53 protein-coding genes and 12 pseudogenes (1 of these 65 running past the window's edge) are annotated in these 55562 nt (G+C 62.2%); 31 read left to right on the top strand and 34 right to left on the bottom strand.

Features of this window, described 5'->3' with window-relative positions:
- A protein-coding gene (locus G5575_RS19650; protein WP_207633261.1) for an insulinase family protein crosses the window boundary here: on the top strand, positions 1–807 show its 3' portion. The gene continues 531 nt to the left of window position 1, outside the view; 807 of the gene's 1338 nt are visible here — the last part of the coding sequence; its start codon lies off the left edge, out of view; the stop codon is at positions 805–807.
- Positions 725–1477 (top strand): insulinase family protein, encoded by a 753-nt coding sequence (locus tag G5575_RS19645; protein ID WP_207633260.1) that lies wholly within the window; start codon positions 725–727, stop codon positions 1475–1477. Before G5575_RS19650 ends, G5575_RS19645 begins: the two co-directional genes overlap by 83 nt.
- A gap of 174 nt (positions 1478–1651) precedes the next feature.
- On the opposite strand, the gene G5575_RS18555 is transcribed toward G5575_RS19645, so the two are convergent.
- Positions 1652–2656, bottom strand: coding sequence for an alpha/beta hydrolase (locus G5575_RS18555; protein ID WP_164535625.1), 1005 nt, complete (start codon positions 2654–2656; stop codon positions 1652–1654).
- Between the two features lie 213 nt (positions 2657–2869).
- Here G5575_RS18555 and G5575_RS18550 point away from each other — a divergent pair, with 213 nt between their 5' ends.
- Genes G5575_RS18550 through G5575_RS18540 form a run of 3 tightly spaced genes read left to right on the top strand, consistent with a single transcriptional unit; the run spans position 2870 to position 5709 of the window.
- A complete protein-coding gene (locus G5575_RS18550) occupies positions 2870–3874 on the top strand; it encodes a ligase-associated DNA damage response exonuclease (RefSeq protein ID WP_164535624.1) in 1005 nt (334 codons plus the stop codon).
- Positions 3871–5436 (top strand): cisplatin damage response ATP-dependent DNA ligase, encoded by a 1566-nt coding sequence (locus G5575_RS18545; protein ID WP_164535623.1) that lies wholly within the window; start codon positions 3871–3873, stop codon positions 5434–5436. Before G5575_RS18550 ends, G5575_RS18545 begins: the two co-directional genes overlap by 4 nt.
- Before the next feature lie 3 nt (positions 5437–5439).
- On the top strand, positions 5440–5709 hold the full coding sequence (locus tag G5575_RS18540; protein WP_164535622.1) for a UvrB/UvrC motif-containing protein: 270 nt from the start codon (positions 5440–5442) through the stop codon (positions 5707–5709).
- On the opposite strand, the gene G5575_RS18535 is transcribed toward G5575_RS18540, so the two are convergent.
- The 5 genes and pseudogenes from G5575_RS18535 to G5575_RS18520 form a co-directional block, all read right to left on the bottom strand.
- Positions 5706–5969 (bottom strand): Txe/YoeB family addiction module toxin, encoded by a 264-nt coding sequence (locus tag G5575_RS18535; protein WP_164535621.1) that lies wholly within the window; start codon positions 5967–5969, stop codon positions 5706–5708. The genes G5575_RS18540 and G5575_RS18535 overlap by 4 nt on opposite strands.
- On the bottom strand, positions 5966–6220 hold the full coding sequence (locus G5575_RS18530; protein WP_164535620.1) for a type II toxin-antitoxin system Phd/YefM family antitoxin: 255 nt from the start codon (positions 6218–6220) through the stop codon (positions 5966–5968). The genes G5575_RS18535 and G5575_RS18530 overlap by 4 nt, the downstream gene beginning before the upstream one ends.
- A gap of 47 nt (positions 6221–6267) precedes the next feature.
- Complete coding sequence (locus G5575_RS21335; RefSeq protein ID WP_328766604.1) at positions 6268–6657, bottom strand: MerR family DNA-binding protein; 390 nt, start codon at positions 6655–6657, stop codon at positions 6268–6270.
- Positions 6654–6920, bottom strand: coding sequence for an AMP-binding enzyme (locus G5575_RS22450; protein ID WP_407924882.1), 267 nt, complete (start codon positions 6918–6920; stop codon positions 6654–6656). The genes G5575_RS21335 and G5575_RS22450 overlap by 4 nt, the downstream gene beginning before the upstream one ends.
- Positions 6921–7143: 223 nt before the next feature.
- Positions 7144–8361: pseudogene (locus G5575_RS18520) on the bottom strand (AMP-binding protein); the annotation flags it as partial.
- Positions 8362–8717: 356 nt separating this feature from the next.
- Here G5575_RS18520 and G5575_RS18515 point away from each other — a divergent pair.
- The 13 genes and pseudogenes from G5575_RS18515 to G5575_RS18465 all read left to right on the top strand — a co-directional run bounded on the left by G5575_RS18515 (position 8718) and on the right by G5575_RS18465 (position 20712).
- Complete coding sequence (locus G5575_RS18515) at positions 8718–11180, top strand: acyl-CoA dehydrogenase (protein ID WP_164535618.1); 2463 nt, start codon at positions 8718–8720, stop codon at positions 11178–11180.
- A gap of 144 nt (positions 11181–11324) precedes the next feature.
- On the top strand, positions 11325–13286 hold the full coding sequence (locus G5575_RS18510) for a 3-hydroxyacyl-CoA dehydrogenase NAD-binding domain-containing protein (RefSeq protein ID WP_164535617.1): 1962 nt from the start codon (positions 11325–11327) through the stop codon (positions 13284–13286).
- 11 nt (positions 13287–13297) lie between these two features.
- Positions 13298–13804 (top strand): annotated as a pseudogene (locus tag G5575_RS20850) (thiolase family protein); the annotation flags it as partial.
- A gap of 53 nt (positions 13805–13857) precedes the next feature.
- Positions 13858–14583 (top strand): thiolase family protein, encoded by a 726-nt coding sequence (locus G5575_RS21975; protein ID WP_407924881.1) that lies wholly within the window; start codon positions 13858–13860, stop codon positions 14581–14583.
- Positions 14580–14738 carry a hypothetical protein gene (locus tag G5575_RS18500; protein WP_164535616.1) on the top strand — a complete coding sequence of 53 codons (159 nt, stop codon included), beginning with the start codon at positions 14580–14582 and terminating at the stop codon, positions 14736–14738. The genes G5575_RS21975 and G5575_RS18500 overlap by 4 nt, the downstream gene beginning before the upstream one ends.
- Positions 14739–14747: 9 nt before the next feature.
- The gene (gene relB, locus G5575_RS18495; protein WP_164535615.1) at positions 14748–14933 is read left to right on the top strand and encodes a type II toxin-antitoxin system RelB family antitoxin; all 186 of its coding nucleotides are present in this window, start codon (positions 14748–14750) and stop codon (positions 14931–14933) included.
- Entirely contained in the window at positions 14933–15205 is a 273-nt protein-coding gene (locus G5575_RS18490; protein WP_164535697.1) for a type II toxin-antitoxin system RelE/ParE family toxin, read from the top strand. Before relB ends, G5575_RS18490 begins: the two co-directional genes overlap by 1 nt.
- A gap of 201 nt (positions 15206–15406) precedes the next feature.
- Positions 15407–17030: pseudogene (locus G5575_RS18485) on the top strand (peptide ABC transporter substrate-binding protein).
- Positions 17031–17144: 114 nt separating this feature from the next.
- Positions 17145–18068, top strand: coding sequence for an ABC transporter permease subunit (locus G5575_RS18480; protein ID WP_164535614.1), 924 nt, complete (start codon positions 17145–17147; stop codon positions 18066–18068).
- Positions 18068–18988: an ABC transporter permease gene (locus G5575_RS18475; RefSeq protein ID WP_164535613.1), complete on the top strand. Its 921-nt coding sequence runs from the start codon at positions 18068–18070 to the stop codon at positions 18986–18988. The genes G5575_RS18480 and G5575_RS18475 overlap by 1 nt, the downstream gene beginning before the upstream one ends.
- Before the next feature lie 10 nt (positions 18989–18998).
- Positions 18999–19691 carry an ATP-binding cassette domain-containing protein gene (locus G5575_RS18470; RefSeq protein WP_328766599.1) on the top strand — a complete coding sequence of 231 codons (693 nt, stop codon included), beginning with the start codon at positions 18999–19001 and terminating at the stop codon, positions 19689–19691.
- Positions 19673–19840: an ABC transporter ATP-binding protein gene (locus G5575_RS21970; protein WP_328766597.1), complete on the top strand. Its 168-nt coding sequence runs from the start codon at positions 19673–19675 to the stop codon at positions 19838–19840. The genes G5575_RS18470 and G5575_RS21970 overlap by 19 nt, the downstream gene beginning before the upstream one ends.
- The gene (locus tag G5575_RS18465) at positions 19837–20712 is read left to right on the top strand and encodes an ABC transporter ATP-binding protein (RefSeq protein ID WP_164535612.1); all 876 of its coding nucleotides are present in this window, start codon (positions 19837–19839) and stop codon (positions 20710–20712) included. The genes G5575_RS21970 and G5575_RS18465 overlap by 4 nt, the downstream gene beginning before the upstream one ends.
- Here G5575_RS18465 and G5575_RS18460 read toward each other — a convergent pair.
- Positions 20709–21188, bottom strand: a complete 480-nt coding sequence (locus G5575_RS18460) for a response regulator (RefSeq protein ID WP_164535611.1) — start codon at positions 21186–21188, stop codon at positions 20709–20711. The two genes, G5575_RS18465 and G5575_RS18460, sit on opposite strands and share 4 nt — an antisense overlap.
- 228 nt (positions 21189–21416) lie before the next feature.
- Between G5575_RS18460 and ykgO the strand changes: the two genes are divergently transcribed.
- The 4 genes from ykgO to G5575_RS18440 all read left to right on the top strand — a co-directional run bounded on the left by ykgO (position 21417) and on the right by G5575_RS18440 (position 23807).
- A complete protein-coding gene (gene ykgO, locus G5575_RS18455; RefSeq protein WP_046139985.1) occupies positions 21417–21542 on the top strand; it encodes a type B 50S ribosomal protein L36 in 126 nt (41 codons plus the stop codon).
- Positions 21543–21638: 96 nt separating this feature from the next.
- On the top strand, positions 21639–22049 hold the full coding sequence (locus G5575_RS18450; RefSeq protein ID WP_164535610.1) for an SRPBCC family protein: 411 nt from the start codon (positions 21639–21641) through the stop codon (positions 22047–22049).
- A gap of 140 nt (positions 22050–22189) precedes the next feature.
- Positions 22190–22990 carry a PDZ domain-containing protein gene (locus G5575_RS18445; protein ID WP_164535609.1) on the top strand — a complete coding sequence of 267 codons (801 nt, stop codon included), beginning with the start codon at positions 22190–22192 and terminating at the stop codon, positions 22988–22990.
- Between the two features lie 133 nt (positions 22991–23123).
- Entirely contained in the window at positions 23124–23807 is a 684-nt protein-coding gene (locus tag G5575_RS18440; RefSeq protein WP_164535608.1) for an outer membrane protein, read from the top strand.
- On the opposite strand, the gene G5575_RS18435 is transcribed toward G5575_RS18440, so the two are convergent.
- The 4 genes from G5575_RS18435 to G5575_RS18420 form a co-directional block, all read right to left on the bottom strand.
- Positions 23804–24283, bottom strand: coding sequence for a MarR family winged helix-turn-helix transcriptional regulator (locus G5575_RS18435; protein WP_164535607.1), 480 nt, complete (start codon positions 24281–24283; stop codon positions 23804–23806). The genes G5575_RS18440 and G5575_RS18435 overlap by 4 nt on opposite strands.
- A 67-nt stretch (positions 24284–24350) precedes the next feature.
- Positions 24351–25013, bottom strand: a complete 663-nt coding sequence (locus G5575_RS18430; RefSeq protein ID WP_164535606.1) for an FMN-dependent NADH-azoreductase — start codon at positions 25011–25013, stop codon at positions 24351–24353.
- 147 nt (positions 25014–25160) lie between these two features.
- On the bottom strand, positions 25161–26600 hold the full coding sequence (gene pyk / locus G5575_RS18425; RefSeq protein ID WP_164535605.1) for a pyruvate kinase: 1440 nt from the start codon (positions 26598–26600) through the stop codon (positions 25161–25163).
- Positions 26597–27085 carry a DUF1036 domain-containing protein gene (locus G5575_RS18420; protein ID WP_164535604.1) on the bottom strand — a complete coding sequence of 163 codons (489 nt, stop codon included), beginning with the start codon at positions 27083–27085 and terminating at the stop codon, positions 26597–26599. Before G5575_RS18420 ends, pyk begins: the two co-directional genes overlap by 4 nt.
- A 325-nt stretch (positions 27086–27410) precedes the next feature.
- On the opposite strand from G5575_RS18420, the gene G5575_RS18415 reads away from it, so the two are divergent.
- Positions 27411–27674: a DUF2312 domain-containing protein gene (locus tag G5575_RS18415; RefSeq protein WP_164535603.1), complete on the top strand. Its 264-nt coding sequence runs from the start codon at positions 27411–27413 to the stop codon at positions 27672–27674.
- A gap of 145 nt (positions 27675–27819) precedes the next feature.
- Here G5575_RS18415 and G5575_RS18410 read toward each other — a convergent pair whose 3' ends face one another.
- Together G5575_RS18410 and G5575_RS18405 are read right to left on the bottom strand one after the other, a co-directional pair.
- Positions 27820–28290, bottom strand: a complete 471-nt coding sequence (locus G5575_RS18410; protein ID WP_164535602.1) for a hypothetical protein — start codon at positions 28288–28290, stop codon at positions 27820–27822.
- Positions 28283–29437, bottom strand: a complete 1155-nt coding sequence (locus tag G5575_RS18405; RefSeq protein ID WP_164535601.1) for a hypothetical protein — start codon at positions 29435–29437, stop codon at positions 28283–28285. Before G5575_RS18405 ends, G5575_RS18410 begins: the two co-directional genes overlap by 8 nt.
- 150 nt (positions 29438–29587) lie before the next feature.
- Here G5575_RS18405 and G5575_RS18400 point away from each other — a divergent pair, with 150 nt between their 5' ends.
- Positions 29588–30727: a glycosyltransferase family 2 protein gene (locus G5575_RS18400; RefSeq protein ID WP_164535600.1), complete on the top strand. Its 1140-nt coding sequence runs from the start codon at positions 29588–29590 to the stop codon at positions 30725–30727.
- A 15-nt stretch (positions 30728–30742) separates the two neighbouring features.
- Here G5575_RS18400 and dxs read toward each other — a convergent pair.
- From dxs to G5575_RS18370, 6 genes and pseudogenes are all read right to left on the bottom strand, one after another.
- Positions 30743–32670, bottom strand: a pseudogene (gene dxs, locus G5575_RS18395) (1-deoxy-D-xylulose-5-phosphate synthase).
- Positions 32671–32810: 140 nt separating this feature from the next.
- Positions 32811–34432: pseudogene (locus G5575_RS22445) on the bottom strand (DUF882 domain-containing protein).
- Between the two features lie 335 nt (positions 34433–34767).
- Positions 34768–36468, bottom strand: a complete 1701-nt coding sequence (locus tag G5575_RS18385) for a L,D-transpeptidase family protein (RefSeq protein WP_164535599.1) — start codon at positions 36466–36468, stop codon at positions 34768–34770.
- Positions 36469–36641: 173 nt separating this feature from the next.
- Positions 36642–37325 (bottom strand): outer membrane protein, encoded by a 684-nt coding sequence (locus G5575_RS18380; RefSeq protein WP_164535598.1) that lies wholly within the window; start codon positions 37323–37325, stop codon positions 36642–36644.
- A gap of 117 nt (positions 37326–37442) precedes the next feature.
- Positions 37443–38926, bottom strand: a pseudogene (locus G5575_RS18375) (sigma-54-dependent transcriptional regulator).
- A gap of 172 nt (positions 38927–39098) precedes the next feature.
- Positions 39099–39272, bottom strand: coding sequence for a YdcH family protein (locus G5575_RS18370; protein ID WP_164535597.1), 174 nt, complete (start codon positions 39270–39272; stop codon positions 39099–39101).
- Positions 39273–39425: 153 nt separating this feature from the next.
- Here G5575_RS18370 and G5575_RS18365 point away from each other — a divergent pair, with 153 nt between their 5' ends.
- The 3 genes and pseudogenes from G5575_RS18365 to G5575_RS18355 all read left to right on the top strand — a co-directional run bounded on the left by G5575_RS18365 (position 39426) and on the right by G5575_RS18355 (position 41273).
- A complete protein-coding gene (locus tag G5575_RS18365; protein ID WP_164535596.1) occupies positions 39426–39641 on the top strand; it encodes a YdcH family protein in 216 nt (71 codons plus the stop codon).
- Positions 39642–39695: 54 nt separating this feature from the next.
- Positions 39696–40187, top strand: coding sequence for a 5-(carboxyamino)imidazole ribonucleotide mutase (gene purE, locus G5575_RS18360; RefSeq protein ID WP_164535595.1), 492 nt, complete (start codon positions 39696–39698; stop codon positions 40185–40187).
- Between the two features lie 73 nt (positions 40188–40260).
- Positions 40261–41273 (top strand): annotated as a pseudogene (locus tag G5575_RS18355) (5-(carboxyamino)imidazole ribonucleotide synthase).
- 105 nt (positions 41274–41378) lie between these two features.
- Here the strand turns inward: G5575_RS18355 and G5575_RS18350 are convergent.
- Positions 41379–42068 (bottom strand): alpha/beta fold hydrolase, encoded by a 690-nt coding sequence (locus G5575_RS18350; RefSeq protein WP_164535594.1) that lies wholly within the window; start codon positions 42066–42068, stop codon positions 41379–41381.
- A gap of 195 nt (positions 42069–42263) precedes the next feature.
- Here G5575_RS18350 and rpsU point away from each other — a divergent pair, with 195 nt between their 5' ends.
- Positions 42264–42515, top strand: a complete 252-nt coding sequence (gene rpsU / locus G5575_RS18345) for a 30S ribosomal protein S21 (RefSeq protein WP_164535593.1) — start codon at positions 42264–42266, stop codon at positions 42513–42515.
- 169 nt (positions 42516–42684) lie between these two features.
- On the opposite strand, the gene G5575_RS21330 is transcribed toward rpsU, so the two are convergent.
- The 6 genes and pseudogenes from G5575_RS21330 to G5575_RS18320 all read right to left on the bottom strand — a co-directional run bounded on the left by G5575_RS21330 (position 42685) and on the right by G5575_RS18320 (position 46016).
- A complete protein-coding gene (locus G5575_RS21330) occupies positions 42685–43206 on the bottom strand; it encodes an MFS transporter (RefSeq protein ID WP_328766649.1) in 522 nt (173 codons plus the stop codon).
- Positions 43203–43821: pseudogene (locus G5575_RS21325) on the bottom strand (MFS transporter). Before G5575_RS21325 ends, G5575_RS21330 begins: the two are co-directional and overlap by 4 nt.
- A 56-nt stretch (positions 43822–43877) precedes the next feature.
- Positions 43878–44168: an alpha/beta hydrolase family protein gene (locus G5575_RS18335; RefSeq protein WP_164535591.1), complete on the bottom strand. Its 291-nt coding sequence runs from the start codon at positions 44166–44168 to the stop codon at positions 43878–43880.
- An 86-nt stretch (positions 44169–44254) separates the two neighbouring features.
- The gene (locus G5575_RS18330) at positions 44255–44686 is read right to left on the bottom strand and encodes an alpha/beta hydrolase family protein (protein WP_164535590.1); all 432 of its coding nucleotides are present in this window, start codon (positions 44684–44686) and stop codon (positions 44255–44257) included.
- Positions 44687–44730: 44 nt separating this feature from the next.
- The gene (locus G5575_RS18325; RefSeq protein WP_164535589.1) at positions 44731–45369 is read right to left on the bottom strand and encodes a DsbA family oxidoreductase; all 639 of its coding nucleotides are present in this window, start codon (positions 45367–45369) and stop codon (positions 44731–44733) included.
- Between the two features lie 86 nt (positions 45370–45455).
- The gene (locus G5575_RS18320) at positions 45456–46016 is read right to left on the bottom strand and encodes a hypothetical protein (RefSeq protein WP_164535588.1); all 561 of its coding nucleotides are present in this window, start codon (positions 46014–46016) and stop codon (positions 45456–45458) included.
- A 153-nt stretch (positions 46017–46169) separates the two neighbouring features.
- Here G5575_RS18320 and G5575_RS18315 point away from each other — a divergent pair, with 153 nt between their 5' ends.
- Complete coding sequence (locus G5575_RS18315) at positions 46170–46379, top strand: SlyX family protein (protein ID WP_164535587.1); 210 nt, start codon at positions 46170–46172, stop codon at positions 46377–46379.
- 243 nt (positions 46380–46622) lie between these two features.
- Here G5575_RS18315 and G5575_RS18310 read toward each other — a convergent pair.
- The 8 genes and pseudogenes from G5575_RS18310 to G5575_RS18270 form a co-directional block, all read right to left on the bottom strand.
- Positions 46623–48024 (bottom strand): annotated as a pseudogene (locus G5575_RS18310) (NAD(P)(+) transhydrogenase (Re/Si-specific) subunit beta).
- A gap of 8 nt (positions 48025–48032) precedes the next feature.
- A complete protein-coding gene (locus G5575_RS18305) occupies positions 48033–48395 on the bottom strand; it encodes a proton-translocating transhydrogenase family protein (protein ID WP_164535586.1) in 363 nt (120 codons plus the stop codon).
- A gap of 226 nt (positions 48396–48621) precedes the next feature.
- A pseudogene (locus G5575_RS18300) lies at positions 48622–49859 on the bottom strand (Re/Si-specific NAD(P)(+) transhydrogenase subunit alpha); the annotation flags it as partial.
- A 66-nt stretch (positions 49860–49925) separates the two neighbouring features.
- Complete coding sequence (locus G5575_RS18295) at positions 49926–50093, bottom strand: aa3-type cytochrome c oxidase subunit IV (RefSeq protein ID WP_164535585.1); 168 nt, start codon at positions 50091–50093, stop codon at positions 49926–49928.
- Between the two features lie 55 nt (positions 50094–50148).
- Entirely contained in the window at positions 50149–51975 is a 1827-nt protein-coding gene (locus G5575_RS18290; RefSeq protein ID WP_164535584.1) for a M3 family oligoendopeptidase, read from the bottom strand.
- A 43-nt stretch (positions 51976–52018) separates the two neighbouring features.
- Positions 52019–52776: pseudogene (locus G5575_RS18285) on the bottom strand (sulfite exporter TauE/SafE family protein).
- 160 nt (positions 52777–52936) lie between these two features.
- Positions 52937–53670 (bottom strand): annotated as a pseudogene (locus G5575_RS18275) (DUF1013 domain-containing protein).
- 117 nt (positions 53671–53787) lie between these two features.
- Positions 53788–54810 (bottom strand): NAD(P)H-quinone oxidoreductase, encoded by a 1023-nt coding sequence (locus G5575_RS18270; protein ID WP_164535582.1) that lies wholly within the window; start codon positions 54808–54810, stop codon positions 53788–53790.
- Between the two features lie 73 nt (positions 54811–54883).
- Here G5575_RS18270 and G5575_RS18265 point away from each other — a divergent pair, with 73 nt between their 5' ends.
- Positions 54884–55072: a DUF1192 domain-containing protein gene (locus tag G5575_RS18265; RefSeq protein ID WP_164535581.1), complete on the top strand. Its 189-nt coding sequence runs from the start codon at positions 54884–54886 to the stop codon at positions 55070–55072.
- Positions 55073–55335: 263 nt separating this feature from the next.
- Positions 55336–55562 (top strand): DUF1465 family protein (locus tag G5575_RS18260; protein ID WP_164535580.1); only part of this gene is annotated, 227 nt, incomplete at its 3' end.

The following is a 55562-nucleotide window of genomic DNA, read 5'->3' as shown; positions in this document are numbered from 1 at the left end:
GTGCGGAATGGTCTCGATGATGCGGCGATCGCGCAGGTTGTGGCGCGCACAGAGCGGCTCAAGGCGCTGCAGGAAGCTGTCGACAAGCCGGAAGATCTGGCCAAGATTCCGGCGCTGACGCTTAACGACCTCGATCGCGAAATCCGCACGGTGCCCACCGAGGAAAGCGACCTTTCCGGCGCGCGGCTGCTTTATCATGATCTGCCGACGCTGGGAATCTTGTACCTCGATCTCGGCTTCGACCTCCATGCGCTCGACAAGGAGCACCTGCCTTATCTGCCGCTGTTCGGGCGGGCGCTGTTGCAGACCGGGACGAGCAAGGAAGATTTCGTCTCGTTGACCCAGCGGATCGGCCGGACGACCGGCGGTGTGCAGCAGCACCGGGCGCTCGCCACAAGGCAGGACGGCTCGGGCACGGCGGCGTGGTTCTTTCTTTCGGGCAAGGCCGTGCCGGACAAGTTCGGCGCGATGCTCGAAATCATGGGCGAAGTGCTGCTCGACGCAAACCTCGATAATCGCCAGCGTTTCCGCCAGATGGCGCTCGAGGAAAAGGCCGGGTTCGGCGCGCCTTGTGCCGGGCGGCAATGGGATCGTGGACACGCGCATCAAGGCGGGGCTGACCGAAGCAGGCTGGATTGCCGAGCAGATGGGTGGCGTCAGCTATCTCGAATTTTTGCGCGGGTTGGTGAAGCGCATCGACACGGATTGGGATGGTGTCGAGACCGTGCTGCGGACGATCCGCGCCCGGCTGTTCAACCGGGACGGCATGGTGGTCAATCTCACCGCCGACGCGTCGCTGGTTGGTGAAGCGCGGCGAGAGCTTGAATTGTTTGTCGGTGGTCTGCCAAGTGCCAAGCCGGAACTGGCGGCATGGAGCCTTGACCTTGCGCCCAAGAACGAAGGGCTCGTGATCTCGGCGCAGGTCAACTACGTGGGCAAGGGTGCCAACCTCAAGGCGCTGGGGCTGGAGCTCAGCGCGGCAGCGACCGTGGTGCTGCGGCATCTCAACACGACGTATTTGTGGGACAAGGTTCGTGTGCAGGGCGGGGCCTATGGCGGGTCGAGCCGCTTCGACCTGAGCTCGGGCAATTTTGCTTTCCTTAGCTATCGCGATCCCAATCTGCTCAAGACCGTGGACGCCTATGACGGGGCGGCCAAGGCGTTGCGCGCCGGGATCGGCGAAGCGGACCTGGTGCGCTCGGTGATCGGCGTCGTCGGCGATCTCGATCGGCCGGAATTTCCCGATGCCAAGGGATATTCGGCAATGTGGCGCATCTTGAGCGGCACGACCGACGCGATGCGCCAGCAGCGGCGCGATGAAATCCTTGCGGCGTCGCCGAAGGATTTTGAGGCGGTGGCGGATGCGCTCGAGGCGGTGGCACGCGAGGGCCATGTGGTGGTACTGGGCGGCGAGGCGGCGATCACGGCGGCGAATGAGAAGCGGCCGGGGATGCTTGAGGTGACTAAGGTTCAGTAGGGCGCTGACGGTTGGCTTCCCTCCCCCTTGAGGGAGGGACTGAGGGTGGGGGTGTCGGGCCATTCTCATGCTTCCAAGCTTGTGAAAACCACGACACCCCCACCCAGCTTTGCTACGGCCCGCTGGGCCTAGCGCCGCTACCCTCCCCTCAAGGGGAGGGGTGCGCAGGAGCCGTTAGCTCAGCACTTTCGCCAGATAGGGCAGGCTAAGGTCCATGCGGTAGTCGACGCCGGAATGGTTGTCGGGGAATTCTTCGTAGCGGTGGGCGATGCCTTGCGCTTCGAGATGTTTGTGGATGCGGCGGGTGCCGTAGAGGATCTCGTATTGATCCTCGGTGCCGCATTCGAGGTAAAAACCCTTTAGACTGGCAATGCTGTCGGCATGGGTCTTGACCATCTGCGCCGGGTCCCATTTGAGCCAGTTCTGCCAGCGTTCTTCGATGAGTTCGCAGGTGTCGAGCGTGACGGGCAGGCGGAGGCCGAGATAGGTTTGCGGGTCGGGATCGAAGCTTGCGGCCTGGCAGAGGAACATCAGGATGTGGGTGTCCTTGCCGTCGAGCTTGGGCTTGGCTTCGAAGGCGTTCATCCAGGCTTCGATAGAATTGTCGTGTTTGGCGAGCGCGCGCAAAACATCGGGAAAGCCGCCGAGATAAAGCTGGTCGAAGCCGGCATCGCCGGAATGGCTGGCCGCGGCGGACCAGGTGTCGGGGTGGCGCATGGCGTGGATCAGGGCGCCAAAGCCGCCGGAGGATTTGCCGAAAACACCGCGCTTGCCTGGGCCGCCGCAGCCGAACTTGCCTTCGACTGCAGGGAGCATTTCATCGATCAGAAAGTCCTCGTAGTCTCCGAGAACGGGTGAGTTCACATATTGATTGCCGCCCAAGCGCGAGAAGCAATCGGGAAAGGCGACGGCGACCGGAGCCATCTTTCCGTCGCCGATCAGCCGATCGAGGCGCTCGGGGACGTTTTCGGTGAAGCTCTTCCACGCGGTGTGCGCGGGCCCGCCTGCGGTATAGCCGACGAGATCGACGAGGAGGGGCAGGTTTTCGCCGGTGTGGCCGGCGGGAATGTAGACGTCGACGATGCGGGCGATGGGATCGCCAAGCAGGTTGTTGGTCAAAGCTTTGCTGTCGACGGTCAGGCGATGAATGGTGCCGGCGGGGTGATTGGTTTTGCGCATTGGGTATCCCTGTTTCAGGTGCTTTAACACGGGACGTGGTCATGCGCCTCCCTCCCCTTGAGGGGAGGGATCGAGGGTGGGGGTGTCGGGACTTCCACGCACACCAAGTTCCCGGCGAGCACGACACCCCCACCCCAACCCCTCCCCTCAAGGGGAGGGGGGCTTTCGGCTCAGCGCATGAACCGGGGCATCGTTTGAGTCGTTGTGGACTCCATGAACAAGCCGATCCTCAATCGCGATCTTTATGTGCCTTCGATCGATGCGTGGATCGATCCCAATACGCCAAAGCCGCGGGCGATCATTACGCATGGGCATGCCGATCATGCCCGGTCGGGGCACGGGGCGGTGCTGGCGACGCCGGAGACGGTGGCGATCATGAAGGTGCGTTATGGCGAGGATTGCGCCGGGACATTCCAGCCATTGCCGCTGGGTGAGCGGCTGGTGATGGACAATGCGGTGGTGAGCCTTCATCCGGCTGGGCATATTTTGGGATCGGCGCAGGTGCTGATCGAGGCCGAAGGGCAGCGGGCCGTGGTGACGGGGGACTATAAGCGCCTGCCGGACCGGACGTCTGAAGCCTTCGAGCCGGTGGATTGCGATATTCTGGTGACCGAAGCGACGTTCGGACTGCCGGTGTTTCAGCACCCAAAGCCGCAGTTGGAAATCGCGCGGCTGCTGAAATCGGTGGCGGACCAGCCGGAGCGGGCGCATCTGGTCGGGTCTTATGCGCTGGGCAAGGCGCAGCGCGTCATTGCGCTGTTGCGCGACGCCGGGTGGGACAAGCCGATCTATCTTCATGGCGCGATGATCCGGCTTTGCGAGCTTTACCAGGAGCTGGGTGTGGACCTGGGTGAGCTGATCCCGGCCACAGGCATGCCGAAGGCGGCGATGGCGGGGCAGATCGTGATTGCGCCGGCTTCGGCTATTCGCGACCGCTGGAGCCGGCGGTTTCCGGACCCGGTCGTTTGCCAGGCCTCGGGCTGGATGAGCATCAAGCAGCGGGCGCGGCAGGCGCTGGTTGAGCTGCCGCTGGTGATCTCGGACCATTGCGACTGGGGCGAGCTCAACACATCCATCATCGACAGCGGAGCCTCTACCGTGTGGGTGACGCATGGGCGCGAGGATGCACTGGTGTATTGGTGCCGGCAGCAGGGGCTCGACGCCGAACCGCTGGCGCTGCCGGGGCTCGATGACGATGGCGGGGAGGGCGGCGAATGAAGCGTTTCGCGGACCTCCTCGAACTGCTGGCCCTGACGCCATCGCGGACGCGCAAGATCGATGCCTTGGCGCAGTATTTTACCGAGGTGCCGGACCCCGATCGCGGGCTGGCATTGGCGGTGCTGACGGGCGAGATGGACATCCGCAACGTCAAGCCGGCGCTGTTGCGCGAGACGGTGTTGCGCGAGGTGGACGAGACGCTGTTCGCCATGAGCTACGACTATGTCGGGGACCTCGGCGAAACCATCGCGCTGATCTGGCCGCATCACGGCGAGGGTGAATTGCCCAAGCTCAGTGAGGTGGTGGCGATCCTCAACCGAACCAGCAAGGCGGAATTGCCACGGGTGATCGGCGATATGCTGACGCAGGCGGCGATCCACGAGCGCTGGGCGCTGATCAAGCTGGCGACCGGGGCGCTGCGCGTCGGCGTGTCGGCACGGCTGGCGAAGACGGCGCTGGCGGAAATGAGCGGGGTCGAACTGCAGGCGATCGAAGAAGTGTGGCACGGGATCAAGCCGCCTTATCTTGAACTGTTCGAGTGGCTGGAGGGCAAGGCGGGGCGGCCGGATATCGATCATACGGCGCGGTTTCATCCGCTGATGCTGTCGACGCCGATCGAGGATGCCGATTTCGGCAAGCTCGACCCCAAGGACTTTTCGGCCGAGTGGAAATGGGACGGCATCCGCGTCCAGCTTGTACTGGGCCGGGACGGTGCGTCGATGTTTTCGCGTACGGGCGACGATATCGCGGCGAGCTTTCCCGACGTGGTCGAGGCGGCAATGGGGCACGCGGTGCTCGATGGCGAACTGCTGGTCGGCGCCGATTTCGATGCGCGCTCGTTCAACGACTTGCAGCAGCGGCTCAATCGCAAGGTCGCACAGGGCAAGCAGATGGCGGAGCTGCCGGCATTCGTCAGGGTCTATGACATGCTGTTCGATGGCGACGCGGATATAAGGACGCTCAGCTGGCAGCAGCGGCGGGCGCGGCTCGAAGCTTGGTTTGCCAGGAACCCGCAAACGCGGATGGATGTGTCTGAAATCCTGCCCTTCGCGGACTGGGAAGATCTGGCGCGGCTGCGGCGCATGGGGGCGGACGAGCACGGGCATGAGGGCGTGATGCTGAAGCTGCGCACCAGCCCTTATGTGCCGGGGCGGCCCAAGGGCTATTGGTTCAAATGGAAGCGGGATCCGAACGTCGTCGATGCGGTGCTAATGTATGCGCAGCGCGGGCACGGCAAGCGATCGTCGTTTTACTCCGACTATACGTTTGGCGTGTGGAAGGGGAACGAGATCGTGCCCATCGGCAAGGCCTATTTCGGCTTTACCGATGAGGAGCTCAAGCAGCTCGATCGCTGGATCCGGGCGCATACGGTTTCAGCCTTCGGGCCGGTGCGCGAGGTGAAGAAGGAGCTGGTGTTCGAGGTGGCGTTCGACTCGGCGCAAAAGAGCGCGCGGCACAAGTCGGGGGTGGCCTTGCGGTTTCCGCGCATCAACCGCATTCGCTGGGACAAGCCGGCGCAGGAAGCGGCGCGGATCGAAGATATGGATGCGTTTGTGGGGTAGATGATGTCGTCACGAAGCAATCATGCGCGGCTGGTCGCGCTGGAAAAGGAAATGGAAGAGGCGGCGGCGAATTTCGATTTCGAGCGCGCCGCGGCCTTGCGCGACGAGATTGCGCGCTGGAAAGGGGAAGACGAGGGCATCGTCGGCCAGCCCCCGCCGGGGCAGATGGGATTGGGCTCGAACGTGCCGGTGCGCGAGCCGCCGAAAAATTGGGTGAAGCCGAAGAAGCCGGATTTTATGACGAAGAATGTGAAGCCAAGGGGTGGGCGCTAGCTTTTATCGTAGTGGAAACGGCACTGATTAACCCATAGGATTTCGCCTTCAACTCGATAGACCAAGCGATGCTCCTTGGTAATGCGGCGCGACCACCAGCCTTTGCGATCGCCCTTGAGTGCTTCTGGTTTCCCAATGCCGCTGAAAGGAGAGCGTCTGCAGTCCTTGAGCAGCGTGTTGACCTTATCGAGAATATCGCGGTCGTTTGTCTGCCAATGTTGATAGTCGTCCCAGCCAGTCTCCGTGAATAGGAGTTTCACTCAGGCCACTCGGCTTCAATACCTTTGCCTGCCTCAAAATCAGCTTCACCTTGAGTCAGGCGCCGAGAGTTCGCTTTGGTGCTGTTGAGGTGGAGGGTTTCTTTCCAACCCTCGAACTCCTCTAAAGACATGACAACGACAGGCTGCTTTCCAGCTGGACGCGTGATGATGAGGGGTTCAAAATCGGTCACCACGGCATCTATGTCGGCAGCGATGTTTTTGCGGAAGTCGGAAATGGATTTGGCGCGCATGGGAAACTCCTCAGCGCAATATGTACCTGATGTTGTACAAACTCAAGTCACGCCTTGGCGAAGCGTTGGTCGGCGAGTTTTCGGATCTCGCGCAGTTCGGTGATCGTGGTTTCGAGGTCGTCGCGCTGGCGTTCGAGGAGGGCGATGCGTTCGTCGACTTTTTCCGAAAGGAGGTTGATCTGCTGTGTGCGATCGGCGTCGTAGAGGCTGAGATAGTCGGAGATATCGCGCAACGAAAAGCCCAGGCGCTTGCCGCGGAGGATCAGGATAAGGCGGGCGCGGTCGCGGCGGCGGAAGATGCGGGTGGCGCCGACGCGTTCGGGGGAAAGGAGGCCCTTGGCTTCATAGAAGCGGATGGCGCGGGTCGAGATGCCGAACTCCTTGGCGAGATCGGCGATGGCGAAGAGGTCGCGGTTTTCCGGGTCGACGTGCTTCACTTGGCCCTCGCATGGGTTTTGGCATATTCTTCACGCAGCTCTTTCTTGGAGAGCTTGCCGATCAGCGTTTTGGGCAAAGCGTCCTTGAAGATGAAGTGCTTGGGCATTTCGATCTTGTTGAGCTTGTCGGAAAGGAAGCTCTTGAGGCCGGCTTCGGTCGCGGTCTGGCCTTCCTTGAGCTTGATATAGGCCACCGGGGCCTCGCCGCGATATTCGTCGGGCACGCCGATGACGTTGACCTCTTCGACTGCCTCGTGGGTCATCAGCGCTTCTTCGATGGTGCGCGGATAAACGTTGAAGCCGGAGCAGATGATGAGGTCCTTGATACGGTCGACGAGGAAGACGTAGCCGTCCTCGTCCATGTGGCCGACGTCGCCGGTCCGGAGCCAGCCGTCCATGAAGGTCGCGCGAGGCGTCTTCGTTGTCGTAGTAGCCGGGCATGACCTGCGGGCCCTTGACCTGCAGCTCGCCGTTTTCGCCGACACCGACGACGCTCTGGTTGTCGACATCGACGAAGCGGATGTCGGTGCCGGGGAGGGGCAGACCGATGGACATGGGCTTTGAGGTTTTGCGCAGGGCAGCGCAGCAGACGACGGGGCTGGCTTCGGTGAGGCCATAGCCTTCGGCCAGCAGGGCTTTCGATTTCTTGGCGAAGGCGGCGCGGACTTCGTCGGGCAAAGCGGCGCCGCCGGAAATGGCGACTTCAAGGCTTGCGAGCTGTTCGGGCTTGGCGCTGTCGGCGCGGGCCACGGCGTTGAGGAGGGTGGGGACGGCGGGCAAGACATTGGCCCTGGTGCGCTCGAGCAGAGCCAACAGCGCCTTGAGCTCGAAGCGCGGCAGCATGATCACCGGCGTGCCATTGCTGAGCGGCACGTTCATGCAAACGGTCATGGCAAAGATGTGGAAGAAGGGGAGGACCGCGACGACCTTGGAGGGCGGCAGGAAAAGGCCGTCACCCCATTTGTCGATCTGGCTCATATTGGCCGAGATGTTGGCGTGGGTGAGGAGCGCGCCCTTGGGAATGCCGGTGGTGCCACCGGTATATTGCTGGACAGCGATGTCCTTGCGCGCGTCGATGGCAACAGCGGTGGGCGTGTCGTTGCGGCTCAGCAGATCATCAAAATAGCTGATGCTGGCGGCGTGCGGAGACTGGCGGGGCCTGGCAAGGTCCTTGCGCTTGGCCACTGAGAAGAGGATTTTCTTGACCAGCGGCAGTGCGTTGGGGAAATGCGCGACCACAAGCTTTTTGACATGCCCGGCCTTGAGCAGCGCCTCGCCCTTTTCGAAGATCTGCTGGAGATCGAGCGTCACCAGAATATCGGCGCCGGCATTCTTGGTAATGTGGCTGAGTTCGGGGACGGTGTAGAGCGGGTTGCAATTGACGACGGTGCCACCGGCACGCAGCACGCCATAATAGGCGATCGGGTAGAAGGGCGTGTTGGGCAGCATCAGCGCGACGCGCGTGCCCTTGGTGACGCCGAACTGGGTCTGGAGCGCGCCGGCAAAGGCAATGATCTTTTTGCCCAGCTCACCGAACGAAGTCGTGCCGCCGAGAAAGTCGAGGGCAAGGGCGTGGGGAGTCTTGGCGCAGGCAGCGAGCACTTGCTCATGCACCGGGGTTTCGTCGATGCGATCATCCCAGCGGATGTTTTCCGGATAGCTCGAGACCCAGGGGCGCAGGCTGGTGGTCGCAGTCGTGTCCATGGGGTTCCTCCACATACCGCAGGGAGCGGCTTCTATTCCGTGCCGTGGGCGTCTCGCGCCTCTGCTCAAGGGCAGGTTTATTCGGCAGTGGGTGGAAACTATTCCACTTGTTTACGTTAGCGTCAACGGAGGGCAGGGGCATTCCAACATCGAACAAGATTATGCCGCGTCAGCCGAGCAAGGTCGCGTGAACCCAAAGGTCTCACCGTTGACGTATAGGTAAACTCGAGTAAGGTATCGTTGCCCTGCCGAAAGCGCGCTAAGCTGCGCTTCAAGGCAGAGCCGGCAAGCAGCCGGGAGTGAATTGACGGGCAAGGCCCAGGGCGCGGGTCGGCCTGTCCGAGGAGGAGTGGGCGATGACCTTTTTGCTGATCGTAGCCGGGCTTGCGGCCTTTGCGACCTTGGCCGTGCGGGAAAGCCCGCTGTGGCAATGGGGCGCCGCATTCGTGCTGCTTGGACTTGCCTCGGGGCTCGACTTCGAGAGTGCTGCTGTCGCTTATGAACTAGGCTGGTTCTCATGGCTGTTGATCGTCTTCGGCGCTGCCCTCCTGGTACTGGCGATTAAGCCGATCCGCATGCTGGTGTTGACGACGCCGGTCTATGGCGCGGTCAAATCCATTCTTCCGAAGGTCAGCCGCACCGAGCAGGAAGCGCTGGATGCTGGCACCGTCGGTTGGGATGCGGAGCTGTTTTCCGGCCGTCCGGACTGGGACAAGCTGACCAAGATCCGGCCGCTGACCCTGACCGCGGACGAGCAAGCTTTTCTGGACAACGAGACCGAAACCGCCTGCCGGATGATCGACGATTGGGACATCCGCCATAACCGTGCCGACCTGTCGCCGGAGCTTTGGGACTATCTCAAGCGCAACGGCTTTTTGGGCATGCTGATTGCCAAGGAGCATGGCGGCCTGGGCTTTTCGGCACAGGCGCAGTCGATGATCGTTTCCAAGATCGCCAGCCGCTCGGTGGCGGCGGGGATTACGGTCATGGTTCCCAATTCGCTCGGACCGGGCGAACTGCTGGAAAAGTATGGCACGCCGGAGCAGAAGGAAAAGTACCTCCATCGCCTAGCCGTGGGCGATGAAGTGCCGTGCTTTGCTTTGACCGGCGTGCATTCGGGTTCCGATGCCGGGGGCATGCGCGATGTCGGCGTCGTCACGAAGGCGATGTGGAATGGACAGGAAACGTTGGGCGTCCGGCTCGACTTCGACAAGCGCTATATTACCTTGGCGCCGATCGCGACGCTGGTGGGCCTCGCCTTCATCCTCAAGGATCCCGACAACCATTTGGGCCGCGGCGACAATATCGGCATTACGCTGGCACTGATCCCGCATGACCATCTGGGTCTCGATATCGGCCGCCGGCACTTCCCGGCGCGGCAGGCCTTCATGAATGGTCCGGTGCGCGGCAAGGACGTCTTTATTCCGATGGATTATCTGATCGGCGGCACCGCCTATGCCGGGCAGGGCTGGCGCATGTTGATGGAGTGTCTCTCCACCGGCCGCGCCATTTCGCTGCCGGCGATCGGCACGACCTCAATGAAATCGACGCTGCGGGTGACGTCTGCCTATGCTCGCGTGCGCCGGCAGTTCGGTATTCCCGTTGGCCTGATGGAAGGCGTTGCCGAGCCGCTCGGCGAGATGGTGAAGCGCGCCTACATGTATGAGGCGGCGCGGCGTCTCACCGCCTCAATGGTCGATGAAGGCCAGCGCCCGGCGGTGATCGCGGGCCTGCTTAAATATACGACGACCGAAGCCATGCGCGACAGCATGGACGATGCCTTCGACATTCAGGGTGGCCGCGCTATCCAGGACGGACCGGGCAATTACCTGTTCGGCGGCTATATGGCCATTCCGGTGGCGATCACCGTGGAAGGCGCCAATATCCTGACGCGGACGCTGATGACCTTTGCGCAGGGTGTGCTGCGCGCGCATCCATATCTGCTCAAGGAAGTGCAGGCGGCGCAGAACAAGGACAAGCGCGCTGGTATCGAGGCCTTCGATGCCGCTTTTGGCGGACATACGCGGTTTATGCTGCGCAATATCGTGGCAAGCTTCCTCCATGGCGTCAGCAATGGCGCCTTTGCATCCTCGCCGAACCAGGGGCCGATGGCACGCTATTACCGCCACCTCCATCGCTACGCGCAGGACTTTGCGCTGGTGGCGGACTGGACCACGGTGGTGCTGGGCGGGGCGCTCAAGCGCAAGCAAAAGCTTTCGGGTCGAATGGCTGATCTGCTTGGCGAGCTTTACCTGATGTCGGCGACGCTCAAGCGTTTCGACGAAGAAGGCCGTATCGCCGAAGATCGCGAACTGGTCGAAGCGATCATGGATGACCGGATCGCCAATCTCGAGCGCATTTTCGGGGAGGTTTTCGCCAACTTCCCAAATCCGGTTTTTGCCGGGGCGATGAAGTTCCTGTGCTTCCCTCTGGGGCGTCACGCCAAGCGCGCTTCGGACCGGGCAAACTATCGCTTCGCCAAGGCGGTGCTGCAGCCCGGCGCCTTCCGCGATCGGCTGACCACGGGCACCTATGTGTCCCACGATCCGGACGATGTCACGGGTGTGCTCGAAGATGCGTTCATCAAGGTGACGGAGGCCGAAGAGATCGAAGGCCGGTTCATCAAGGCGGCGCGCAAGGGCGTGATCGAGCGGCGGCATGATCGCGATGCGATCGCCGATGCCATCGCCGCGGGCGTGCTCAACGACAACGAGGCCGGCATCATGCGGGCGGCGGACGAGGCCACCAATCGGGCCGTCAATGTCGACGATTTCGATGATGTGCTGAAGCCGAGCGGGCAGAGGTTGGCGGCGGAATAGGAACCCGCCCTCGTGGTTCGAGGCTTTGCTTAGGGCAAAGCGCCTCACCATGAGGGCTCAACAACAACGGTGCTCCGGAGCCCTCATGGTGAGGTGGGAGCAAAGCGACCCTCGAACCACGAGGGCGGGCATGAGGACCAAACAATGATCGCCCACAACGCGACCGAGACCCCCAACTGGAGCTTTCATACCGATCTCGAAAAGATCGGCTGGCTGACGATCCATTCGCCGGAGGGCTCGGTCAATACATTGAGCCGCGAGGCGATCACCGAGCTCGAGACGCTGGTCGGCCAGTTCGAGGCGCTGGCGAGTTCTGGTCAGCTGGTCGGCGTCGTACTCTTGTCGGGCAAGGATTCGGGGTTCATCGCCGGGGCGGATGTGTCCGAGTTCGACACGATGAGCGATCCATCCGTGTTGACCGAGGCGCTGACGCGCACGCATGCGCTGTTTGCGCGGATCGAGAAGTTGCCCGTGCCGATCGTGGCCGGCATCCATGGCTTTTGCCTTGGCGGCGGGCTGGAGCTGGCGCTGGCCTGCCACTACCGCATTGCGGTCAACGACGAGAAGACGCGCATCGGCTTTCCCGAAGTCAATCTGGGAATCTTTCCGGGATTTGGGGGCACCGGGCGCTCGATCCGCCAGGCCGGTCCGGTCGATGCCATGCAGATCATGCTGACCGGCAAGATGCTGCGGGCTGGGGCGGCGCGCGGGTTGAACCTCGTCGACAAGCTCGTGCGCCATCGCGACATGCTGCGCTGGGAAGGCCGAAAGGCGGTGCTGCAGAAGCGCAAGTCGAGCGAGGCGGGTTTGGTAAAGCGCGCCGTGGCGCTGCCGCTGGTGCGCGAAGCCGTGGCCAACAAGATGCGCGAACAGGCGGGCAAGAAGGCGCGCAAGGAGCATTTCCCCGCGCCCTATGCGCTGATCGACCTCTTTCAGAAACATGGCGACGACTGGAAGGCCATGGTGCGCGGCGAGATCGACGCCTTCGTGCCGCTGATGGGCTCGCCGACCGCGACCAATCTGCGGCGGGTATTCTTTCTGTCCGAAAGCCTCAAGAAGCAGGGGCTCAAGGGCGCCAAGTTTTCGCGCGTGCATGTGATCGGTGCCGGTGTCATGGGCGGCGATATCGCGGCTTGGTGCGCCTATCGCGGCATGAGCGTGACGCTGCAGGATCTCGACATGGAGCGCATCAAGCCGGCGCTTGATCGCGCCAAGAAGCTTTTCAGCAAGCGCTATAAGAAGCGGCGCGAGGTGGATGCGGCAATGCTGCGGCTGAGCGCCGACCCGCAAGGGACCGGGGTGGCGCGGGCAGATGTCATCATCGAGGCGGTGGTGGAAAAGCTCGAGGTCAAGCAGGCGATCTTTTCCGGGCTCGAGGACAAGATGAAGCCCGGCGCGATCATGGCGACCAACACGTCCTCGATCGAGCTCGAGCGCATTGCGGAGGCACTGAAGGATCCGGCACGGCTAATTGGGCTCCATTTCTTCAACCCGGTGGCGCAGCTGCCCTTGGTGGAAGTGATCCGCTCGCGCTTCAACTCGGACGAGGCGATTGGCAAGGGCGCCAGCTTTGCGCAAGCGATCGGCAAGTCGCCGGTGGTGGTCAAGTCCGCGCCGGGTTTCCTCGTCAACCGCGTGCTGATGCCCTATATGCTAGGCGCAGTGGAACGGGTGGAGCGCGGCGAGAGCAAGGAAGTGCTCGATGCCGCAGCCGTGGCCTTCGGCATGCCGATGGGGCCGATCGAGCTCATGGACACGGTGGGCCTCGATGTCGGCAAGTCGGTGGCGACCGAGCTGGGTCACGCCGTGCCGGAAGGCAGCCAATTTGCCCGTCTGATTGCCGAGGGCAAGCTTGGCCGCAAGAGCGGCGAAGGTTTTTACAAGTGGGAAAACGGCAAGGCGGTCAAAGGCGAAACGCCGGAACGCGACGACCTTGCCAAGCTCGGCCGTGAGCTGGTGAAGCCCCTGGTCGACATGACCGAAGTGGTTGTGTCCGAAGGCGTCGTCGCCTCGCCGGACCTTGCCGATATCGGCGTCATCATGGGCACAGGCTTTGCACCCTTCCTCGGCGGGCCGATGAAGGCTCGCGCCGATGGCCGCGCGTAAGGAGAGATGAGATGAGTGAAACCAAGCGCGTTGCCATTGTCGGTTCGGCCCGCATTCCCTTTGCCCGCGGCGGCACGGCCTATGCGGACGAGACCAATCTTTCCATGCTCAGCGCCACGATGACAGGGCTGGTCGACAAGTTCGGGCTCAAGGGCGAGAAGATCGACGAGGTCATTGCCGGCGCGGTGATCAACCACTCGCGCGACTTCAACATTGCGCGCGAGGCGGCGCTCGACGCGGGCCTTTCGCCGCGCACGCCGGGAACGACGATGCAGATCGCTTGCGGCACGAGCCTCCAGGCGGCACTGGTGCTCGCCGGCAAGATCGCTTCGGGGCAGATCGATAGCGGCATTGCGGCGGGGTCGGATTCCGTTTCGGACAGCCCGATCGTGTTCGGGCCGAAATTCCAGAAGCGGTTGCTGGGTGCCAACGCTGCCAAGACGACCGGCGACAAGGTCAAGGCGTTCGCCAAGGGCTTTTCTTTCGGCGAGCTGACGCCCGTGGCGCCCTCGGTCAACGAGCCGCGCACGGGGCTGTCCATGGGCCAGCATGCCGAGCTCATGGCGAAGGAATGGGGATCACGCGCGCAGAGCAGGATGCCCTGGCTGTGGCAAGCCATCGCAATGCTGCAAAGGCTTATGACGAGGCATTTCACGACGACCTCCTCGTGCAATGCGCTGGGCTTGTGCGCGACAACAATGTGCGTGCCGATGCGAATATGGAGAAGATGTCGACGCTTAAGCCCGCCTTCGACAAGACCAGCGGGCAGGGGACGCTGACGGCGGGCAATTCGACGCCGCTGACGGACGGCGCGGCCGGGGTGTTGCTGGCGTCCGAAGAATGGGCGCGGGCGCGTGGGCTGCCGATCCTCGCCTATCTCACCACCGGGCGTGTAGCCGGCAATGATTTTGCCCATGGCGAGGGACTGCTCATGGCGCCGACAATTGCGGTCAGCGAAATGCTCGACAAAGCGGGCCTGAGCTTTGCGGACATCGATTATTTCGAGCTGCACGAGGCGTTTGCAGCGCAGGTGTTGTGCACACTAAAGGCCTGGAAAGACCCGGACTACAATCGCGATGTGCTGGGTCGGTCCGACGTTTTGGGCGAGATCGATCCGGCCAAGATCAACGTCAAGGGGTCGAGCCTTGCCTATGGGCATCCCTTTGCCGCAACGGGCGCCCGAATCTTGGGCGTAACGGCAAAGCTATTGAGCCAGGATCCCGGGAAACGGGCGCTGTTGTCGGTCTGCACCGCCGGCGGGATGGGTGTCGCAGCATTGGTTGAAAGCGCAGCATGAACGACAATGTCGTCAAGTTCCGGCGGCCGGAGAAAAAGCCTGAGCCGCCAGTGAAAAAGCCTCGCGGCCCAACGCCGGGATGGCTGCCGTTCGCGGTGTTGCTGGCGGTGGCCCTGGTGATCTATGCTGTGGGGCAGGCGGGGCTTTTCAGCTAGGAGCGCTCCATGAGCGAAAAACTCGATCCCATCGTTTCTGAGTTCGAGACGCAGGAACAGGCGGACTCTTACGATCGGTGGTTCCGGAAGAAGGTGCAAGAGTCGAAGGATGATCCGCGGCCTGCCATCCCGCACGACGAGGCCATGGCACGGCTTCGTGAGACGATCCGGCGCACATCGCGGAAAAGCGCTTGATGCAAGTGCAATGGTCGGCTTTCGGATTGGACCAAGCTGACCTGGCCGCTGCATACGTTGCGCAATTCAATGTAACGGCAGCTCTTGATCTTTACGAGCGCTTCACCGAGGGCGCGCTGCTGTTGTCGGATCGTCCGTATATTGGGCGGACGGGACGCGTTCCGGGTACTCGGGAATATGTCGCCCACCCCAACTACATCATGATCTACACGGTTCACACGGATCGGATCATCATCGACAACATTGTCCACTCCCGGCCCGAATATCCCTGACCTCGCCGCGTTCCAACGCACACCTTTGCGTCAGAAATTGTCAGCATTGACGCATAGGTCAATGTTTTGCTTGTCAGTGGACGCTTTCTGGCGATACCGTCCAACGATCTTGACTGCCGGGTTTAACGGCGGCGAGGGCATAAGCCGCACATAGGGGCGGTGCCAATATTTTCAGGAATTCCACAAGGAGATGGGACGAGAATGAAGTTCACCTCAGCTTTCAAAGCGGTCGCGACCGCCGGCGTCATGGCGCTGATGATGAGCACCGCTGCCTCGGCGGTGACGCTGCAGCTGCACAATGGTGGTGACCCGGGCACGCTCGATCCGCACAAGGCTTCGGGCGATTGGGAAAACCGCGTCATCGGCGACTATATCGAAGGTCTCCTAACCGAGAACGCCAAGGCGGAAGCCATTCCGGGCCAGGCCGAGAGCTGGGAAATTTCGGAAGACGGTACCGTCTATACGTTCAAGTTGCGCGATGGCATCCAGTGGTCGGATGGCGAACCGGTGACGGCAGGCGATTTCGTCTATGCCTTCCAGCGCCTGTTCAACCCGGCGACCGCCGCGGACTATGCTTACCTGCAGTTCCCGATCAAGAACGCGGAAGCCATCAACTCGGGCGAAATCACCGATTTTAACGAGCTTGGCGTCAAGGCGATCGACGACAAGACGCTCGAAATCACGCTGGAAGCGGCGACGCCGTTCTTCCTCGATGCGCTGACCCACTACACCGCCTACCCGGTGCCGCAGCACCTGGTGGAAGAAGTCGGCGACGAGTGGACGCGTGTCGAAAACATCATCGGCAACGGCCCCTATCTGATCAAGGAATGGCTCCCGGGCTCCTATGTCCGTTCGGAAAAGAACCCGGACTATTATGATGCCGAAAACGTCCAGATCGACGAGGTCTACTACCACGTTCTCGAAGACCAGGCTGCTGCGCTCAACCGCTACCGCGCTGGCGAATTCGACATCCTGACCGACTTCCCTGCCGACCAGTATCAGTGGCTGCAGGATAACCTGCCGGGCGAAGCCCATGTGGTGCCGTTCCTGGGCGTCTACTACTACGTGATGAACCAGGAAGAAGGCCAGCCGCTGGCCGATATCCGCATCCGCGAAGCGCTTTCGACCACCGTCGTGCGCGACGTGATCGGCCCCGATATTCTGGGCACTGGCGAATTGCCGGCTTATGGCTGGGTTCCGCCGGGCACCAATAACTACGTTGCCGAAGGCAGCGCCTACATGCCGACCTGGGCCGAAACGCCCTATGAGGAACGCGTTGCTCGTGCGACCGAACTCATGACCGAAGCCGGTTATGGTCCGGACAATCCGCTGACCCTGCAGCTGCGCTACAACACCAATGACAACCACCAGCGTATCGCCGTGGCGATTGCCGCCATGTGGGAGCCGATCGGGGTCAAGGTCGAGCTGTTCAACGCTGAAACGGCCGTGCACTATGACGCTGCTGCGCGCCGGTGACTTCCAGGTCGGCCGTGCCGGCTGGCTGCTCGACTACTCGGATCCGTCCAACACGCTCGATCTTTTGAAGACCGGGACGAACCAGGGCGGCACCATGAACTGGGGCAACAACTACGGTCGGTATTCGAACGAAGAGTTCGACAACCTCCTGACCCAGGCCTCGACCGAGCTCGATCTTGAAGCCCGTGCCGACCTTCTGGCCCAGGCGGAAAAGCTGGCCATGGACGAGTTCGCCGCGATCCCGATCTACTGGTACGTTTCCAAGGACGTCGTGTCGCCGCGCATCTCGGGCTTTGAAGAAAACGCCAAGAATATCTTCCGCACCCGCTGGCTCTCGAAGTCGGAATAAACGGAAGATCGAATGACGATCGTGGGGGCCCAGCGCCCCCACGGTTCTTTTGTCCGGCCTTACGCCCTGCGGCCCTTCCGCATCTCGGCGACCCGGCCAAGGAGTTCACGACACATGCTGTCCTATGCCTTCCGGCGCGTGCTTTCGGCCATTCCGATTGCATTGATCGCCGTAACGATCTGCTTTTTCATTCTGCGCCTGGCGCCGGGTGGTCCATTCGATGGCGAACGCGCCTTGCCGCCGACCGTGCTGGCGAACCTGCGCGCCCATTACAATCTCGATCAGCCGCTGATCAGCCAGTACTTCATCTATGTGGGACGGCTGCTGCAGGGAGACCTCGGCCCGTCCATGGTGATCGACGGGTTCAACGTTTCGGACCTGATCCGCATCGGCTTCCCCTTCACCCTCACCATGGCGATGTTCGCTTTCGTCATCGCCACCGCCATCGGCATCCTGGCCGGCATGGTTGCTGCGGTGAACCAGAACAAGTGGCCGGACTATGTGCTGGTGCTTGCGGTGATGCTGGGCGTCGTGGTGCCCAACTTCCTGATGGCTGCGCTGTTGCAGCTTTGGTTCGGCGTCTACCTGCGCTGGGTGCCTGCCGGCGGCTGGGTCACTGGTTCGCTTTGGCATCTGATCCTGCCCGTTACCGTGCTCGCCTGGCCACATGCAGCGCGTATCAGCCGGCTCATGCGCGGCTCGATGATCGAAGTCCTGGGCAGCAATTATGTCCGCACCGCCAAGGCCAAGGGGCTTGGGCAGCGGCTGATCATGGCGCGGCACGCGATCAAGCCGGCGCTTCTGCCAGTGGTCTCCTATCTCGGGCCAGGTCTCTCATACCTGCTCACCGGTTCACTCGCGGTCGAGCAGATTTTCGGGCTTCCCGGGATCGGCAAGTATTTCGTCCAGGCCGCGCTAAACCGCGACTACGGCATCGTCTTGGGCACGACCATTCTCTACATGTTCATTATTCTCGCACTCAATCTGATCGTTGACCTCATCTATGCCTGGCTCGATCCCAAGGTGAGGTACCGCTGATGCCCGGCTTGACTGGCAAGGACCAGGTTCTCACGGCTTATGCCGAGAAGCTGGAAAAGCTCGATCCGCCAAAGGGTCGTTCCCTTACGCAGGACGCGATGCGTCGCCTCGTGCGCAACAAGGCTGCGGTAGTTTCGATCGCCGTGATCGTCCTTATTGTGCTGCTTGCGTTTATCGGACCCTATTTCGTGCCCTGGGGTTATTCCCAGGTCGATTGGTCCAACATCCGCAAGCCGCCAAACTTCGAGGCGGGGCACTATTTCGGCACCGACCAAAATGGTCGCGACATGCTGGCCCGCGTGCTGCAGGGCACGCAGATGAGCTTGATCGTGGCATTCGTCGCCACGGTCGTTTCGGTCAGCATCGGCGTCGTCTATGGCGCGGTGGCCGGCTATTTCGGCGGCCGGGTCGATGCGATCATGATGCGCATCGTCGACGTCATGTACGCGCTGCCCTATATCCTCTTCGTCATCATCCTGATGGTAATGTTCGGGCGTAATCCGGTGCTGCTGTTTGTCGGCATCGGGGCCATCGAATGGCTGACCATGGCGCGTATCGTGCGCGGGCAGACCCTTTCCATCAAGGAAAAGGAATTCGTCGAGGCGGCGCGCGCCAGTGGCGCGAGCTCGTGGAAGATCATCTTCCGTCACATCGTGCCCAATCTGACCGGGCCCGTCGTGATCTATGCGACGCTGACCATTCCCGAAATCATCATCGCGGAGAGCTTCCTCTCCTATCTCGGCCTTGGCGTTCAGGAGCCGCAGACGTCCTTGGGTACGCTGATTTCCGCCGGTGCGCCGGTGGCTGAAGTGTTGCCCTGGATGCTGCTTGCCCCTGCCGTGGTGCTGATCACGCTCCTCTTGTGCCTCACCTATATCGGCGATGGCCTGCGTGACGCGCTCGACCCCAAGGATCGCTAGAAAGACCAAAATGGCTTTGCTTGAAGTAAAAAACCTCAAGGTCGACTTCGACACCAATGACGGCGTCGTCCATGCGGTCAAGGACCTGAGCTATACGCTCGAAAAGGGCCGGACGCTCGCCATCGTGGGCGAAAGCGGCTCCGGCAAGACGCAGGGTGCTTTCGCCATCCTGGGGCTTTTGCCCAAGAACGGGCGGGCCTCCGGCTCGATCATGTTCGACGGCAAGGAGATCATCAACCTGCCGACGCGGGAGATGAACCAGTATCGTGCGCGGCGGATCGGGATAATCTTCCAGGATCCCATGACCTCGCTTAACCCGTACCTGCGCATTTCGCGGCAGATGACCGAAGTGCTCGAACTGCACAAGGGCATGAGCCATGGCGCCGCGGTGGCGGAAAGCGTGCGCTTTCTCGATGCGGTGCGCATTCCGGACGCCAAGAACCGCGTCCACATGTACCCGCACGAGTTTTCGGGCGGCATGCGGCAGCGCGTGATGATCGCCATGTCGCTGCTGTGCGGACCTGAACTTTTGATCGCGGACGAACCGACCACGGCCCTCGACGTGACGGTGCAGGCCGAGATCATCGACCTTTGGTCGACCTGCAGGAGGATTTCGGCACCTCGATCATCCTTATTACCCATGACTTGGGGATCGTCGCCGGCACCTGTGAAGAAACGCTGGTCATGTATGACGGGCGGGTGATGGAATATCGCAAGACCGACGACCTCTTCGCCAATCCGGAGCATCCTTATACGCAAGGACTGCTGGCGGCGGTGCCGCGACTGGACCGCAAGGTCGAGCGGCTCTCGACCGTCTCCTATGACTTCATGAAGGCAAAGGGCGTAGCATGAGCGAGCGCGAAACCATTCTCGACGTCCGCAATGTTTCGGTGGATTTCAGCATCCCCGCCGGCGGGCTCTTCGGCGGCACCAAGCTGCTTCATGCGGTCAAGAACGTGTCCTTCGATCTCAAGCAGGGCGAGACGTTGGGCATCGTCGGTGAAAGCGGGTGTGGCAAGTCCACGCTGTCGCGCGCGGTGATCCGGCTGTTGCAGGCGACGTCCGGCGAGTCGCGCTGGATGGGCAAGGACATCTTCAAGATGAGCCCCAAGGAGCTCGTCGGGTTGCGCAAAGATATCCAGATGATCTTCCAGGATCCGCTGGCCTCGCTCAATCCGCGCATGACCGCTGGCGCCATCATCGCGGAGCCGCTCCTCATCCATTATCCCGAGGTCAACAAGACCGAGCGCAATGCGCGCGTCATCGAGATGATGGAAAAGGTCGGGCTGTCGGCCGGCATGATCAACAAGTATCCACACGAGTTCTCCGGCGGCCAGTGCCAGCGCATCGGCATTGCGCGGGCGCTGATCACGCGGCCAAAGCTCATCGTCTGCGACGAGGCCGTGTCGGCGCTCGACGTTTCGGTGCAGGCGCAGGTGATCAACCTCCTCATGGACCTGCAAAAGGATCTCGGGATTTCGCTGCTGTTCATCGCCCACGACATTGCCGTGGTGCGCCATATCGCGCAGCGCATCATGGTGCTTTATTTCGGGGAAGTGGTGGAGATCGGCGAGGCCGAGCAGGTGGTCTCGCAACCGCGGCACGACTATACGAAAAAGCTTATCGCCTCGGTGCCGGTGCCGGACCCGAAGATGGAAATGGAACGGCGCGAATTGCGCCGGCGCATGCGGCGTGAAGCTGCGGCGGCAGCAGCGGCCGCTTAATCGCAGCGGCGATCGTCGCCGACGTCTTCGCGGCGGCGGCGCCGGTCTGGCCCGGCATAGCTCTCAAGATCGATAAAGGCGCGGGGACGCGCCTTTATGCTGTCGAGCCGGGCCTTGAGCTGGTTGGCGGCGAAAGGCTTGCGCAGGAACTCACTGACGCCGGCATCGCGCGCCGCTTCGATGCGCGCGGCATCGGGCGCCGCGGCCATCATGATCACCGATGCGGAGCGATTGCTGTTGGCGGTGGCCCTGAGGCGCTTTACCAGGTCGACAGCGTCCATGTCGGAGAGTGCGTCATCGACAATCACGAGATCGAACGGGCGGCGGCGCAGTTCAGCCAAAGCCTGGGTCGCGTCATTGGCTTCGCGGATGTCGCGGCGGCCGAAGCCACGCAGCATGGTGGCGACCAGCGCTGCCATATTGGTCTGCGGATCGACGATGAGCACGCCGCTCTTGGTGATCTGTTCGCTGGGCATTTTTCGACCCTGGTGAGGGGCTCAGAATAGCGGGGACGCTCTCACCCTGGCGTTAACGCGAAAAGCGGGGGATTGCGTAGAGGGCCGGGAACTGGGTTTTACTTTTGCCGATGCACTTTTGTGGATTGGCGGGTCGAGGCGCGTTGACAGCTTCGGTCAACTTGCCTATGAAGACCCCAGTTTTCGGGCGCCTTGGCGCCCCTTTTATTTAAGCCGAGGATTACATCGATGAAAGTCCGCAACTCGCTGAAGGCGTTGATGACTCGCCACCGCGCGAACAAGCTCGTCCGCCGTCGCGGCCGCGTCTACATCATCAACAAGGTCGACAAGCGCTTCAAGGCGCGCCAGGGTTAATTTCCCGGCAAGCTTGATCTTTGATTTTCGACAAGGCCCGCATGAAAATGCGGGCCTTGTTGTATGGTGGGTGTGGCAGCAAGGGGGCAGGGTGGCATGGCGCTTTCACATACCATCGTGGTGGCGATCGATGTTCCCTACGACAAGGCCTATGCCTATCTTGCCGATCCGCGTTCCTATGCCGATTGGGCGGCGGTGCTGCCGGAAACCTACCGCCAGCTGCCCAATGGCGACTGGGTGGCAGAGGTTCGGTTCGGCGGCGAGCGCCAGATCCGTTTCTCCGAACCCAACAGCGAGGGCGTGCTAGACCATGCCGTATTCCGGCTGGGCGAACCGCTGTTATGGATGCCGATGCGAGCGCGCGCGCAGGACGGCGAAACGGAACTGAGCTTTACCTTTATCCAGCGCCCCGAGATGAGCGCGGAAGAGTTCAACTCAACGATCGAGTGGATCACCACTGACCTGCAGATGCTCAAGACGGTGCTGGAACACCGCTATCCGCGCTAGGAAAGAGCGGAAGCTACGCCTGTGCCGGACAAAAGAACAGGGTCATATCTTCGGGCGCAGAAATTAAATGCGCTCGCTGCCATTTGGGAACGGGGCTAGCTTCTAGCCGCCAGAATTGCTGGCGTTCCTGGACAAACCCCATGCGCAATTCCCTTCGCGTTCTGCTGCTGCTCGGTGCGGCGGCCCATCTTTCCGTGCTTCCCGTTGCCCCAATCGTCTCCGCCTATGCGCAACAGGCGCTGCCGGCGCCCTACGTTTCGCGCGCCTTCGATGCGGTGCTGCTGCCGATCGACGGGGCGGTGCGCAGTGCTTTCGACCTCGACAGCTCGGTCGAGGGTGTTCTGGTGCTCGCCGTGCAGCCCGGCGGGGTGGCCGATCAACAGGGTGTCGAGCCCGGCGACGTGATCTATGAGGTCAAGGGCCGCCGCATCACGACGCCGATCTCCCTCGACGAAGTGGTTTATTACTGGCTGCAGCAGGGCATTTTCGACTTCGGTTTCGATTATTATCGCGCCGGCGTGCTGTCGAGCGCCAGCGCCTATATCACGCTCGAACTCTACCAGGAGGTAATCGAGATCACCGAGATCACCAGTTGGTCGGTGTGGAGCTATGAGGAATTCAGCTTCGAAGAATATTATGAAGAGTATTCCGAGGAGCTGATCGAGAGCTACGAAAGCTCCGAAGAGCTGATCGAGGAAACCGTCAGCTCCGAAGAGTTCAGCTCGGAAATGAGCGAAGAAGAGGATGACGTCGACGACGCGGTCGAAGACGACGGCACCGAGGACGATGCCGCAGAAGATGACGGTTCGGAGGACGACATGTCCGAAGACGACGGGTCGGAAGACGATGGCTCCGAGGATGACGGGGCGGACGACGACGGTTCGGAGGACGATGGCGGCGAAGACGATGGCGGCGAGGACGACGGCGGCGACGAAGAATAGCGTCCGTTTGTATCCCGGAGGCTCGCGGTAGCGCGGGTCTCCTTCGGACTTGGTAGAAGTCCCGATTTTGCTTGCAAGCAGCGGCTAACCATAAACGGAAAAAGCTGAACCCATCGATTTGTGGGGTTCTTCGATGCGTCTCGTTCTTGTGTTGGCGGCAATGGGTGCACTGGCGGCACCGGCTGCAGGGGTAGAAATCAAGCCGGCTCCTGCCGGCAAAATGACCGATGCCGGCTTCGACTGGACCGGGTTTTATGCCGGTCTCAATGGCGGTACGGTCGCGGGGCATGCGCGAGCGGTCAGCAATACGACGATCATGATCACTGATACGCCGGTCAACGGCTATGTGCTGGGCGCGACGCTTGGCGCCAACTGGCAGCTCCAGCAATTCGTGCTGGGTGCGGAAGGCGACTTGGCCTGGGCGGGTGCGAGCGGCACAGCGCTATGCACAGTTGTTCCTGCAAACAATTGCGACACCGACCTCAGCTGGCTCGGCACGATCAAGGCGCGCGCTGGCGTCGCCTTCGACCGGACGCTGCTATTCGCCAATGGCGGATTCGTGACGGCTGGCGCCAGCATGCGCGTGTCGCCGGCGGTTGCGGGCACAAGCGGCGTGTTCGAGGAGCGTTATTCCGGCTGGACAGTGGGCGTAGGCGCGGAGGTTTCGATCACCAAGGCTGTTTCGGTCAAGGCCGAGTATAATCTCAACGAGTTCAGCGAGAAGTTGGCGCCAGTGGACAGCTTGCGGGATGGCGAGGTGACCAGCGTCCGGCCGGTGCTGCACACGGTCAAGGTCGGTGCCAACTGGCACTTTTAGCGGGCGTTGATCAGCTCGCCGGTTTCGATGGCAGCCTGGCACATTTCGGCGGTGTCAGGCGCCAATCCCGCCGCCTTGATCAGGATGTGGCGGAAGTGCTCGGCCTCGCCGCCCGAAAGACGCGACAGCACACGGGCCTCGACGGCATCGACTGCCTTGATCAGGCTGGCGAGCCTGGCTGCGCCGTGATCTGTGAGATTGATGTGTCGAGCGCGGCGATCGGCTGGATCAGGCGTGCGCGTCAGCAGGTTTTCGCGCTCCAGGCCGTCGATCAGATAGGTCACCGTCGTACGGTCGAGGCCAAGCCGTTCCGCAAGAACGACCTGGCTCTGACAATCGGTTTCGGCGATGGCGGTCAGCATCATGAAGCCGCGCGATCCGCCCGGCAGGTCCTTGAGACTATCGTCGACCTGCTTGAGATAATCGCGCAGCAGCGCGGTCAGTGCCCAGCCCAGATTGCTGTTGGATGGTGACATGGAAAGGACGCGTCCTTGATGTGTGGCGCCATGTTACCGTCCCCCGCGACAGGCGTCATCCCCGATCTTAGGCGGCGGCGGGAACGGCGAGGCGTTCGGCCATGCGCTTGCCGCGCTTTTCGGCAGTATCATAAGCATCGGCCAGGATCTGCGCTGCCTGCGGACGCAGGGCTTCCATGGCAGGCGTGACTTCGGCCAGCGTCAACTCGACTTCCATCACTTCGACCTCAAGCCCAAGCATGTCTTCGAGCACGCGACGATAATAGTCGGTGGCATGATCCCAGCCGTGACGCGGAGTGCCCGGGCCATAGCCGCCGCCCTTGGCGATGACGAGCTGCGCCGGACGACCCTTGATGGGGCTCTGGGTGCCGGGCGCAAAGCGGGCGTCGGTCAGCACCAGGTCGATCCAGGCCTTGAAGTGCTGAGACACGCCGAAATTGTAGAGCGGGATGGCGAAGATGAAGGCATCGGCCGAAGCGATTTCGTCAGCCACCTGTTTGGAGAGCGCGAGGCCTTCGTTCTGCTCGGCGCTGCGCTGTTCGGCGGGCGTGTAGGGACCGAACACGGCGGCGGCCCAGGCTGTCGCGGGCAGTGGCGCGGCGCCGACATCGCGGCGGACGATGGTGGCATCGGCGTTGCCTTCGACGCCCGCCTCAAGGCGATCGGCGACCGAGCGGGTGACGGAGCCATCATGACGGATGCTGGCGTCGAGGCGGAACAGGGTGGACATGAGTGATCTCACTGAAAGTATCAATGAACGATCATCTATAACACTGACGATATGTATGCAAGATCATTGGAAGCAGGCCAGCTGTGCAAAACGAAAGGGCCCGCCGATCTGGCGAGCCCTTCGATTATAAACGCTGAAGCTATGTGCTTAGCTGGAGCCGGCGCCGTCCTGACGGACGAAGGCGATGCGCAGCATGTTCGTGGCGCCTGGCGTGCCGAGTGGAATGCCGGCAGTGATGGCAATGCGATCGCCAGGGCGAGCGAAGCCTTCCTGGTAGGCAATGACGCAGGCACGGTCGACCATGTCCTCAAGGCTCACGGCATCTTCGGTCTGCACGCAATGGACGCCCCAGACCACCGACAAACGGCGGATGGTGCGCTGGTTGGGCGAGAGCACGATGATCGGCTTGGCGGGCCGTTCGCGGGCCGCGCGGATACCAGTCGAACCAGAGGCCGTGTAGGTAACGATGGCAGCAAGGTCCAGCGTTTCGGCAACCTGGCGGGTGGCGGCCGAAATGGCGTCGGCGGCGGTCGCTTCGGGTTCGGTCTGGGCCGCACGGATGATGCCACGATAGTTGGCGTCGCTTTCGACGGCCACGGCCACCTTGTTCATGGTCGCAACCGCCTCGACCGGGTATTGGCCGGAAGCGGATTCAGCGGAGAGCATGACTGCGTCGGCGCCTTCGAAGACGGCGATCGAGACGTCGGACACCTCGGCGCGGGTCGGGACCGGCGCGGTGATCATGGATTCGAGCATCTGCGTCGCCACGACCACCGGCTTGCCGTAGCGGCGGCACATCCGGATCATGCGCTTTTGCAGGCCAGGCACGGTTTCGAGCGGCAGTTCGACGCCGAGATCACCACGCGCGACCATGATGGCGTCGGAGAGCTTGACGATCTCTTCGAGCCGCTCAATGGCCTGCGGCTTTTCGATCTTGGCCATGACGCCGGCGCGGCCCTGGACGATCTTGCGCACGTCGATGATGTCTTCGGGGCGCTGCACGAAGCTCAGCGCAATCCAATCGACCTCGGCCTTGAGGGCTTCGAGCAGATCAGCGTGATCTTTCTCCGTCAACGCGCCGGTGGGCAGGAGCGTATCGGGCAGCGAGACGCCCTTCTTGTCAGAGAGCTTGCCGCCATAGACGACCTCGGTCTCGATGACGCCGCCTCCGACTTTAGTCGCCTTGAGCTGCAGCTTGCCATCGTCCAAAAGCAGACGGTCGCCGACGGAAACGCTTTCAATGATTTCCGGATGCGGCAGGTAGACGCGCTCGCTGTTGCCGATATCGTTCTTGTCGCTGTCGAGCGTGAATTTCTGGCCCGCAACGAGGTTCACCGAGCCTTCGGCGAACTTCCAGACGCGCAGCTTTGGGCCCTGAAGGTCGGCCAGGATGCCGATCGGGTGATTGAGGCGCTTTTCGACCGAGCGGATACGCGCCACGGTCTGGTGCATGAGCTCATGGCTGGCATGGCTCATATTGATGCGGAAGACGTCGGCACCGGCCTTGGCCAGTTCCTCGATCTGCTTTTCCTCGTTGCTGGCAGGGCCAAGCGTGGCGAGGATCTTCGCGCGTCTGATCCGTCTCATTGCGTGTCCGTAGTGGCTGGCGTTTCGGGGGCGTCGGGGTCGACCAGGAAGGCAGGATCCTCAAGATCTTCGCCCAGATCCGGCCCGACCACCGCTGGCCCGCCGGCGTTCTCGGTGAGCTGCAGCGTCCAGTCCGTCCGGTTCTGTGTATCGATTTCAAAGAACCCGGTGCGCTCATAGCCGCGAGCGAGGCAATCCTCAACCCCGAATATGGTGAAGGTTTCGTCGCGCGTGCACATGAAGACGTCGCCATCCCAGGCGCCGCCGCCGATATCGTCCACGGCATAGAGGTAATAAAAGCGGCGCTGCAGGTCGCCCTGATAAAGGGTGCGGCAATCACCGGGCGGGGCTTGCCACCAACCTTCGCTCATCCAGCCGCGCTCGGCGCGATAGCCAAGGCTGACAGAAACCAGATTGGCCGTCTGGTTGCAGATGCGCAACTCGGCCTGTGCCGGCGTTGCAAACGCGAAAAAAAAAGCCGGCAATGGCCGGGAGCAGCATTGTGGTGCCGAGACGGAGACCGCGCAAAGGAAAGCCGGAAAGCATGGAAAAGCGAGCCCTTGTTTGACCCGATGGGATCAACGGGGTCAATGGCTAATGGCGGGTTATGACAGAAATAGGGGCAAGGTTTTGCGCGATGGATCACGCTTGCGTAGCGGTGCGCCAGCGGCAGGCGCATGTGGATTGGCCCCAGAAATTGGTTGATCCTTAACTATCGTTACGGTTCATGGGCGCCAGCAATTTGGATGTTTTTGCGTCCCCGGTGCGCTTCCTGGCGTGGTGGTGGACTGCCAATCAAAGAGGTTGATCATGGCCGTTGAAGATAGCGTCGCGCAGGACCAACTCCGCGCCTTCATCGAACGCATCGAGCGCATGGAAGAAGAAAAGGCGGCCATTTCCGCCGACATCAAGGAAATCTACGCCGAGGCCAAGGGCAATGGCTTCGATACCAAAATTCTGCGCAAGATCGTTGCCATCCGCAAGCAGGACACTAATGAGCGCATGGAGCAGGAAGCCCTGCTCGAGCTCTATATGTCGGCGCTCGGCATGGTCGAGGCACCGCCGGAGCGGTGATCGCCGTCTGCTTCTTTACGCTATTCTGCCGGCGTCAATGATGCCGCGGTCAGTTTCACCGAGCGCCATTGCGTGTTGGAAACGCCGGGGCGCGGGCTGATGGCGTCGGGGAAGTCGAGCAGGATGTCGAGTGTGCCGGCTCCGCTCAGCGCTGCTGGGACGTCGAATGTGAAGCGGTCGGTTTCGTCGGGGAGACCTCGATTTCGCCGAAGGCCGTGCCGTTAGCGGAGACTTGAACGCGCTGCGCGGGTGGGCCGGGGAGAGTGACGCCGGTCAGTTCCAGCATCAAGGTCAGGTCCTGCGGCTCCGATATGGCGAAGCGCAGGCGAGAGGCTTGGCCGATCGCGTGCATGCCGTCGCCCGCGGGGCCTTCCCAGCCGCAGGGTCGTAGTTCGCGCGTGTCGGCGCCGCCCGAGCGGAAGTCTACTTCGGTGCCGATTGTGTAGTCGCCGGTGACCTTCTGTGGCAGGCAGGTCGTGGTGTGGTCGATGTAATAGGCGCGGAAATCATCCGATACATTGGGGTGGATCGCGTTCCACAGGACAACAAGTTCGGTGATGGCGAGGAGGCCAGCCAGGGCGTAGGTGGCGATCGCCGCAGGTGAGGGTCTAGACAAGCGCAACATTGCCTCCCAGCCAGGCAAGGGTGGTAAACCAGGCGCCGATCAGCAGGCCGGCGAGGGTGATGGCGAAAAGCACACGATAGCGTCCAAGCAACGTCGCCAGCGTGATGGTGACGGGCGGCATGCCGGCCATGAAGCGCAGCATCGAGGCGAGGCCCGCTGCCAACGGGATGACCGTGGCGACGAAGACGAAGAGCGCCGCGGGCCACTGCCGGCGGAAAGCAAGAACGGCGGTGGCGATCAGGCCCCCAATCGCTGCCAGGGCCAGGATCTGGGCGTTTGACACCCAGGCACCGCCGGTCGGCCAGGTTGTGAGGCCCTGCCAAAGGTAGAAGACAGGATTGGCGACGACGCGAGCCCAGGCACGCTGCACGTGGCTGAAGGCGAGACCGTCGCCGATCCAGTAATGAAGAAAAGCCATGTAGGCGAAAAAGCCGAGCGGGGAGAGGAAGATGGCGAGGACAAGCCTCGGTTGACCCAGCAGTCCGCCGACAACGCCGCGCCAGCTGCCAGTTCGCGTCCGATAATCCAGCAAAGCCTGAAGGCCGATGGCGAGCGAGGCGAAGACGCCGACGATGCGCGTGGCCGAGAGCAGGGCAGAAGCCAGGGCGGCGCCGAGATAGTCGGAACGACCCAGGGCCCGGAAGACGATCGTGGTCAGGAGCACGAACATCACTTCAGTGAAAAAGGTCGTGAAGTAGATCGAGAGCGGACCGCTGAGCATGAAGGCCGCATAAAGCGCATAGGCGCGGATGTTACGGCCGAGCAGCGGCCAGGCGAGCACCACGGCGGCATAGGCGGTGACGATCGACATGCCGCTGGCAAGGACGATGGTCGGGATCGGGATCAGCTTGCCGACGAGGCCGACCAGCATGGGATAGAAGGGGAAAAACGCCCAGTTGCCGGCGGCGATGCGGCTCGGCACGGGGAAGCGGTCATAGCCGGTCTCGGCCATGCGGACATACCACTCGCAATCCCAGCGGCAGAGCGCGTCGAAATAGCTGGTCCATTCGGCATCGGGCTGTGCATACCGGAAGGCGAAAAAACGCAGCAGCGTACCGGTCACCACAAAAACGAGCGGCAGCAGCCAGACCCAAAGGGTCGGCCGATCCGCTCGGGGATCGAGCTGGGTTGAATACATTTTCCCTCCTGCCACCGACAAAGCTCATGGCGGCAGAAAAGCATAGGGCCCGACATCTGCGTGGCGCGCAAGGGTGCCATGTTCGGCTGCATGCAACGGAAATGGCTCAGGCATGCTTGGGTGGATCAGCCCTCAACAGAGTCACATCCCATGACGATCGGTCAAACGCCTGAAGCCCTTGTCCAGTCGCAGGTAAGTTTCCATCCCCCACAGCTTGCTGTCATCGTTCCTTCTTACAACGAGCGGGACAATATCGAGCTCCTGTACGAAAAGGTGGCTCTGGCGCTGGGCGGTACGCCTTGGGAAATGATCGTCGTCGACGACGATAGCCCGGACGGCACGGCCGATGTGGTCAATGAGCTGAGCCGCGTCTATGCCAATATCCGCTGCCTTCATCGCTTCGGCCGCCGCGGGCTGGCTTCAGCCTGCGTCGAAGGCATGGCAGTGACATCGGCACCCTATGTGGCGGTGATCGATGCCGACCACCAGCACGACGAGTCCATTCTTCCCGAAATGCTGGCACGGGCGCAGCATGGCGCCGATCTCGTGGTCGGATCGCGTTTCGTCGAAGGTGGCTCGGCTGGCAATGGGCTGAGCGCCACTCGCCTTTCGGGCAGCAATTTTGCTAATCGGCTGGCCGGCATGATCGCAGGGCAGGCAGTGAGCGATCCGATGTCGGGCTTTTTCCTGATCCGCCGGGATGCGGCGCTCGAAGCGGCGCCGAAGCTTGCCAGCGATGGCTTCAAGATCCTGATCGATCTGATCGTGACTTCGGCGCGCATGGGCAAGCCGCTCAAGATCGAGGAAGTGCCTTACACCTTCCGCCAGCGTCATGCCGGCGAAAGCAAGATGAACCCGCTGATCGTCATCCAGTATCTAGGGCTTTGGGTTTCGAAGATGACCGGTGGTGCGCTGCCGCCGAGCTTCCTGCTGTTCGGCCTCGTCGGCGGCACGGGCGTCGTCGTGCATCTGGCGACGCTTTGGCTCTTCACCGCGGTGTTCGCGCAGGGTTTTGTCGTGTCGCAGATCGCGGCCACCCTCACGGCCATGACCTGGAACTTCGTGCTCAACAACAACCTGACCTATGCCGATCGCAAGCTGCGCGGCATGAAGATGGTCAAGGGCTTGATCAGCTTTTTCGCGATCTGTGCTCTGGGCGGCGTCGCCAACATTTCGGTCGCCAACGCGATCTACCAGTGGGATCACCAGACCTTTATCGCCGGCCTTGCGGGGGCGGTGATGAGCTCGGTATTCAACTATGCCGTGACGCGCGCCTTTACCTGGAAGTAAAGCGCGCTTTCATCGTTACGCTTTTGCCAAGGCCGCCTTCATGGCGGCCTCGTCGTATCCGAGGGCGGTGAGTGCGGTGGCAACGATGCCGCTGCGATCAAGGCCGGCGGCGGCATACATGTCGGCTTGCGTCGAATGCTCGGTGAAGACGTCCGGGATCATCAGAGGACGGAAGCGCAGCTTGCCGTCGAGGAGGCCATTGCTGGCGAGGAAGGTCGCCACATGGCTGCCGAAGCCGCCGATGCCGCCTTCTTCGGTCGAGATCATGACGTCATGGCTTTCCGCCAGCCTGGCGATCAGTTCTTCATCGAGCGGCTTGAGAAAGCGGGCATCCGCCACTGTGGGGTTTAGGCCAAGCGCTGCCAGCTTGTCGGCGGCAGCGAGGACCTCGCCGAGGCGCGTGCCGTAAGAGAGAAGCGCAATGGTCGCGCCCTGGCGCACGATGCGGCCCTTGCCGATGGCGAGGACTTCGCCGCGTGCGGGCATGTCGACGCCCATGCCGTCGCCGCGTGGATAACGGAAGCTGATCGGGCCGTTGTCATAGGCGGCGGCAGTTGCCACCATGTGGCGCAGTTCGGCTTCATCGGCAGCGGCCATTTGCACGAGGCCTGGTACTGCACCGAGATATGCATTGTCGTAATTGCCCGCGTGGGTGGGTCCATCGGCACCGACATAGCCGGCGCGATCGATGGCAAAGCGTACCGGCAGGCCTTGGATGGCCACGTCGTGCACGACCTGGTCATAGGCGCGCTGCAGGAAGGTCGAGTAGATGGCGCAGAAGGGGCGCATGCCTTCGCTGGCCATGCCCGCGGCAAAGGTCACGGCGTGCTGCTCGGCAATGCCGACGTCGAAAATGCGGTTGGGGTAGAGCTCGGCGAACTTGTCGAGGCCGGTGCCGGACGGCATGGCCGCGGTAACGGCGACGATGCGCGGGTCGGCCTCGGCTTCCTGGATCAGCGTTTCGGCAAAAACGTTGGTGTAGGACGGCGCGTTGGATGGGGCCTTGGCCTGGGCGCCCGTGATGACGTTGAACTTGGACACGCCGTGATATTTGTCGGCCGAGTTTTCGGCGGGGCCATAGCCCTTGCCCTTCTTGGTGACGGCATGGATCAGGATCGGGCCGGCATCGGCGTCGCGGACGTTTTCGAGAATGGTCAGCAGGTCATCGAGATTGTGGCCGTCGATGGGGCCGACGTAGTAGAAACCCAGTTCCTCGAACAGCGTGCCGCCAGTGAAGAAGGAGCGGGCGAACTCTTCGGTCTTGCGCGCCGGTTCATGGAGGAAGGGCGGGAGTTTGGAAACAACCGCCTTAGCCGCCTCGCGCGTACCGCGATAGACCGGACCGGACACGAGACGCGCAAGGTAGGAGCGCAGGGCACCGGTGGGCGGGGCAATCGACATGTCGTTGTCGTTGAGGATGACGATCAGTCGCGCATCCATGGCGCCGGCATTGTTCATCGCCTCGTAGGCCATGCCGGCCGACATCGCACCGTCGCCGATCACGGCGATGACGTTGCGCGGGGTATCCAGTTGCTGGCTGGCGACTGCCATGCCAAGGCCGGCAGAAATGGAGGTCGAGGAATGTCCGGCGCCGAAGGGGTCGTATTCGCTCTCGGCCCGACGAGTGAAGCCAGAGAGACCATCCTTTTGGCGCAGCGTGCGCATGCGCGAGCGGCGGCCGGTAAGGATCTTGTGGGGTAGGCCTGATGGCCAACGTCCCAGATGATGCGATCGTGCGGGGTGTCAAACACGGCGTGGAGCGCAACGGTCAATTCGACGACGCCGAGGCCGGCGCCCAGATGACCGCCGGTGACCGACACGCTATCGATCAGTTCGGCGCGGACTTCGTCGGCCAGTTGACGCAGCTGTTCGCGTGGCAGGGCCCGCAGGTCGCCAGGCGTCTGAACGGTATCAAGCAGCGGCGTGTGGGGCAGGTCGGCCAAAAGGTCCTCGCTAAATCAAGCAATCGACCTTGTGTAGGCGCCACGATGGCCCTTTGCAATGCCGAGAGCCGCCGGCAGCGGCTCAATGCGTTTGAAGCGCCTGTTTCAGGCTATTGCACGGCAAAGCTGATTTTGCGGTGCTAGTTGATCGACGGCGAGGCGGCAGTGAAGCGGTCGGCACTCAAGGCCGGCATGTCGCCCACGCCCTTGACCAGGGTGTGACTACCCATTTCCGGGGTTGGGTCGAAGTCGGCCTCGTCATGATCGAAGATCACCGCAAAATGGTTGGACTCCAGCGCGGCCGGCGTCATGAAGACTTCGGCGACGTGATCGAGATCGGGGGCGACGAGTTCACGTTGACGGATGCCAGCGTTGGTCGCATCGCGGGTTGCGACATGGGCCGCAAGGGCTACCGCCAGCGGATCGGCGCCTTTGGCCTGCGTGGCGCCGAAAGTTTGCTCGAAGAGGCCGTTGACCGGGCGAGCGGGCTGTCCGCCCAGGGCAGCAGCGGCAAAGCCATTGGCGGCATCGAGCGCCGGCAGCTCGGTCGGCAGTGTCGGCGAAGCTGCCGCTACTGCCGGGGTGTTTTCCTGCAGCAGCATTTCGAGCGCGCGCTGTGCGCCGGCATCCGGTGCATTGGTCGGCACATAGGCGGAGAGCGTTTCGGGCGGCGCGGTCATGATCACGCGCGGCGTCGGCATGGTGGGCGCGGTTAAGGCGGCAAGCGCAGTTACAGCGTCGCCGGAGGGCAGGGTGCGGGCGGTGGTGGCGCGCAGGTCCTCGGGCATGCTTACAGGCATGGCGACGGCGACCGCGGTGACTTCCGCGGCGTCGAGCGGTGCGCTGCCGACGCTGGAGAACGGCATGGCTTCGGCACCAGCAGCCGCCACTGCCATGTCAGCGACAGTCGCGCCACCGAGATTGGCGGGGCGCATGGTCGGCCAAACCGGATCGATGCGGCGCGATTGCTGGGGTGCTGCAATGGCAGCGGTCTGGACAGTCGGCTGCGGTGCAGCAGCAGCCTGGGCAGGGGCGGAATTGTTGCCACCGCCGAAGATCATGTCGACCAGGGTGCGACCGCCACCGGCAACCTGAGTGCCTGAGCTCGAGTCGCCGCAGGGGAAGGCGTGGCAGCGCTTCCACTCGTTCATGGCGACCTGGTAGCCTTCCTGAGACAGCGGCTTGCCATCGGTCGGCAAATGCATGGTGCGACCGTCAGGAAAAATTTCCTTAAGCTGTGCGCGGGTCATGCGCGGCCAGGCACGAACCGAGCCGGTGTCGAGGTGAACGAATGGGCTACCGGACGTAGGATAGTAGCCCACGCCGCCGACCTGCTTGCGCATGGCCGCAGCGCGCAGCTTTGAAAGCGAAACGCCTGGAATAAAGAAATCCATGGCGTGGCCCTTGGTGTGCTGGCTGTTTTCCGCAACGCCAGACGAGGTTTCGCGCAGCATTTCGTTGGTGGCGGGGAGCGGTAGGCGGAAACGATGTTGACCGGCTCGGTGCCGCCAACTTCCTGGTAGACTTCCCAGACGAGGTCGAACAGGCGCGGATCCATCTGCGTCGGTTCGTTGCGGCGCCAATCGCGCAGGAAATAGTTGAGCTCGTTGAGCCCGGACTGCACATATTGCCCGTTGCGCTTGAAAACGATGCGGGCCGTTTCCTTGGTGTGGGTATAATAAAGGTAAAGCGCGCGCTCGCTGGCCGCCTGGGCCGGCGCCGAAACAAGCACTGCAGACAGGGTCAGCAGCGCAGCAACCATAAGCCGCACTAAAGCCCATCCCTTGAACACATTCGATACCGTCACGCCAAACTCTGCCCGGTTAGTGTCAGATATGGTGGACGTTAGCGCTAAACCGAAACGAATTTCTTAACGCTAACCAGATGTGAACCGGCACCTCCCCTGCTCACAGCCTCGTTATTAAGGGCAAATCCGGGCACAACCAAGGCGAAATTGTAAAGGGGAAGTTAAGGGTTCGGCCACTGCGTGCCGCACCAGACCTCATCCTGAGCCTGTCGACGGACGAGGTCGTGGCACGAGTCGTGTGCCCGACCTCGTGGTTCGACAGGCTCACCATGAGGTCTCAACAGAACGGCTTAGGGGGACAGCTCTTCCGGTGCGGTTTCGACCGCGGCGATGATCGCAGGTGCGGCCGTAGGTGCAAGACCCATGGCGGCGATCAGGGCTTCGTTGTGGCCGTAGACATCGCCGTAGGAGCGGAGGGTACCATCGGCTTCGGCGCGCAGGGTGAAGTAGGCCAGGTGCACGGGGATCTGGGTTTGTGGATTTACCCAGCGTTCGGACGGGCCGAACATGCCCTCGAGCGAGGCGCGCGAGATGTTGGGCTCGTTGGCCATCAGCGCGCCGGCAAACTCCATCGGGTTTTCGACGCGGACACAGCCATGGCTGAACGCGCGCGAAGATCGCCCGAACAGCGACTTGGACGGCGTGTCGTGAAGGTAAACGTCGTGCTTGTTGGGAAACAAGAACTTGATCTGGCCGAGGGCATTGTCGGCGCCGGGGCGCTGGCGGACCTTGAACGGGAAATAGCTGGTCGAAACCTGCGACCAATCCACCTGCCAGGGGCTGACGACATTGCCCTGGTAGAGGAGGTCCATGTTCTTGGCGTCGGTATAGCCCGGATTGCGCAGCACGGCGGGGGCGATCTCGCCTTTGACGATCGAGGACGGGACGTTCCAGTAGGGGTTCACGACCACGTGCCGGATGTTGTCCGAGAAGATCGGCGTCTGGTTCTTGGTGGTGCCGACCACAACGCGGGTCGTGTATTCCGGCTTGCCATGGCGCTGGATGGTCAGCTTGAATTCAGGAATGTTGACGAAGACGTTGAAGTCGCCGAGGTCGCTCGGCATCCAGCGCCAGCGTTCCATATTGGCAATGATGTCTTCGCGACGGGTGGCGGCGCCACCGTTGAGCGCTGCAACGGTCGCCGGCCCGATGATGCCATCGACTTCGAGGCCCTGGCCTTCCTGGAACATTTTGACGGCGTCGACGGTCAGTTCATCGTAAAAGCTCGAGGTCGAGGCTGTGACCTTGAGCCGTTCGCGAATGGCGGGAACGCGGGTATCGGCGCCGCCGGGGCGCAAGACGGGACCGTTGCCGATCTGGGTCGGCCGCTTGGTGGTGTCGGCTTCGAAGTTGGCCAGCGCCTTGCGCAGCGCCAAAAATTCGGGGTGATGCGGCTGCAACTCGTTGAAGATCGCGACCGGGTCTTCGCCCGAGACCAGGCGCTCGAGGATCGCTGCTTCGTTGATCGGCTTGGGCTGGATATCGAGCAGTTCGTTGACCGACTGCGGGCGAATGCGGCCGTTATGGATGTGGTGTGCATAACGCATGGTGGCCGAGGTGAATGCCGTTTCCAGCGTCGCGAGGGCGACGGAGTCGCCCTTGAGGCGCGACATGTCGAGTTCGGGCGTCAGGTAGTCGGACGGGCGGAGACCTTCGGCTTCGGCATTTTCGAAGACCGCGATGAGCTTGTCGGCGGCGTCCGAAAAGGTGACCTTGCCGGCGGCATCCTGGCTCAGCCAGATGGGCTCGAAGTGACGTTCGCCATAAAGGAAGTAGAGGCGCTGGGCTTCTTCATGCGCGGCCGTATCGGGGCGAGCGCCGTAATAGGCGGCAGAGAGGCCGGCCTTGATGGTGCGGCCAAGATCGCTTTGCGCCGGAGCGATGACGACGCGGCTGGCTTCCAGTGCCGCCACGGCTTGCTGGGCGAAGGTTGGGTGCGCAAGGCTCGTCGAGGCCAGAAGGGCGACAACACCGACCAAAAGCTTATGCATGGATGCTCCTTGACGCTGCGGCAGCCTGGCCGACTCCGGTCAAAGAGCGTGCCGCTCAAAAATTCATAAACCGCAAAGCTTAACGCGAGCAATCACTCGCAACTTCGTGAAACGGGTTTGTGGCAGAGGCGCAACGGGCACCCGGCCGAAGCCGGATGCCAGGGCTCAAAAGACTAGAACTTGTAGTTCACGCCAGCGCGGATGACGCTGAAACGCTGGGTCACATCGCGATTGCCGAGGCCAGGAAGGCCGTTATAGGCTTGGCTGCCGAGATCAACGTAAAGGTACTCGGCCTTGAGCGAAAGGTTGGACGTCGCCTGCGCCTCGAGACCAAGACCGGCCGTCCAGCCGAGGTGGTTGGCGCTCTGCGAGGTGGTGACGCCGGCATTGTCGACCTGGGCGGAGCCGCGGCCATAGGCGACACCGAGCGTTGCGAAAGGCATGACCTGGCCGATCGGGATACCGGCGCGGCCGCGAACGGTGCCGTAGAAGTCGGTCTTGGCGGTAAAGGTGCCGCCGCCCGGATTGTCCTGGCTATAGCCGATATCGGCCCAGTTGAGGTCGGCTTCGGCGCCGAGGACAAAGCCGCCCATATCCATGTTGTAGCCGGCGGTGCCGCCCAGCGTCCAACCCTGGGAATTGTTGCTGGACGTGCCTGCGCCCACGGCGGGGTCTACGGTCGTCGTGCCCCAGCTATAGCCGCCGCTGACGCCGGCATAAAAGCCGCCCCAGTTGGAGACCGAGGAGCCGGCGAAGACCGGCGACGAAGCCGCGCTGGTATTGGTCCAAAGATCCGCCGCAAAGGCAGAGGTGGAGAGGGCGACAGATGCGAAAAGCGCAATGCCAAGACGGTTCATAATAAGGGGCCTCGCGGTTAATTATTAGCCGCAAAATCGACCCAAAAATTTAACGTCGGGGTAACAAACGTGGTTAACGGCTCGCCTTTTCAGTCACGATTTAAGTGATCGTTATCCTCAAGCGGCGTCGCTGATGAGCCCCTCGGCAAGGCCATATTCGTGCAGCTTGCGGTAGAGAGTCGAGCGCCCGATGCCCAGGGCTCGGGCGACGCGCGACATGCGGCCGGCGTGATGAGCAATGCAAATTCGATCGCTGCGCGCTCGATATCGGCAAGAGCATGAAGCTCGCCGCCATCGTCGAGGAAACGGTCGCGCTGCTTGGGGGCGGGGAGGTCCGGTCGCAGCCGGGCGGGGGCGGCGTCAATGTGGATCGGTGCGTTGGGCACGCTGGCCAGTTGAACGGTGCGCAGCGCTTCCTCGCGGCCGGCGGCATGGGCAACAATCTGCGGGAAGTCCTGGGTTTCGAGGAAAGCGCCATCGGTCAGGACGATGGCGCGATAGACGGCGTTTTCGAGCTGGCGAATATTGCCGGGCCAGTCATAATTTTTCAGCAGCTCGGTCGCGGCCGGGGTGATGCCAAGAACGCGCTTGCCGGCTTCGGCGGAGAAACGGGCAATGAAGTGTGCGACCAGATCGGCGAGGTCATCCATACGCTCGCGCAGCGGCGGCACGTAGATGGGGAAGACATTGAGGCGGTAGAACAGGTCCTCGCGGAACTCGCCGGACTTGGCGAGATTGAGCAGCCGTCGATTGGTCGCCGAGATCACCCTGACATTGACCTTTTCGGGTTTGGTCGAGCCGACCGGCTCGATTTCGCCTTCCTGGAGGGCGCGGAGGAGCTTGACCTGGGTTTCAAGCGGCAGTTCGCCCACTTCGTCGAGAAACAATGTGCCGCCATGTGCCTCGGCGAACTTGCCGGCCTGATCGGCATGGGCACCGGTAAAGGCACCCTTCTTGTGGCCGAAGAGCACGGATTCAACGAGGCTAGGCGGTATGGCGCCGCAATTGACGGCAACGAAGGGCTTGCCGGCGCGATCGCCGGTGCCCTGGATGATGCGGGCGACGAGTTCCTTGCCGACGCCGGTTTCGCCTTCGATCAGCACGGGAATGGCAGACTTGGCGGCCTTGCTGCAAAGCGTCAGCACGCGGGCCATGGCGGGCGCCGCGGCGATCAGGTCGGAACGCGAAAAGGTGCCGGACTTGCGTGCATGTTCAGCGCGGATGGCGGTTTCGAGCGCATCCAGCTTCATGGCATTGCGCAGCGAGACGATCAGCCTCTCGGGCGCCACGGGCTTGACGAAATAGTCGGCCGCGCCCTGGCGCATGGCGGAGATAACGGTTTCCAGCGAGGCATTCGCCGTCTGGATGATCACCGGCGTGGTGAGGCCTTCCTTGCGCATGGCTTCGAGCACGCCCATGCCATCGAGATCGGGCATGACGAGATCGAGGATCATGGCGCCGACCTGGCGGTCCTCGCGCAGAATGGAGAGAGCCTGCTCGCCGCCGGTCGCAGTGATCGGCTTGAACCCGGCCCGGTTGGCGACCTCGGCGGTCAGCCGCAATTGCACCGGATCATCGTCCACCACCAAAACACGCGTCATCGATACCCCAATCGAAAAGTCCGGCGGCACACGAATCTTGATGTGCCGTTTTGGGAAGACGATGCCGGGTGGGGTTTAAGAGGGCGTTAATGCTGAAAATTTCGCAGGGCAAAGAAAAAGGGCCGCGGCGGTTAAGCCGTGACCCTCCAGAGCGTTTCAGTATTGGAGCCGCTTACTGCTGGGCACCCTGGAGCTTATAGAGTTCGTCCTTCACTTCGAGTTTCTTGCGCTTGAGAGCGGAGACCGCCAGGTGGTCGGATTGACGATCCTGCAGTTGCGAGAGGATTTGCCGATCCAGTTCCTGGTGGCGCCGGGTAAGCGCTGCGATGTGGCCTTCAGTCGTCATAGTAACTCCTTAAAGCGTCATGGACGGGGGTATCGTCACAAAACTTTCGTACTTTGTCGACCGCTAAGGCTCACTTTGGAAAGGTGATGCAAAATCGGCAACGATCGAGTAACCAGAGATGCGAGAGAGGCCCGTGGAGCACCGGTTTTTTCCATGTTGTTGCTGAGCAAGGAACAAGAAGCCCAGTTCGGACTGGAGCTGGCGACCAAGCGGCAGGAGCATGCCGACCTCGATGCTGCCATAATTACGCTCACGCAATCGCAGTTCGCCGACCGCATGCTGATCCAGCGATTGAAGAAGCGGAAGCTGACGCTCAAGGACCGCATCGTGCAGCTGGAAAACATCCTCCTGCCCGACATCATTGCCTGATCCCAAAACTTGGGCTAATGGCGGACTTTGCGGAGCGGCACGGGGGACAAAGCCATGCTCAAGCCAAAGGTCGCCATCGTCATGGGCAGCCAATCGGATTGGCCCACCATGCGGCTGGCCGCTGAAACCCTCGAAAATCTTGAAGTCGAATACGAGGCGCGCATTGTTTCGGCGCATCGCACGCCCGAGCGCATGGTGGATTTTGCGACCAATGCCAAGGCCGAAGGCGTCAAGGTGATAATTGCCGGGGCAGGGGGCGCAGCGCATCTGCCGGGCATGATCGCGGCCATGACGACGCTACCGGTCTTCGGCGTGCCAGTGCGTTCCAAGGCGCTGAACGGCATGGACAGTCTTTATTCCATCGTCCAGATGCCGGGCGGTGTTCCCGTCGGCACCCTGGCGATTGGCGAGCCGGGCGCCATCAATGCGGCACTGCTCGCGGCGTCCGTTTTGGCGCTAAGCAACGACGAGCTCGACGAGCGGCTGGAGCTTTATCGCGCGCGACAAACCGCATCCGTGCCGCAGTTTCCCTCCGATACCGAGTAGCGCCTTGACCGACTTCGTTCCCCTTCCGCCCGGCTCCACCATCGGTATCCTGGGTGGTGGCCAGCTCGGGCGCATGCTGGCGCTGGCGGCGGCAAAGCTTGGATTGAAGTCGCATATATATTGCCCGGATCCGCAAAGTCCGGCCTTCGACGTCACGCCGCTCAAGACTGTGGCCGCCTATGACGATCACGAAGCGCTCCGCGCCTTTGCAGCGCAGGTCGACGTGGTCACCTATGAGTTCGAAAACGTGCCGGCAGCAACGGCGGAAGTTCTGGCTGGGTTGAAGCCGCTGCGTCCGGGCGCCAATGCCCTGGCGATTTCGCAGGATCGGCTGGCAGAAAAAGCTTTCTCGCCTCCAAAAATATTCCCGTGGCGCCCTATCGTGCCGTGCATTCAATCGACGAGTTGCGGGCGGCGATCGCTGAGCTTGGTTTGCCGGCAGTGCTCAAGACAACCCGGCTTGGATATGACGGCAAGGGGCAGCGCGTGTTGCGCGAACCGGGCGATGCGGAAGCGGCTTTCGCGGAATTGGCGCCGCATCCATTGGTGCTCGAAGCCTTTGTGCCTTTCGAGAAGGAAATTTCGGTGGTCGTGGCACGCGGGCTCGACGGAACTGTGCGCGCCTTCGATGCCGCAGAAAATGTGCATCGTCACCACATTCTTCACACCTCGACCGTTCCTGCCGATGTGCCGGCGGGCGTCGAAAAGCATGCAGCAATGCTGGCCAAGGTCATTGTCGTGGCGCTCGACTATGTCGGCGTGCTCGGCGTCGAGTTCTTCGTCATTCCCGGCGATCGCCCCACACTGATGGTCAACGAGATCGCGCCACGCGTCCACAATTCCGGGCACTGGACGGAAGCGGTGTGCCTCACCGATCAATTCGAGCAGCATATCCGCGCGGTGGCTGGGTGGCCGCTGGGCGATCCGCGGCGCATGGCGGATGTGGTGATGCAGAACCTGATCGGCGATGAGGTCGAGATGGTGCCTGGCGGGCTCGATGGCGATACGCAGCCGCATCTTTACGGCAAGGCCGAAGCGCGGCCAGGGCGGAAGATGGGGCATATCAACCGCATCGTACGGGGCTAATATGCCGGTCCAGAAGACCTCATCCTGAGCTTGTCGAAGGACGAGGTCGGGCACGCGGTGGCTGCGACCTCGTGGTTCGACGGGCTCACCATGAGGTCTAGGATGTCACTTCGCTAACCACGCTCTCATGGCAATTATGACTGCCATCGGGTTCTCCAAGGTGGAGACATGACCGGCCTCCGGAAATACAACCAGTTCCGCGTCTGGAATGGCTGCCGCCATTTCTTCGGCAAGCTCCGGTGGCGTCAAACGATCTTCCGCACCAACGCCCACCAGCGTTGGAACCCTAATGCTGGCGAGAAGGGGACGCGAGTCGGCGCGGCCCATGATGGCTTCCTGCTGCCGGAAATAAGCGGCGTCGCCGAGGCGCATGGCCATGTCGTGCACCGCATTGCCGACCGGCCCGTCGACATGGCGTGCGGCCAGTATGTTCGGCAGCGAGGTGCGAGACACCAGTGACGCCTTGCCTTGGGCCACGAGCGCCATTTCTGCGCGGCGAGCGGTTTTGCGCTCTTCCGTGTCAGGGCGGGCGGAGGTGTCCATCAGGGCCAGATGCGTGACGCGCCATGGCGCCTGGCGCATGATCTCGAGCGCCACATAGCCGCCCATCGACAGGCCAGCAAGCGCGAAGCGATCTGGCGCCGAGACCAGAACGCGTTCGGCCATGCCAGCAATGGTGTCGTCGAGCGTCAGATCGGGAACGGTCGGCGCTGCAAGGTCGGCCAGGCCGGCCGCGACGGCGTGCCAGAGATGAGCATCGCAGCGCAGGCCGGGCAGAAGAACGAGTGGCTGCATGCTGATCTCCGCATCGGTCGTCGGCTGGAAGCGGCAATATAGCGGCACTTTTCATGCCGCCAAGTGTGGACAGGCCCCCTTTGTTGCGCTATAGGACGCGCCACGGTGACCGGTTCAGCTGGTCGGCGGGGTGGTCCTTTGGCCTTCTCGCATCCATCCAAACATATTGCCTAGCTTTGAAAGGGCGGTTGACCTTTGCAAGTAGTCGTTCGCGATAACAATGTTGACCAGGCGCTGCGCGCACTGAAGAAGAAGCTGCAGCGTGAAGGCGTCTTCCGCGAAATGAAGCTGCGCAACTATTACGAAAAGCCCTCTGAGAAGAAGGCTCGCCAGAAGGCCGAGGCCGTTCGCCGCGCCCGCAAGCTGGCTCGCAAGCGCGCCCAGCGCGAAGGCGGTATCGCCGCAGCACCGGCAGCACGTCCCGGCGCACCGGCCGCCCGTTCGTAAGATCGGTCGCACAGAGTTTGAAAACGCCGTCCTTCGGAGCGGCGTTTTTGTTTTCGAGGTTGGTGGCTCCACCCCACCCAGCTGGACTAGCCTTGCGGCTAAGCTCTGCTACCCTCCCCCTTGAGGGGAGGGAGGTGCCGAGGCCCGGGAGTAGCGTTCGGGCTGTCGCTCAGCGCCGGCGGCGTCGATCGATCAGCGCCACGCCGATTGCTAAAATCGCAATCGACGGCAATTGCACCACCAGTGCCGTCCGTGCATCTGGAAACAGCGTCCCCGCCGTCAGCGATCCAACAAAGCCTCCGCCCACCTGGAAGAAGCCGGTCATTGCCCCGGCTGCGCCGGCAATGGCGCCGAAGCCGGACATGGCAGCGGCGGTGGTGGACGGACTAATGAAGGCAAGCGCCAGCATCCAGATGCCGACCGGCGCCATGATGGCCAGCACCGAGCCGGGAAAAAGCTGCGGCAGTACGGCAAAGCCGAGGCCGCTAATGGCGAGCAGGACAAGCGCGATCTCGACCAAGCGTGCGCCGCTGATGCGGGTCGAAAGGTAGCTCACCACCAGGTTGCCGGAGATGAAGGACGCGGTTTGCACCAGCAGCGCCATGGCGAACTGAAAGGGCGTCAGTCCCAGATCGTCGATCAGGATGAAGGGCAGGAGCGCGGTAAAACCGTGGAAGCCGGAAAAGGTCAGGCCCAGGAGAAGAGATGGAAAGATGAAATCCGGGAAGCCAGCAGCCTGCGGTAGTTGCGGGCGATCACTGCCGGGTTGAACGGCTGGCGTGATGTTATCGGCAGCGTTTCGCGGGCGCCGAGACCAAGGAGCGCGAGGATAGCGAGGCCAAAGCCCGCCATGACGATGAAAAGCTGATGCCAGGTGCCGAACAGCAGCACGATGCTGCCCAGGGTCGGTGCGACGGCCGGCGTCACGGTCAGGATCAGGTTGATCAGCGTCAGGATGCGGATCGCTTCGCTGCCGGTGAACTGATCGCGCACCATGGCGCGAGAAAGGGCGACGCCGGCCGACACGCCAAAGCCCTGGATGAAGCGCGACAAAGAGCCATTCAAGCGTCGGGGCGATGGTGCAGAGAAGGCAGCCCAGGACATAGACGGCAAAGAAGACAAGGCCGACGCCCCGCCGGCCATAGCGATCCGAGAGCGGACCGCAGATGAGTTGGGCCAGGGCAAAGGCTGCGAAGTAAACGCTGAGCGTCAGCTTGCCGCCAGCATCGGTGGTGCCCAGATCCTCGACCAGCGTCGGCAAGGCAGGTGCATAGAGCGTCAGGCTTAGTGGCCCCGTCGCGACCATCAAGCCGCCGATGATGGCGGTGCGGCGGGCGGACATGCCCACCGGGCGTAGGGTCGTCACTGGGCTAGCGCTCGCTCGAAGAAAGGCTTGGCATGATCCCAGATCCCTGCATCCCAAAGATCGGAGTGGCCGGCGCCGGGGACGATCCAAATCTCGTCCTTGTTGGAGGCCAGGGCATAAAGGCGCTCGCCATTGGAGACGTCGATCGTCGTGTCGCCCGTGCCATGCGCGACCAGCACCGGCTCCGTGACGTCGGCGATCCACTCGTCATTGCGATATTGATCCTGCATGACCAGCGTCACCGGCAACAATGGATAGCGCTCGCCGGCGACGGTTACCGCGGACAAGAACGGCGTTTCGAGCAGCAGCGCTTTTGCATCGCGTTGGCTCGCGACATAGGTTGCCGGACCCGAGCCAAGCGAACGGCCCCAGATCAGGAGCGGAGCGTTCTTTGTTGCGGCAAAGTCGAAGGCCGCGAGAGCGTCTTGAAGAACGTTGGCTTCGGAAATGTCTCCGGGGAAGCTGGGAAGCCGCGGTAATCGAAGGCGAGGAAGCCATAGCCATCGGCGACGAACTGCTCGAAGCGCTCGTGCTCGGCGGAGAAACTTTGCGAGTTGCCCTTGTAGTAGACGATCAGCGGCATGCCCGCGCGGGGCGCCTGATACCAGCCGTTGACCACGCTGTCGCCAGTGTCGATCGTGACCTGTTCGGCACCGCTGAGCAAAGTGGAGGTCAGGGCGGTGACGTCGCCGGTCGCGTCGTATTGGAGCGCCCGCTGGTTGACGAACATATAGCCGACGATGCCGGCATAGGCGACGACGAGCAGCAGGACCAGAGCAACAAGACCACGGCGCAACAGATTCACGGGAGCTTCCTTAAGCGAACTCGCCCCGCTTCTAGCCTAGTCGATCAGAGTTCGGAAATGGTCTTGTCCAAGGCCTGCTTGAAGACTTCGTCCGGCTGGGCGCCGGAAAGCGCATATTTTTCGCCGAAGACGAAGAAGGGAACGCCGCGGATGCCTTGCTGCGCGGCACTGGTGGCAAGTTCTGCGGTGATCGAGAGTTCGTTCTCGTCGTTGATGGCGTCCAGCGCATCGCCACGATCCCAGCCGAACTCGACGGCGATATCGGCGAGGACATTGTCGTCGTTGATCTGCCGGTGCTCGAGAAAATAGGCGTCGGCAATGGCATTTGCCAATTCGTGCTGGTTGCCATTGGCTTTGGAGAGGCGCGTGATGGTGTGCGCCTTGGCCGTGTTGAACATGCGCGGCTGCTGGCTGAGGTCGAGCTCGATCCCGGCCTTGCGCGCCTCGCCTTCAACGCGCTCCCACATCTCGCGCGGCTCTTTGCCGTACTTTTCCGTGAGCATCTGGCCCACGTCGACGCCTTCCGGCGGAACATTAGGGTCGAGATAGAAGGGGTGGTTTTCGACGATCACGTCGACGTCGTCGGGCAGAGCGGCCAAGGCCTGATCAAGCCGCGCAGAACCGACAACGCACCAGGGGCAGACGGCATCGGTGAACACATCGATCTTGAGTTGCTTGGTCATCTGCGCACTTCCCGAAAAACGAAACTCCCGCCCAGATGGAACTCTGGACGGGAGGAAACAAGAGGGCACTTGGCGGTAACTGTGCCTTAAGCTGCCGGGGCAGGAGCGGGCTGCTGAGCCTGCATCAGGGCAAATGGCGGGGAGTAGGCGACGGCCAGGGCAAGGCCCATCGTTGCGCTGAAGCCGACGATTGCCAGAGTTGGCGACATCAGCAGGGCCGCAGGCGTCGAGACCTTGCCGATACGCACCATGCCAGCCAAAGTGACTAAGAACAGAGCGGAGCAGAGAATGCTGAGCTGCAGGCTGTCGAGCGGCGGCGTGATGTAGGGCAGGAGAATATAGGCAGCGATAATGGCAGTAAGCCAAACCAGCGGTGCGCGATCATGAGTAGAGCGCATCACGGCCCAAAAAGCGACACCGAGCATCGACAGCTGTGCGAGATGAGCGACGGCACCAATCCAGCCCGGAATGCCGAAGGGGGCAAAGAAGAGCGGCAACACGTTCATGGCTTCGGCGCCGAGATTGACCAGGCCGAAGAGGCCCAGCGGCAGGCCGGCGGCCACCAGGAAGGACAGCGCATCGCGGTACGGATGGGCGTGGGCGGGCTGGCCGGACTGGACTGTGTTAATCGTTGCAGTGGTGGCCATTTGAGCGGCTCCCGTTCTTCTAGACGCTAAAGCAACTGCCCGAAACAAGATCGGGTTCCGCAAGCGTCAACGTGGCGCCGTCAACATCGCTCTTGCTGCAAGCGACGTCCCCACCTATTCGGATGGTAAGAATTCGTTAGGAGATTTTGACCGATGGCAGGAGCAGAAGATGAGCGGATCGAAGCTCTCGAAACGCGAATTGCCTATCAAGATCAAACAATTGAGGAGCTCAACCAGTCGATCACCGAGCAGTGGAAGATTATCGATCTTCTCACCAAAAAGCTGGCGACGCTAGAAGAACAGGTGCGGTCAGGCAGCTACATTGCCGACCCAGCGAGCGAGAAACCACCCCCGCATTACTAGCAGCAAGTTTTCGTGATGAAACCACTTGACAGGTTTATAGTTGTCCGACCGCAGCCAAATGCTGCGCCCTCCAAAGTGGTCCCGGCCCTGCCCCCGGCCGGGACCAGGCTTTGGGAACAAAAAGGCCCGCGCAAGCGGGCCTTTTGCATTTTAGGTCTGAAAGGATGCCCGCCATTCGAGCATAGCTCTCATGGCCGACTAGCCTTAAATCGCCCCACAGGGGCGATTTGCCTTTCGGGACGGCTAGTGGCCCAGTGCCTTGACAATGTCTTCGGTCATCTTCTTGGCGTCGCCGAACAGCATCATGGTGTTGTCGCGATAGAAGAGCTCGTTCTGGACGCCGGCATAGCCTGCCGCCATGCCGCGCTTGATGAAGAGCACCGTACCGGCATCCTCAACGTTGAGGACCGGCATGCCATAAATGGGCGAGCTCTTGTCGGTCTTTGCGGAAGGGTTGGTGACGTCATTGGCGCCAATGACGAAAGCCACGTCCGACTGGGCGAATTCGGAATTGATGTCCTCGAGCTCGAACACTTCGTCATAGGGCACGTTGGCCTCGGCAAGGAGCACGTTCATGTGCCCCGGCATGCGGCCGGCCACGGGATGAATGGCGTATTTGACTTCGACACCGGCAGCCTTGAGCAGATCGGCCATTTCACGCAAAGCGTGCTGGGCCTGGGCGACGCATGCCGTAGCCAGGCACGATGATGACCTTGCCGGCATTTTTCATCAGGAACGCGGCGTCGTCCGCAGCGCCCTGTTTGACCGGGCGGTCGTCTTCGACGCCACCGGCAGCAGACGACGTGTCGCCGCCAAAGCCACCCAGGATCACCGAGATGAACGAGCGGTTCATCGCCTTGCACATGATGTAAGAGAGGATGGCGCCCGAGGAGCCGACCAGCGCGCCGGTGATGATCAGCGCAGTGTTGCCGAGGGTAAAGCCAATGCCTGCCGCGGCCCAACCGGAATAGGAGTTGAGCATCGAAACGACCACCGGCATGTCGGCGCCGCCGATCGGGATGATCATCAGCCCGCCCAGGATCAGGGCGAGGATCGTGATGGCCCAGAACAGCCAGGGATCGGCAGAGAGGGTAAAGGCCCAGACCAGTGCGATGATGGCGACGCCAAGCGCGATATGGATGTAGTGGCGGAAGGGCAGGATGATCGGCTTGCCGCTCATATTGCCGTTGAGCTTGGCGAAGGCGATGACCGAACCGGTAAAAGTAAAGGCGCCGATGGCAACGCCGATCGACATTTCGACCAGTGCCTGGGCGTGGATGGCGCCAGGCACGCCGATGCCGAAGGCTTCAGGCGCATAAAGAGCGGCTGCGGCCACGAATACGGCAGCCAGACCAACCAGCGAGTGGAAGGCGGCAACCAGCTGCGGCATGTCAGTCATCTTGACCGTGCGCGCCATGTAGGCGCCGATCGCACCACCAAGACCGAGGCCGGCAATGATCAGCAGCCAGCTCAGCCAATCGCTGGGCGAGGCGACGAGGAGAGTGGTAACGATGGCGATGCCCATGCCGACCATGCCGAAGGTGTTGCCGCGGCTGGCGGTGCGGGGGCTCGAGAGGCCGCGCAGGGCGAGGATAAAGAGAACGCCCGAGATCAGGTAGAGAAGGGCGGCGATGTTTGCGTCGATCATCGTGATCAACCCTTCTTCTTGTACATGGCGAGCATGCGCTGGGTCACGAGGAACCCGCCGAAGATGTTCACCGAAGCAAAGACCAGCGCGATGAAGCCGAAGAGCTTGGAAGCCCAGCCGGCGTCATTGACCGAATGGACACCAACGGCAAGGAGCGCACCGACGACGATGACCGAGGAAATGGCGTTGGTGACGCTCATCAGCGGCGTGTGGAGGGCAGGGGTCACGCCCCAGACCACGAAATAGCCGACGAAGATTGCCAGGACGAAAATGGCAAGACGGAAGGTGAATGGGTCGATGGCGCCGCCGATCGCCCCATGGGCGATGGCCGTGGCGAGATCCGCCGTGGTGTTTGCAGTTGTTTCCATCTTAGTTGCCCTCCTCCGGAGCGACAGGCTTCTTTACGGCAGGTTTTCTGGCGGCCGGCTTCTTGACGATGGTCGGGCTGACGGCAGCGGCAGTGTCGATCACCGCCGCAGCTTTTTTGGTCGCGGCGCGCTTGCGCATGGCGGGCGCCGGTTCCGCCCCATCTGGAACGGACTGCTCGACGCCGGGCTCAGCCTTTTTGGGCGTATCGGCCATGGCCGCCACTTCCGGCTTCTTGGCCGATGCCCGTCGCGCCGCGGGGCGGAGGGCTACCGGCTCGGTCGCAACTGCAGCCGCCACAGGCGCTGCGACCGGGGTCACGACAGGCGCCGGGGCGGCTTGCTGGAAGTTGGGATGCACAACGGCGCCATCGCGGGTCAGCACGGTCGCCTTGACCAGCTCGTCGTCCCAGTTGACGGCGAGCTTTTTCTCCTTCGCGTCGATCAGGGTGGTGATGAAGGCGAGGAGATTGCGGGCATAGAGCTGGCTGGCAGTGGTCGGGATGCGCCCCTGCACATTGGTGTAACCGACGATGATTACGCCATTATGGTCGACGACCTGGCCGGGCTGGGTCAGCTCGACATTGCCGCCACGTTCGGCCGCGAGGTCGACGATCACCGAACCAGGCGCCATGGACTCGACCATTTCGCGGGTGATCAGGCGCGGTGTGGGCGGCCCGGGATCAGTGCGGTGGTGATGACGATATCTTGCTTGGCAATATGGGATGCGGTGAGTTCGGCCTGCTTGGCCTGGTACTCGGCGCTCATCTGCTTGGCATAGCCGCCCGCGGTCTCGGCCTGCTTGAATTCGTCGTCTTCAACGGCGATGAACTTGCCGCCCAGCGACTCGACTTGTTCCTTGGCGGCAGGGCGCACGTCGGTTGCCGAAACCACGGCGCCGAGACGCTTGGCGGTGGCGATGGCCTGAAGGCCGGCAACGCCCGCACCCATGACGAAGGCCTTGGCCGGGCGGACGGTGCCCGCGGCGGTCATCATCATCGGCATGGCGCGTTCGAAAACGGCGGCCGCTTCGATCACTGCCTGATAGCCGGCCAGATTGGCCTGCGAGGACAGAATATCCATGACCTGGGCGCGGGTGATGCGCGGCATGAATTCCATCACCATGGCGGTGACGCCGGTCTGGGCGAGCGCCGCAACCTCGGCCTCGTTGCCATAGGGATCGAGCGCGCCGATCACCAGTGCCCCGGGATTGACGCCCGCTAGTGCAAACGCCGCTGGCCGGCGGACGCAGAGCACGATATCGGCGCCGCGAACAGCATCGGCGCCGCTTGCAGCGATTGTTGCGCCAGCGGCGGTGAATTGGTCATCGCCGATGCGGGAGCCGAGGCCGGCGCCCTGTTCGACACTGACCGTAGCGCCGAGGCCGATAAACTTGCCGACAGTCTCGGGGGTAGCGGCAACGCGGCTTTCACCCTCCGCCCGCTCGCGCAAAACGGCGATCTTCATGAAAACTCTCCTACCCGCCTGTCAACGGACAGGCACGTTGCAATCGGCCCGAGACTTAGGTTGCGCTCAGGGCTGGATAATAAAGTAAAGCACCACCATGAAGGCGGCGAGGCCGTAGACGGTCCACTTCACGCCCGTCACGAAGCCGGAATAGGTTTTTTCGTGCTGGGCGTAATCCATGTAGGATTCCTGTACCGGAGCGGGGTGGGGATCGGTTGGGTGCTGAGTAGCCATCAGGTCCTCGGAGGCATAGTCGTCAAAAGGTGGTAAGCCGAAAGTGGTACGTCCCTCAGGGAGACGTCGCTTCCAGCTCGTCGATCAGACGCTCGATCATGGAAAGGCCGAGCGACCAGAATTGGGGATCCTTGGCGTCCAGCCCAAAGGGCGCCAAAAGCTCGGAATGATGCTTGCTTCCCCCAGCCTTCAGGAGCTCGAAATAGCGCTCCGCAAAGCCATCACTGGCTTTTTCATACTGAGCATAAAGCGAGTTCACAAGGCAATCGCCAAAGGCATAGGCGTAGACATAGAAGGGCGAGTGGATGAAGTGCGGGATATAAGTCCAGAAGACTTCATAGCCGTCGTTTGAGGCGACGCCTTCGCCCAGCGATTCCCGCTGCACATCGAGCCAGATCTGGTTGATCTCCTCTGCCCGCAACTCGCCTTGGCGGCGGGCGGTGTGGACGCGGCGCTCGAAGGTGTAGAAGGCGATTTGCCGCACCACGGTGTTGAGCATGTCCTCGACCTTGGAGGACAAAAGCGCAAAGCGCTGCTTGGGGTCGGTGGTGTTGTCGAGGAGCGAGCGGAAGGTCAGCATCTCGCCGAAGACCGAGGCCGTTTCGGCCAGGGTCAGCGGCGTATTGGCGAGGATGGGGCCTTGCGCGGCGGCGAGGCGCTGGTGGACGCCATGGCCGAGTTCGTGCGCCAGAGTCATGATGTCCCTGGTGCGACCGAGATAGTTCAGCATCAGGTAGGGATGGGCGCTGGGCACGGTCGGATGCGCAAAGGCGCCCGAAAGCTTGCCATTGCCGGTCGGCGCGTCGATCCAGCCGGAATTGAAGAAGGGCCGTGCGACGTCGGCCAATTCGGGCGAGAAGCGGCCATAGGCGTCGAGCACGGTGGTGACAGCGGTGTCCCAGTCCCAGATGCGCTCGTCGCTGGTCGGCAGCGGCGCATTGCGGTCCCAGGCATTGAGCTTGTCCTTGCCGAACCACTTGGCTTTCATCTTGTAGTAGCGATGCGAGAGCCGCGGATAGGCTTCTTCGACCGCTTTTTGCAGCGCATCGACGACTTGGCGTTCCACTGAGTTGGCCATGTGGCGGCTATCGGCAATGTCTTCGTAGCCACGCCAGCGGTCGGAGATTTCCTTGTCCTTGGCGAGCACATTGGTGATGTGGGTGAAGAGCCGCACATTGGCTTTAAAGGTTTTTGCCAGCGCCTCGAACGCCGCCTGGCGTTGCGTCTCGTCGCGCTCCGACAGCAGGTGCAGCGTCGATTCGAGGTTCAGCGTCTCGCCATTGACCTCGAATTCGAGGCTCGACAGCGTTTCATCAAAGAGCCGGTTCCAAGCCGAATAAGCGGTGACCGATTTGTCGTGGAACAGCTCTTCGAGCTTGTCATCGAGCTGGTAGGGCTTCGCCTTGCGCAGCTCAGCAAACCAGGTCTTGTAGCGTGCCAGTTCCGGATCGGCGGCAATGGCGGCATCGAGCTCGGCATCGCCGATGCGGTTGAGTTCGAGTTCGAAGAAGAGGACCTTGGTGGATAGCGAGGTCAGCGCCTCGTTTGTGTCGCCCATGAACTTGGCGCGGTCCGGATCGGTCGACTTCTGCGCATATTGGAGAAACGAGAAAGAGCCGATGCGGCCGGTGAGGTCGCCGAGGATTTCGCTGTCCTTGATGGCTTCGACCAGCTTGCCCGATGCGGTGAGGTCGGCAAGCTTGCCCTTGTATTTGGCCTCGAACTGGGTCGCGAGGCTTTTGGCTTGGTCCAGTGCGGCCTTGAACTCGGCGCTGTCCTTGGCCGGATAAAGATCGGTGAGGTCCCAGACCGGCAGGTTGCCGAATTGGTTGTGGCCCTTTTGCGCTGCGGCTGCGGACATATTCGCGTCTCCGGAAATCATTTGCGGCGGACCTTAGCCAGCCCGAGTCGGTGTGTGAAGCCGGTTAGCCTTGGATCAGGCGGCTCGTGCCTTCCCAAATCAGCTGCAGCGCCAGCAGGAACACCAGCCAATAGGCAATTCGATAAAAGAGCCGCGCATCGATCCGCCGCACCAGGTAGACGCCGACAAAAACGCCGAGCACGCCAACGGGCGCGAGGGCAGCCGAAAGCAGCAGGTTCTGCGCATTGAGCTGGCCGAGGAAGTAATAGGGGATGAGCTTGGACGTGTTGACGATGGCAAAAAGAACGCCGTGGTGCCGGCATAGACGGCGGGAGCAAGGCGACGCGGCAGGACGTAGATCTGGAACGGCGGGCCGCCCGTGTGGGAGATGAAGCTGGTAAAGCCGGCGACACCGCCCCAGAACGTGCCCCACGGCTTTGATGGCGGCAGGCCTTCGAGCTTCTGGCGCAGTGGAAACACGGCGTCGATGCAGAACAAGAGCGTCACGACACCGACCATCAACAGCACCGCGGCGTCACTGACCACGGCCCAGAGCACCCAGCCCAGGATCGTGCCCACGGCGGCGCCGGGCAGCATGATGCGGATAATGTTCCAGTCGCATTCGCGCCGATACATCCAGATCGCCACCGCATCCATGCACAGCAGCACCGGCAGCATCATGCCCGCGGCATCGCGCGGTGCCATGACTAGGGTCAGGAGCGGCACGCCGACGACACCGAGCCCACCGAGCAGGCCGGCTTTCGAAAGTCCGACGACAAGGACCGCGAGCACGGCGACGGTGACGAAGAGGGGGTCGATCATGGGGTGGATCACAAACGGCCCGAAGACCTCATCCTGAGCTTGTCGAAGGACGAGGTCGGGCACCGGTGGCTGCGACCTCGTGGTTCGACAAGCTCACCATGAGGTCTAGGGGAGTAGGGGGCGCAAAACAAAAAAATCCCCGCCGAAGCGGGGATCATTCTTATTCGTCGTCGGAATTGCCCTTGAGCGACTTGAGCTTGGCGAAGACGGAGTCTGCGTCGAGCTCGTCGGCGGCATTCTGTGCGCGCTGGCTGCCTTCTTCGCCGCCACCGAAATTGCCGTTATCGGCATGGGCGCGGCTGGCGGCGCGTTCGAGGGCTTCCTCGGCGGTCATCAGCGTCGTGCCTTCGTTGAGTTCGGCCTGGGCCGGAGCGTCCTTGAGGCGCGCTTAACCTCGAGGTCGAGGTCGATCTGGCTGCAGAGACCCAGGGTCACCGGGTCCATGGCCGTGAGGTTGGCCGAGTTCCAGTGCGTGTTCTCGCGCACCGAATCGATGGTCGACTTGGTGGTGCCGACGAGGCGCATGATCTGCGCGTCCTTGAGCTCTGGATGGTTGCGTACCAGCCACTTGATGGCATTGGGGCGCTCGTTGCGGCGCGAAATCGGGGTGTAGCGCGGGCCCTTGCGCTTGGGCGCGGCGACGCGAACCTTGGGGTCGGACACCTTCATGCGATAGTTCGGATCGGCTTCCGCCTTTTCGATCTCTTCGCGGGTCAGCTGACCGTTCTGGATCGGGTTGACGCCCATGATGCCGGCGGCGACGTCGCCATCGGCAATGCCCTGGACTTCGAGCGGGTGCAGCGTGCAGAAGGCAGCGATCTGCTCGAACGAGAGCGCAGTATTGTCCACCAGCCAGACGGCGGTTGCCTTGGGCATCAGAAGGGTCTGGGACATAAGCTAAATTTCTCCTGGAGGCGCGGCCGGTTTTCCTCCGGGCCGCTCCGCCTCTTGGTCTAATGCTGAGGGGGAACTGGCGGTCAATATAAGGAAAATGCCGCCAATCCGCAATCATTAACTCAGCTGTTCACCGCTTCCGAACGCGGTCACCAGCACCAGCTTGCCGCGATGGCGGCGCGTTTCCATGGCGGCATGCGCGGCGCTCGCGCGCTCCATTGGGAAGGTGGTGATTTCGGGTCTGGCAAAGCCGGGCGAGGAGAGGGCGGGAAGGAGGTCGGAACGGATACGCGCGGCGATGGCAGCCTTGGTCTCGGCGGTTTGCGGTCGAAGTGTCGAGCCTGAGAGGGTCAGTTCCCGGGCCATCATCTGGCGGAGCGGCATGGTTGCGGTGGCGCCCTCAAGCGTCGAGATCTGAACGATATGGCCTCCACGCGCAGCAGCCGCGACATTGACCGCGAGCATGGGTCCGCCAACGAGGTCGACGATGCGATCGGCGCCGCGCCCATCTGTCAGCGCCATGACGCGCTCGGCGATGTTTTCGCGGGTGCGGTCGATGACCGCGACGGCGCCAAGTTCGGCGCAGTAATTGGCCTTTTCTTCGTCCGAGACGATGCCGATGGCTTTGGCACCGAGAATCCCGCTGATCTGGATGGCTGCGCCGCCGATGCCGCCGGCAGCGCCATGGACGAGGACGGTCATGCCTGATCGGAGGCCCGATCGCATGACCAGCGTCTGCGTGACCGTGAACCAGGTTTCGGGCAGCGCTGCGGCTTGCTCAAGGCTCCAGCCGTCGGGCACCGGCAGGACCTGGCCGTACGGCACGGCGGCATATTCGGCATAGCCGCCGCCATTGGTGAGCGCCATGACGCGATCGCCAGGCGCAAAGCCGCTGACCTTCTCGCCGACAGCAACGATCTCACCAGCGACTTCCAGGCCGGGCAGGGGAGAGGCACCCGGCGGCGGATCGTAATGGCCGCGCCGCTGCGCGAGGTCGGGGCCGTTGACGCCCGCCGCCGCGACGCGGATCAGCACATCGGTGGCTGCAATCTGCGGCAGCGGCACGCGCTGCGCGGTCAGGACTTCGGGACCACCGGGCGCGGCGATGATGATGGCGAGCATGTCTTGGGGCAGGGTCATTCCCGCATGCTGGCGCAAGCCGTCTTGTCCCGCAAGCGCTCTGCGCTACACTCTCCCGCACAAGGAGAATGCCATGTTCGACGACGATCGACCCAAGCCACCCAAGATCCATGAAATCGGCATGGCGCTCGATACGCTCTCGATCGAGGAGCTCGAAGCCCGCATTGGCCTTTTGGAAGCAGAGATCGTGCGCTTGCGAAGCGCCATCGATGCCAAGGGCAGTTCCCGCAAAGCCGCCGATGCGGCATTCCGTCTAGGTTAAGAAATCGACTCCTGTTAAGCCTCAATTAAGCTTTGGGTGTTAGCTTCTCATTATTCAGATTGTTCTGAATTTTTCAGAGTGGTTTTCCCTCTGTTTGACGCCTCCCTGTTAACTTCGAGAGCTGCATTCCATGCGGCTCTTTTTCTTTTTGTGCCAGGGCTTGCGGCGCCACGCTTAAACCAGATTTTGAGAATAGCTGGGCGTTTCAAGTGACGCCGTCGCGCGTTGCCCCTAGCATGGCGCGAAGCGGAGGACCGGGCGGGATGGATCGAGGCGAAACCAGAGAAGCGATCTCGATCGGACCGCGCATCGTCGCCTCGGGCGGGTTCGACGCGCTTTATCGCGAAGGCATGGCGCTGATCGAAAGCGTTGCCGCCTATCTCGACGACCAGGGCCGCATCGAAAGCCGCGTGCTGCCGCGCGAGGTGGGCTTCCTTTACGCCACCGAATCCATGCGCCTTACCACAAGGCTGATGCAGCTTGCCTCGTG

Origin of the sequence: Devosia aurantiaca (assembly GCF_011058215.1) — a bacterium.
Lineage (GTDB): Bacteria > Pseudomonadota > Alphaproteobacteria > Rhizobiales > Devosiaceae > Devosia > Devosia aurantiaca.
Note: the sequence above shows the minus strand (reverse complement) of the source record. Positions and strands in the feature narration are given on the sequence as shown.

Coding starts and splice junctions, on each gene's coding strand:
- G5575_RS18555 (WP_164535625.1), bottom strand. CDS start 2,656: ATGCGCAAAACCAATCACCCCGCCGGCACCATTCATCGCCTGACCGTC.
- G5575_RS18550 (WP_164535624.1), top strand. CDS start 2,870: ATGAACAAGCCGATCCTCAATCGCGATCTTTATGTGCCTTCGATCGAT.
- G5575_RS18545 (WP_164535623.1), top strand. CDS start 3,871: ATGAAGCGTTTCGCGGACCTCCTCGAACTGCTGGCCCTGACGCCATCG.
- G5575_RS18540 (WP_164535622.1), top strand. CDS start 5,440: ATGTCGTCACGAAGCAATCATGCGCGGCTGGTCGCGCTGGAAAAGGAA.
- G5575_RS18530 (WP_164535620.1), bottom strand. CDS start 6,220: ATGCGCGCCAAATCCATTTCCGACTTCCGCAAAAACATCGCTGCCGAC.
- G5575_RS22450 (WP_407924882.1), bottom strand. CDS start 6,920: ATGACCCACGAGGCAGTCGAAGAGGTCAACGTCATCGGCGTGCCCGAC.
- G5575_RS18515 (WP_164535618.1), top strand. CDS start 8,718: ATGACCTTTTTGCTGATCGTAGCCGGGCTTGCGGCCTTTGCGACCTTG.
- G5575_RS18510 (WP_164535617.1), top strand. CDS start 11,325: ATGATCGCCCACAACGCGACCGAGACCCCCAACTGGAGCTTTCATACC.
- G5575_RS21975 (WP_407924881.1), top strand. CDS start 13,858: ATGGGGATCACGCGCGCAGAGCAGGATGCCCTGGCTGTGGCAAGCCAT.
- G5575_RS18500 (WP_164535616.1), top strand. CDS start 14,580: ATGAACGACAATGTCGTCAAGTTCCGGCGGCCGGAGAAAAAGCCTGAG.
- relB (WP_164535615.1), top strand. CDS start 14,748: ATGAGCGAAAAACTCGATCCCATCGTTTCTGAGTTCGAGACGCAGGAA.
- G5575_RS18490 (WP_164535697.1), top strand. CDS start 14,933: ATGCAAGTGCAATGGTCGGCTTTCGGATTGGACCAAGCTGACCTGGCC.
- G5575_RS18480 (WP_164535614.1), top strand. CDS start 17,145: ATGCTGTCCTATGCCTTCCGGCGCGTGCTTTCGGCCATTCCGATTGCA.
- G5575_RS18475 (WP_164535613.1), top strand. CDS start 18,068: ATGCCCGGCTTGACTGGCAAGGACCAGGTTCTCACGGCTTATGCCGAG.
- G5575_RS18470 (WP_328766599.1), top strand. CDS start 18,999: ATGGCTTTGCTTGAAGTAAAAAACCTCAAGGTCGACTTCGACACCAAT.
- G5575_RS21970 (WP_328766597.1), top strand. CDS start 19,673: ATGTATGACGGGCGGGTGATGGAATATCGCAAGACCGACGACCTCTTC.
- G5575_RS18465 (WP_164535612.1), top strand. CDS start 19,837: ATGAGCGAGCGCGAAACCATTCTCGACGTCCGCAATGTTTCGGTGGAT.
- G5575_RS18460 (WP_164535611.1), bottom strand. CDS start 21,188: ATGCCCAGCGAACAGATCACCAAGAGCGGCGTGCTCATCGTCGATCCG.
- ykgO (WP_046139985.1), top strand. CDS start 21,417: ATGAAAGTCCGCAACTCGCTGAAGGCGTTGATGACTCGCCACCGCGCG.
- G5575_RS18450 (WP_164535610.1), top strand. CDS start 21,639: ATGGCGCTTTCACATACCATCGTGGTGGCGATCGATGTTCCCTACGAC.
- G5575_RS18445 (WP_164535609.1), top strand. CDS start 22,190: ATGCGCAATTCCCTTCGCGTTCTGCTGCTGCTCGGTGCGGCGGCCCAT.
- G5575_RS18440 (WP_164535608.1), top strand. CDS start 23,124: ATGCGTCTCGTTCTTGTGTTGGCGGCAATGGGTGCACTGGCGGCACCG.
- G5575_RS18435 (WP_164535607.1), bottom strand. CDS start 24,283: ATGTCACCATCCAACAGCAATCTGGGCTGGGCACTGACCGCGCTGCTG.
- G5575_RS18430 (WP_164535606.1), bottom strand. CDS start 25,013: ATGTCCACCCTGTTCCGCCTCGACGCCAGCATCCGTCATGATGGCTCC.
- pyk (WP_164535605.1), bottom strand. CDS start 26,600: ATGAGACGGATCAGACGCGCGAAGATCCTCGCCACGCTTGGCCCTGCC.
- G5575_RS18415 (WP_164535603.1), top strand. CDS start 27,411: ATGGCCGTTGAAGATAGCGTCGCGCAGGACCAACTCCGCGCCTTCATC.
- G5575_RS18405 (WP_164535601.1), bottom strand. CDS start 29,437: ATGTATTCAACCCAGCTCGATCCCCGAGCGGATCGGCCGACCCTTTGG.
- G5575_RS18400 (WP_164535600.1), top strand. CDS start 29,588: ATGACGATCGGTCAAACGCCTGAAGCCCTTGTCCAGTCGCAGGTAAGT.
- G5575_RS18385 (WP_164535599.1), bottom strand. CDS start 36,468: ATGCATAAGCTTTTGGTCGGTGTTGTCGCCCTTCTGGCCTCGACGAGC.
- G5575_RS18380 (WP_164535598.1), bottom strand. CDS start 37,325: ATGAACCGTCTTGGCATTGCGCTTTTCGCATCTGTCGCCCTCTCCACC.
- G5575_RS18370 (WP_164535597.1), bottom strand. CDS start 39,272: ATGACGACTGAAGGCCACATCGCAGCGCTTACCCGGCGCCACCAGGAA.
- G5575_RS18365 (WP_164535596.1), top strand. CDS start 39,426: ATGTTGTTGCTGAGCAAGGAACAAGAAGCCCAGTTCGGACTGGAGCTG.
- purE (WP_164535595.1), top strand. CDS start 39,696: ATGCTCAAGCCAAAGGTCGCCATCGTCATGGGCAGCCAATCGGATTGG.
- G5575_RS18350 (WP_164535594.1), bottom strand. CDS start 42,068: ATGCAGCCACTCGTTCTTCTGCCCGGCCTGCGCTGCGATGCTCATCTC.
- G5575_RS18325 (WP_164535589.1), bottom strand. CDS start 45,369: ATGACCAAGCAACTCAAGATCGATGTGTTCACCGATGCCGTCTGCCCC.
- G5575_RS18320 (WP_164535588.1), bottom strand. CDS start 46,016: ATGGCCACCACTGCAACGATTAACACAGTCCAGTCCGGCCAGCCCGCC.
- G5575_RS18315 (WP_164535587.1), top strand. CDS start 46,170: ATGGCAGGAGCAGAAGATGAGCGGATCGAAGCTCTCGAAACGCGAATT.
- G5575_RS18305 (WP_164535586.1), bottom strand. CDS start 48,395: ATGGAAACAACTGCAAACACCACGGCGGATCTCGCCACGGCCATCGCC.
- G5575_RS18295 (WP_164535585.1), bottom strand. CDS start 50,093: ATGGCTACTCAGCACCCAACCGATCCCCACCCCGCTCCGGTACAGGAA.
- G5575_RS18290 (WP_164535584.1), bottom strand. CDS start 51,975: ATGATTTCCGGAGACGCGAATATGTCCGCAGCCGCAGCGCAAAAGGGC.
- G5575_RS18270 (WP_164535582.1), bottom strand. CDS start 54,810: ATGACCCTGCCCCAAGACATGCTCGCCATCATCATCGCCGCGCCCGGT.
- G5575_RS18265 (WP_164535581.1), top strand. CDS start 54,884: ATGTTCGACGACGATCGACCCAAGCCACCCAAGATCCATGAAATCGGC.